At 74.7% G+C, this 43,013-nt stretch carries 46 protein-coding genes, 1 tRNA gene and 1 pseudogene; 28 read left to right on the top strand and 20 right to left on the bottom strand.

Features of this window, described 5'->3' with window-relative positions; genetic code table 11:
• The gene (locus AB0E83_RS02665) at positions 1 to 141 is read left to right on the top strand and encodes a hypothetical protein (RefSeq protein WP_362104734.1); all 141 of its coding nucleotides are present in this window, start codon (positions 1 to 3) and stop codon (positions 139 to 141) included.
• Here the strand turns inward: AB0E83_RS02665 and AB0E83_RS02660 are convergent.
• Entirely contained in the window at positions 117 to 2,303 is a 2,187-nt protein-coding gene (locus tag AB0E83_RS02660) for a prolyl oligopeptidase family serine peptidase (RefSeq protein ID WP_362104731.1), read from the bottom strand. The two genes, AB0E83_RS02665 and AB0E83_RS02660, sit on opposite strands and share 25 nt — an antisense overlap.
• A gap of 212 nt (positions 2,304 to 2,515) precedes the next feature.
• Between AB0E83_RS02660 and AB0E83_RS02655 the strand changes: the two genes are divergently transcribed.
• The 6 genes from AB0E83_RS02655 to AB0E83_RS02630 all read left to right on the top strand — a co-directional run bounded on the left by AB0E83_RS02655 (position 2,516) and on the right by AB0E83_RS02630 (position 7,433).
• A complete protein-coding gene (locus tag AB0E83_RS02655) occupies positions 2,516 to 2,710 on the top strand; it encodes a hypothetical protein (protein WP_362104728.1) in 195 nt (64 codons plus the stop codon).
• A gap of 41 nt (positions 2,711 to 2,751) precedes the next feature.
• On the top strand, positions 2,752 to 3,678 hold the full coding sequence (gene mshB / locus AB0E83_RS02650; protein WP_362104725.1) for an N-acetyl-1-D-myo-inositol-2-amino-2-deoxy-alpha-D-glucopyranoside deacetylase: 927 nt from the start codon (positions 2,752 to 2,754) through the stop codon (positions 3,676 to 3,678).
• A complete protein-coding gene (locus AB0E83_RS02645; protein WP_362104723.1) occupies positions 3,675 to 4,028 on the top strand; it encodes a DUF6113 family protein in 354 nt (117 codons plus the stop codon). Before mshB ends, AB0E83_RS02645 begins: the two co-directional genes overlap by 4 nt.
• Before the next feature lie 163 nt (positions 4,029 to 4,191).
• Complete coding sequence (locus tag AB0E83_RS02640; protein WP_362104720.1) at positions 4,192 to 6,351, top strand: hypothetical protein; 2,160 nt, start codon at positions 4,192 to 4,194, stop codon at positions 6,349 to 6,351.
• A 148-nt stretch (positions 6,352 to 6,499) separates the two neighbouring features.
• Positions 6,500 to 6,574: transfer RNA gene (locus tag AB0E83_RS02635), tRNA-Val, on the top strand.
• A 61-nt stretch (positions 6,575 to 6,635) separates the two neighbouring features.
• On the top strand, positions 6,636 to 7,433 hold the full coding sequence (locus tag AB0E83_RS02630; protein WP_362104717.1) for an inositol monophosphatase family protein: 798 nt from the start codon (positions 6,636 to 6,638) through the stop codon (positions 7,431 to 7,433).
• On the opposite strand, the gene AB0E83_RS02625 is transcribed toward AB0E83_RS02630, so the two are convergent.
• Both AB0E83_RS02625 and AB0E83_RS02620 read right to left on the bottom strand, forming a co-directional pair.
• Positions 7,430 to 8,275, bottom strand: coding sequence for a transglutaminase-like domain-containing protein (locus AB0E83_RS02625; protein ID WP_362104714.1), 846 nt, complete (start codon positions 8,273 to 8,275; stop codon positions 7,430 to 7,432). The genes AB0E83_RS02630 and AB0E83_RS02625 overlap by 4 nt on opposite strands.
• A 7-nt stretch (positions 8,276 to 8,282) precedes the next feature.
• Positions 8,283 to 9,284 (bottom strand): GNAT family N-acetyltransferase, encoded by a 1,002-nt coding sequence (locus AB0E83_RS02620; protein WP_362104712.1) that lies wholly within the window; start codon positions 9,282 to 9,284, stop codon positions 8,283 to 8,285.
• A gap of 112 nt (positions 9,285 to 9,396) precedes the next feature.
• On the opposite strand from AB0E83_RS02620, the gene fdxA reads away from it, so the two are divergent.
• Both fdxA and dapC read left to right on the top strand, forming a co-directional pair.
• Complete coding sequence (gene fdxA, locus AB0E83_RS02615) at positions 9,397 to 9,717, top strand: ferredoxin (RefSeq protein WP_015035968.1); 321 nt, start codon at positions 9,397 to 9,399, stop codon at positions 9,715 to 9,717.
• Between the two features lie 92 nt (positions 9,718 to 9,809).
• Complete coding sequence (gene dapC, locus AB0E83_RS02610) at positions 9,810 to 10,907, top strand: succinyldiaminopimelate transaminase (RefSeq protein WP_362104709.1); 1,098 nt, start codon at positions 9,810 to 9,812, stop codon at positions 10,905 to 10,907.
• 89 nt (positions 10,908 to 10,996) lie between these two features.
• On the opposite strand, the gene AB0E83_RS02605 is transcribed toward dapC, so the two are convergent.
• Complete coding sequence (locus AB0E83_RS02605) at positions 10,997 to 11,446, bottom strand: ATP-binding protein (RefSeq protein ID WP_362104706.1); 450 nt, start codon at positions 11,444 to 11,446, stop codon at positions 10,997 to 10,999.
• A 325-nt stretch (positions 11,447 to 11,771) separates the two neighbouring features.
• A complete protein-coding gene (locus AB0E83_RS02600) occupies positions 11,772 to 12,680 on the bottom strand; it encodes a hypothetical protein (protein ID WP_362104703.1) in 909 nt (302 codons plus the stop codon).
• A gap of 29 nt (positions 12,681 to 12,709) precedes the next feature.
• On the opposite strand from AB0E83_RS02600, the gene dapE reads away from it, so the two are divergent.
• Positions 12,710 to 13,813, top strand: coding sequence for a succinyl-diaminopimelate desuccinylase (gene dapE, locus AB0E83_RS02595; protein ID WP_362104700.1), 1,104 nt, complete (start codon positions 12,710 to 12,712; stop codon positions 13,811 to 13,813).
• A gap of 74 nt (positions 13,814 to 13,887) precedes the next feature.
• Complete coding sequence (locus AB0E83_RS02590; RefSeq protein ID WP_362104697.1) at positions 13,888 to 14,637, top strand: TIGR00730 family Rossman fold protein; 750 nt, start codon at positions 13,888 to 13,890, stop codon at positions 14,635 to 14,637.
• Positions 14,638 to 14,664: 27 nt separating this feature from the next.
• On the opposite strand, the gene folP is transcribed toward AB0E83_RS02590, so the two are convergent.
• Complete coding sequence (folP, locus tag AB0E83_RS02585) at positions 14,665 to 15,525, bottom strand: dihydropteroate synthase (protein WP_362104695.1); 861 nt, start codon at positions 15,523 to 15,525, stop codon at positions 14,665 to 14,667.
• A gap of 111 nt (positions 15,526 to 15,636) precedes the next feature.
• Between folP and AB0E83_RS02580 the strand changes: the two genes are divergently transcribed.
• Complete coding sequence (locus AB0E83_RS02580; RefSeq protein ID WP_362105096.1) at positions 15,637 to 15,963, top strand: DivIVA domain-containing protein; 327 nt, start codon at positions 15,637 to 15,639, stop codon at positions 15,961 to 15,963.
• Positions 15,960 to 16,562 carry a DNA-3-methyladenine glycosylase I gene (locus AB0E83_RS02575; protein ID WP_362104692.1) on the top strand — a complete coding sequence of 201 codons (603 nt, stop codon included), beginning with the start codon at positions 15,960 to 15,962 and terminating at the stop codon, positions 16,560 to 16,562. Before AB0E83_RS02580 ends, AB0E83_RS02575 begins: the two co-directional genes overlap by 4 nt.
• Here AB0E83_RS02575 and AB0E83_RS02570 read toward each other — a convergent pair.
• Positions 16,559 to 17,362, bottom strand: coding sequence for an enoyl-CoA hydratase-related protein (locus AB0E83_RS02570; protein WP_362104689.1), 804 nt, complete (start codon positions 17,360 to 17,362; stop codon positions 16,559 to 16,561). The two genes, AB0E83_RS02575 and AB0E83_RS02570, sit on opposite strands and share 4 nt — an antisense overlap.
• A gap of 320 nt (positions 17,363 to 17,682) precedes the next feature.
• Between AB0E83_RS02570 and AB0E83_RS02565 the strand changes: the two genes are divergently transcribed.
• Positions 17,683 to 17,850, top strand: a complete 168-nt coding sequence (locus AB0E83_RS02565; RefSeq protein WP_009997451.1) for a DUF3117 domain-containing protein — start codon at positions 17,683 to 17,685, stop codon at positions 17,848 to 17,850.
• Between the two features lie 112 nt (positions 17,851 to 17,962).
• Here AB0E83_RS02565 and AB0E83_RS02560 read toward each other — a convergent pair whose 3' ends face one another.
• Positions 17,963 to 18,628, bottom strand: coding sequence for an O-methyltransferase (locus tag AB0E83_RS02560; RefSeq protein WP_362104686.1), 666 nt, complete (start codon positions 18,626 to 18,628; stop codon positions 17,963 to 17,965).
• 142 nt (positions 18,629 to 18,770) lie between these two features.
• Here AB0E83_RS02560 and sigE point away from each other — a divergent pair, with 142 nt between their 5' ends.
• The 5 genes from sigE to AB0E83_RS02535 all read left to right on the top strand — a co-directional run bounded on the left by sigE (position 18,771) and on the right by AB0E83_RS02535 (position 23,390).
• Positions 18,771 to 19,529 carry an RNA polymerase sigma factor SigE gene (sigE, locus tag AB0E83_RS02555; RefSeq protein WP_362104683.1) on the top strand — a complete coding sequence of 253 codons (759 nt, stop codon included), beginning with the start codon at positions 18,771 to 18,773 and terminating at the stop codon, positions 19,527 to 19,529.
• Complete coding sequence (locus AB0E83_RS02550; protein ID WP_362104680.1) at positions 19,526 to 20,368, top strand: zf-HC2 domain-containing protein; 843 nt, start codon at positions 19,526 to 19,528, stop codon at positions 20,366 to 20,368. Before sigE ends, AB0E83_RS02550 begins: the two co-directional genes overlap by 4 nt.
• 75 nt (positions 20,369 to 20,443) lie before the next feature.
• Positions 20,444 to 22,141, top strand: coding sequence for a trypsin-like peptidase domain-containing protein (locus AB0E83_RS02545; RefSeq protein WP_362104677.1), 1,698 nt, complete (start codon positions 20,444 to 20,446; stop codon positions 22,139 to 22,141).
• A 114-nt stretch (positions 22,142 to 22,255) separates the two neighbouring features.
• A complete protein-coding gene (locus tag AB0E83_RS02540; RefSeq protein WP_362104674.1) occupies positions 22,256 to 22,699 on the top strand; it encodes a sec-independent translocase in 444 nt (147 codons plus the stop codon).
• 88 nt (positions 22,700 to 22,787) lie between these two features.
• Positions 22,788 to 23,390, top strand: a complete 603-nt coding sequence (locus AB0E83_RS02535; RefSeq protein ID WP_362104671.1) for a hypothetical protein — start codon at positions 22,788 to 22,790, stop codon at positions 23,388 to 23,390.
• Positions 23,391 to 23,445: 55 nt separating this feature from the next.
• On the opposite strand, the gene AB0E83_RS02530 is transcribed toward AB0E83_RS02535, so the two are convergent.
• The 3 genes from AB0E83_RS02530 to AB0E83_RS02520 are packed head-to-tail and all read right to left on the bottom strand — an operon-like array spanning position 23,446 to position 26,501.
• The gene (locus AB0E83_RS02530; RefSeq protein WP_362104668.1) at positions 23,446 to 24,579 is read right to left on the bottom strand and encodes an Mrp/NBP35 family ATP-binding protein; all 1,134 of its coding nucleotides are present in this window, start codon (positions 24,577 to 24,579) and stop codon (positions 23,446 to 23,448) included.
• Positions 24,580 to 24,622: 43 nt separating this feature from the next.
• Positions 24,623 to 25,189 carry a DUF1003 domain-containing protein gene (locus AB0E83_RS02525; RefSeq protein ID WP_362104665.1) on the bottom strand — a complete coding sequence of 189 codons (567 nt, stop codon included), beginning with the start codon at positions 25,187 to 25,189 and terminating at the stop codon, positions 24,623 to 24,625.
• On the bottom strand, positions 25,182 to 26,501 hold the full coding sequence (locus tag AB0E83_RS02520; protein WP_362104662.1) for a CBS domain-containing protein: 1,320 nt from the start codon (positions 26,499 to 26,501) through the stop codon (positions 25,182 to 25,184). The genes AB0E83_RS02525 and AB0E83_RS02520 overlap by 8 nt, the downstream gene beginning before the upstream one ends.
• A 522-nt stretch (positions 26,502 to 27,023) precedes the next feature.
• Between AB0E83_RS02520 and AB0E83_RS02515 the strand changes: the two genes are divergently transcribed.
• Positions 27,024 to 27,710 carry a hypothetical protein gene (locus AB0E83_RS02515; protein WP_362105093.1) on the top strand — a complete coding sequence of 229 codons (687 nt, stop codon included), beginning with the start codon at positions 27,024 to 27,026 and terminating at the stop codon, positions 27,708 to 27,710.
• Positions 27,711 to 27,737: 27 nt separating this feature from the next.
• Here AB0E83_RS02515 and AB0E83_RS02510 read toward each other — a convergent pair whose 3' ends face one another.
• Positions 27,738 to 28,247 carry a hypothetical protein gene (locus tag AB0E83_RS02510; RefSeq protein ID WP_362104659.1) on the bottom strand — a complete coding sequence of 170 codons (510 nt, stop codon included), beginning with the start codon at positions 28,245 to 28,247 and terminating at the stop codon, positions 27,738 to 27,740.
• Between the two features lie 13 nt (positions 28,248 to 28,260).
• Positions 28,261 to 29,388, bottom strand: coding sequence for a magnesium and cobalt transport protein CorA (locus AB0E83_RS02505; protein ID WP_362104656.1), 1,128 nt, complete (start codon positions 29,386 to 29,388; stop codon positions 28,261 to 28,263).
• 423 nt (positions 29,389 to 29,811) lie between these two features.
• Between AB0E83_RS02505 and AB0E83_RS02500 the strand changes: the two genes are divergently transcribed.
• The 4 genes from AB0E83_RS02500 (at position 29,812) to AB0E83_RS02485 (ending at position 33,096) form a co-directional block, all read left to right on the top strand.
• Positions 29,812 to 30,453 (top strand): suppressor of fused domain protein, encoded by a 642-nt coding sequence (locus AB0E83_RS02500; RefSeq protein ID WP_362104654.1) that lies wholly within the window; start codon positions 29,812 to 29,814, stop codon positions 30,451 to 30,453.
• A gap of 108 nt (positions 30,454 to 30,561) precedes the next feature.
• Entirely contained in the window at positions 30,562 to 31,200 is a 639-nt protein-coding gene (locus AB0E83_RS02495) for a DUF6758 family protein (RefSeq protein ID WP_362104651.1), read from the top strand.
• A 178-nt stretch (positions 31,201 to 31,378) separates the two neighbouring features.
• Entirely contained in the window at positions 31,379 to 32,251 is an 873-nt protein-coding gene (locus AB0E83_RS02490) for a PHP domain-containing protein (protein WP_362105090.1), read from the top strand.
• Positions 32,252 to 32,490: 239 nt separating this feature from the next.
• A complete protein-coding gene (locus AB0E83_RS02485) occupies positions 32,491 to 33,096 on the top strand; it encodes a MarC family protein (protein WP_362104648.1) in 606 nt (201 codons plus the stop codon).
• 87 nt (positions 33,097 to 33,183) lie between these two features.
• Here AB0E83_RS02485 and AB0E83_RS02480 read toward each other — a convergent pair whose 3' ends face one another.
• Positions 33,184 to 33,336, bottom strand: a complete 153-nt coding sequence (locus AB0E83_RS02480; protein WP_362104645.1) for a hypothetical protein — start codon at positions 33,334 to 33,336, stop codon at positions 33,184 to 33,186.
• 156 nt (positions 33,337 to 33,492) lie between these two features.
• Between AB0E83_RS02480 and AB0E83_RS02475 the strand changes: the two genes are divergently transcribed.
• Positions 33,493 to 34,416: an NYN domain-containing protein gene (locus tag AB0E83_RS02475; RefSeq protein ID WP_362104643.1), complete on the top strand. Its 924-nt coding sequence runs from the start codon at positions 33,493 to 33,495 to the stop codon at positions 34,414 to 34,416.
• On the opposite strand, the gene AB0E83_RS02470 is transcribed toward AB0E83_RS02475, so the two are convergent.
• Positions 34,400 to 35,308, bottom strand: coding sequence for an alpha/beta hydrolase (locus AB0E83_RS02470; protein WP_362104639.1), 909 nt, complete (start codon positions 35,306 to 35,308; stop codon positions 34,400 to 34,402). The genes AB0E83_RS02475 and AB0E83_RS02470 overlap by 17 nt on opposite strands.
• A gap of 136 nt (positions 35,309 to 35,444) precedes the next feature.
• On the bottom strand, positions 35,445 to 38,120 hold the full coding sequence (locus AB0E83_RS02465) for a DEAD/DEAH box helicase (RefSeq protein ID WP_362104636.1): 2,676 nt from the start codon (positions 38,118 to 38,120) through the stop codon (positions 35,445 to 35,447).
• A 483-nt stretch (positions 38,121 to 38,603) separates the two neighbouring features.
• On the opposite strand from AB0E83_RS02465, the gene AB0E83_RS02460 reads away from it, so the two are divergent.
• Positions 38,604 to 39,347 carry a ferritin-like fold-containing protein gene (locus AB0E83_RS02460; protein ID WP_362104633.1) on the top strand — a complete coding sequence of 248 codons (744 nt, stop codon included), beginning with the start codon at positions 38,604 to 38,606 and terminating at the stop codon, positions 39,345 to 39,347.
• Positions 39,348 to 39,419: 72 nt separating this feature from the next.
• On the opposite strand, the gene AB0E83_RS02455 is transcribed toward AB0E83_RS02460, so the two are convergent.
• From AB0E83_RS02455 to AB0E83_RS02440, 4 genes are all read right to left on the bottom strand, one after another.
• Positions 39,420 to 39,695 carry a hypothetical protein gene (locus AB0E83_RS02455; RefSeq protein WP_362104630.1) on the bottom strand — a complete coding sequence of 92 codons (276 nt, stop codon included), beginning with the start codon at positions 39,693 to 39,695 and terminating at the stop codon, positions 39,420 to 39,422.
• A gap of 227 nt (positions 39,696 to 39,922) precedes the next feature.
• Positions 39,923 to 40,150, bottom strand: a complete 228-nt coding sequence (locus AB0E83_RS02450) for a DUF3107 domain-containing protein (RefSeq protein ID WP_030747376.1) — start codon at positions 40,148 to 40,150, stop codon at positions 39,923 to 39,925.
• A 137-nt stretch (positions 40,151 to 40,287) separates the two neighbouring features.
• Positions 40,288 to 40,947: a TetR/AcrR family transcriptional regulator gene (locus tag AB0E83_RS02445; RefSeq protein WP_362104627.1), complete on the bottom strand. Its 660-nt coding sequence runs from the start codon at positions 40,945 to 40,947 to the stop codon at positions 40,288 to 40,290.
• A gap of 146 nt (positions 40,948 to 41,093) precedes the next feature.
• Positions 41,094 to 41,309, bottom strand: coding sequence for a hypothetical protein (locus AB0E83_RS02440; protein WP_362104624.1), 216 nt, complete (start codon positions 41,307 to 41,309; stop codon positions 41,094 to 41,096).
• A 187-nt stretch (positions 41,310 to 41,496) separates the two neighbouring features.
• Here AB0E83_RS02440 and AB0E83_RS02435 point away from each other — a divergent pair, with 187 nt between their 5' ends.
• The gene (locus AB0E83_RS02435) at positions 41,497 to 42,477 is read left to right on the top strand and encodes an alpha/beta hydrolase (protein WP_362104621.1); all 981 of its coding nucleotides are present in this window, start codon (positions 41,497 to 41,499) and stop codon (positions 42,475 to 42,477) included.
• A 43-nt stretch (positions 42,478 to 42,520) separates the two neighbouring features.
• Positions 42,521 to 43,013 (top strand): annotated as a pseudogene (locus AB0E83_RS02430) (hypothetical protein); the annotation flags it as partial.

The following is a 43,013-nucleotide window of genomic DNA, read 5'->3' as shown; positions in this document are numbered from 1 at the left end:
GTGCGCGCGCTGCTGGACTCCCTGCCCGACACCCTGCCCCGGGACGAGATCCTGGCCATCAACAGCGGCTCGAACGCGCCCGCCACCGGGGTCCCGGCGGTGACCCCGCCGCCGCCCTACCCGCGCCCGCCCGGCTGGTGAGCGGGGAAGCCGCCCAGCGACCGCTTCAGGAAGTCGACCTGGAGCAGCAGCAGGTTCTCCGCCACCTGTTCCTGCGGGGTCATGTGCGTCACCCCCGACAGCGGCAGCACCTCGTGCGGCCGGCCCGCCGCGAGGAGCGCCGACGACAGCCGCAGCGCGTGCGCCACCACCACGTTGTCGTCCGCGAGCCCGTGCACGACCATCATCGGCCGGACCGGCTCCTCGGGCGCCGACAGGCCGTCGTCGGTGAGCAGCGACTGCGCCGCGTACACCTCGGGATCCGCCTCCGGGGTGCCGAGGTACCGCTCGGTGTAGTGGGTGTCGTACAGCCGCCAGTCCGTCACCGGCGCCCCCACCACCGCCGCGTGGAAGACGTCCGGCCGCCGCAGCACCGCGAGGCCCGCCAGATAGCCGCCGAACGACCAGCCGCGCACCGCCACCCGGTCCAGGTCCAGCGGGAACCGCTCCGCGAGCGCCCGCACCGCCGCCACCTGGTCCTCCAGCGTCACCGCGAAGTCCCGCAGCACCGCCTTCTCCCAGGCGGGCGAGCGCCACGGCGTGCCCCGGCCGTCCGCCACCACCACCGCGAAGCCCTGCTCGGCGAACCACTGCGAGGTCAGGTGCGCGTTGTGCGCGGCGACCACGCGGGGCCCGTGCGGGCCGCCGTACGGGTCCATCAGCACCGGCAGCGGTCCGTGCCCCTCCTCGTACCAGGACGGCAGCAGCACCGCGCAGGGGATCCGCCGTTCGCCCGCCTCCGTGAACACCGGCCGGGCCCGCAGCGGCGGTTCGGCCGCGTACGAGCCCACCACCGCCACCGGCTTCCCGTCGCGCAGCACCCGCGCCACCGCGCCCGCCGCGTCCGGCCGGGAGGAGACCAGGACGGTCACCGCGCCGCAGCGCACCGCCCCGTGCCAGCCCGTCCCCTCCGAGACCCGCTCCGCGCCCCGCGCCGACACCCGGTACACGTGCGCCTCGCCGGTCTCCGGCTCCTCGGCCGCCTCGCCCGCCGACGCCGACACCAGCACGTCGTCCGCGCCCACGTCGAGCACCGCCCGCACGTGCAGCCGGGCGTCCGTCAGCGTCTCGTCGCCCACCGACAGCGCCCGCGCCCCGGTCTCGTCGCCGACCCGCACGAGCCGCCCGTCCGGCGACCACGCCGGCACCCCCGGCAGCAGCTCCAGCCAGGCCGGGTCCTCCTCGGCCCGCACCGTCCCGGTCGTGCCGGAGGCCGTGTCCACCGCCAGCACCCGCTGGCTCCGCTGGTCCCGGGCCTGCACGAGCAGCAGCGGCGCGCCCGCCGCCGACCAGTGCACGCGCGCCAGGTACGGGAACCGCTCCCGGTCCCACAGCACCTCGGTGCGGGACCCGTCCAGGCCGTACAGGAAGAGCCGCACCTCCGCGTTGGGCGTCCCCGCCGCCGGGTACGCCACCCGCTGCGGCTCGCGGTCCGGGTGCGCCGGGTCCGCGATGAACCAGCGGCGCACCGCCCGGTCGTCCGCGTGGGCCACCAGGAGCCGGTCCGAGGCGGGCGACCACCAGAATCCGCGGTCCCGGCCCATCTCCTCCGAGGCGATGAATTCGGCCAATCCGCAGGTGCTGTGCCCGTCCTCCGGAACCGCCAGTTCCATGTCGCCGGAACCGTCCGCTCCGACCACCCGCAGCGTGCCTTCCGCCACGTACGCCACCCGCCGTCCGTCCGGCGAGGGGCGCGGGTCGATCACCGGCCCCGGCACCGGCAGCTCCCGCGTGGTCCCGGCCCGCAGCTCCGCCGTGAACAGCCGCCCGGACAGGGCGAACGCCGCGAGCTCCACCGCCGCGTCCACCGCGTACCCGACGATCCCCGCCGATCCCTCCCGGCTGCGCTCGCGCCGGGCCCGCTCCTGGGGGGACAGCTCCTCCTCGGCCCCCGCGAGCAGCGCCGACGGCTCCGCGACGAGCCGCTCCACCGGCTCCCCGCCGTCCGCCGGCAGGTCGAGCACCCACAGTCCGTGCGTCCGGTCCGTGCCGGAGCCGGAGCGCACGAAGACGATCCGCTCCCCGTCCGGGGAGACCGAGAAACCGCGCGGCACCCCCAGGCCGAACCGCTGGGTCCGGGCGTGCAGGCGCGGGAAGGAAAGCCCCACGGGTGGGGCGGACGAGTGCTGCTGAGACATGGTCATACGGCTGAAAGTAGCGCTGTACGCCCCCTCTGTGCGCCCGTACGCCGATCGATGCGGCGCCACGGATAGTTATGATCCGTAGCGCTTGGTGGGTGCCCATCCGTGGGTATGCACCCGGGTGAGCCGTCGAGCACATGCCCGAGGGCTCGGTCGTACGAACAACCGCTCGATCCCGTGCCCGAGAATCCGACCGAAGGTGGAGGTGAACCGCCGTGGCACTCTCGATCTCCGTGGTGGTGCTGCTGGCGATCGTCGTCTTCCTGCTGATCCGGAAATCCGGACTCAAAGCCGGTCACGCGGTGGTCTGCGCGCTCCTGGGCTTCTACCTCGCCAGTTCCTCCCTCTCCGACTCCATCTCCACCCTCACCACCAACGTGGCGAGCATGATCTCCGGGCTCAAGTTCTGACCCGGACGGTCACCCGCGGCCCCGCCTCGTAGGGTGGGGCCATGACCGATCTCCCCGCCCGTCGTCTGCTCCTCGTGCACGCGCACCCCGACGACGAGTCGATCAACAACGGCGCCACCATGGCCCGGTACGCGGCCGAAGGCGCCCTTGTCACCCTGGTCACCTGCACCCTGGGCGAGGAGGGCGAGGTCATCCCGCCCGGCCTGGCCCATCTGGCCCCCGACCGCGAGGACCGCCTCGGTCCGCACCGCGTCGGCGAACTCGCCGCCGCCATGGCCGCCCTCGGCGTCACCGACCACCGCTTCCTCGGCGGCGCGGGCCGCTTCCGCGACTCCGGCATGATGGGCGTCCCCCAGAACGAGCGCGCGAACGCCTTCTGGAACACGGACGTGGACACCGCCGCCGATCACCTCGTCGAGGTGATCCGCGAGACCCGCCCCCAGGTCCTCGTCACCTACGACCCCGACGGCGGCTACGGCCACCCCGACCACATCCAGGCCCACCGGGTCGCCATGCGCGCCGCCGACCTCGCCGCCGACCCCGGCCACCGCCCCGACCTCGGCCCCGCCCACGCCATCGCCAAGATCTACTGGAACCGGGTCCCGCGCCCCGTCGCCGAGGCCGGCTTCGCCCGCCTGGCCGCGGAGGGCTCCGCCTTCCCGCGGGCCGCCGTGATCGACGACGTCCCCGGAGTCGTCGACGAGGAGCGCGTCACCGCCGAGATCGACGGCGGCGACCTCGCCGCGGCCGGCTCGTACGCGGCCCGCAAGAGCGCCGCCATGGCCGCCCACGCCACCCAGGTCACCGTCGACGGCCCCTGGTTCGCCCTCTCCAACGACCTCGGCCAGCCCCTCTTCACCACCGAGTACTACGAACTCGTCCGCGGCACCTCCGGCGCCCCCGAGGGGCGGCGCGAGACCGACCTCTTCGCGGGCCTGCCCGACGACGGGGAGGCGACCGGCCGATGACCGCCCCCGCCGCCCGGTACGCCGCCTACGCCGGCCTCCTCGTCCTCGGCGCCGTCGTCGGCACCGCCGGGGCCCTCGTCCAGGCCGCCTGGTTCCCCCTCGGCCTGCTCCTCGCCCTCCTCGCCACCGCCGCCCTCTTCTACGGCGGCATGCGCGCCACCGGCACCCAGATCGGCCTCGCCGCGGCCGGCGGCGGCTGGCTGCTCGCCGTCGTCCTGCTGAGCTTCGGCCGCCCCGAGGGGGACGGGCTCTTCGGCGGCGGCCTCGGCGAGCTGCTCTTCCTCTTCGGCGGCATGGCCGCCGCTGTGATCTGCGCCACCGTCAGCAGGCTGCCGCAGAACACCCCGTGAAGCGCGCCGCGGGCCGCCCCGGGGCCACCCGCGGGCGGCCGGACTTCCCACCGGGCGGATAACCGGCGGCGCCGGACAGTATGGTGGTGCGCGCCGCCGAACCGCCCGGGACAGTACGAGCATCAGCAAGAGCGGGCGGCGGAGCCAACCGGGAGATCCTGCTTTGAGTCGTGAAACTGGTCGAGAGACCGACACTTCGTCCTCCGGCGCCCAGGGACGCGGCGGGGCCGCCTACCCGTCGGGAACCCAGCCGTACGGATCCCGCCAGTATCCGTCGCTCCACCCGACGCAGGACGCGCCGGAGGAGACCTCCGCCGCGCCCGCGCCGCCGGAGGAGCCGAAGACCGAGACCACCCTGACCACCCGGATCCGCATCAACATTCCGGGTTCGCGGCCGATCCCGCCCGTCGTGGTCCGCAAGCCCGTCGCCGGGGCCGCCGACGACGCCGCCCCGGCCGAGCCGGAGCAGGCCGCGCCGGCCCCCGAGCCCGAGCCGGAGCCGGCCCCCGCGCCGGCCGCGCCCGAGCCGCCGCAGGCCGCCGCCGAGGCCCCCAGGGCCAAGGAGACCAGCGACTGGTTCGCGCCGCGCAAGAACTCCGGCCCGGCCCCGGCCCCCACGGCCCCGGCCCCCGCCGCCCCGGCGGCCCCCGGCCCCAAGGCCCCCGGCGGCCCGCAGGCCCCCGGCACCGGCTTCGCGGGCTCCGCGACCGCCGGCGTGCCCACGGTCGGCAGCACGCCCTCCAGCCGCCCCGTCAGCAACCCGCTGTACGACACCGGCACCCTCCCCGGCTACGACGGCACCCCCGCCGCCGGCACGCCGGTGTACGACGGCCCCCAGCCCGGCCCCGCGCCGCAGTACGACGGCACCCCCGCGGGCGGCACGCCGGTGTACGACGGCACGCCGGCCGGCGGCACGCCCGCGTACGACGGCCGGCCCACCGGCCCGACCACGGGTCCGGTCAGCGGCCTCGCCGACCTCGGCGGCGGCGCGCCCGGACGGCCCGCCGCGCCCGGGCGCCCGGCCGGCCCCGCGCAGGGCGCTCCCGCGCCGGGCGGCCCCGGGCCGTTCGGCGCCGCCGGCGCGCCGCGGATGTCCGACGACACCGCGATCCTGACGCCCCAGCAGCCCGCCCCCGCGCCCGGCCCGGGCGCGGCCCGCCCGGGAGCCGGCGGCCCCCGGCGCGGCCCCGGCGGCCAGGTGTCCGGCGACACCCTCACGAACGGCATCCCGGTCGTGCCCCCGGCCGGCGGCCGCCCCGACCCGACCCCGCGCGTCGACGGGCACCGGGCCCCGGCGCCCGGCCCGCAGGACCGGGAGCAGGCCCCGAAGCCCGCCCCGGCCCCGAAGCCCGCCCCCGCGCCGGCCCCGGCCAAGAAGGGCCGCTCCAAGCTGGTCCTCGCCGCCGTCGCGGTCGTCGGCGCCGCCGGCGTCGCCTACGGCGCCGGACTCCTCCTCAACCACTCCGACGTCCCCAAGGGCACCACCGTCCTCGGCGTCGACATCGGCGGCGGCACGAAGGAGGAGGCCGTCAACAAGCTGGAGACGTCCCTCGGCAAGCGCGCCGCGACCCCGCTCCAGCTCAGCGTCGGCGGCAAGAAGGTCCAGCTCGCGCCCGACAAGGCCGGTCTCACCCTGGACAGCCAGGCGACCGTCCGGGCCGCCGCGGGCAGCGACTACAACCCGGTCTCGGTGATCGGCTCCCTCTTCGGCGGCGAGCGCGTCGCCAAGCCGGTCTTCCCGGTGGACGACGAGAAGCTCGCCGTCGCCCTGCGGGACCTCGCCGGCAGCTCCTCCTCGGCGACCGAGGCGACCATCCTGTTCGCCCCGAACAAGGTCACCGCCGTCGAGGGCAAGCCCGGCAAGGGCCTCGACATCCAGCGCTCGATGATCTCCGTCAAGGACGCCTTCCGCGCCCAGGTCGAGACCGGCGTCAACAAGGTCGTCGAACTCCCCGTCAGCGTCCGGCAGCCCACCGTGACCAAGGCCGAACTGGACCGGGCGATGAAGGAGTTCGCCCGGCCCGCCATGTCCGGCCGGATCACCATCCAGGCCGGCGGCAAGGCCATCGACTTCGGCCCGGCCCGCTCGCTGCCGCAGATCCTCTCCATGAAGGCCGTCGACGGCCACCTGGTGGAGGTCTACGACAAGAAGGCGATCACCCGCCTCCTCGAAGGCACCTTCGAGGGCGTCATGATCACCAAGGGCGACGGCTCGAAGCACGAGGTCTCCGCCGACGACGTCGCCTTCGCCATGCGCGACGCCCTCCGGGGGAAGACCAAGGCCGAGCGCACCGCGACGATCGACCTGTCGGGCAACGGCTGATCCCTCCGCCCCCGCCCGCCCGAGCGACCCCCGGCCTCCCCCGAGGCCGGGGGTCGCCCGCGTCGGAGGGCTGACGGGCGATCACCGGGGCGGAGCGCAAACCGTTTGGATCGTCCCGGGGACCGTGTCTAGACTCGGCGGCCTGGGAGCGGGGTCGTAGCACAGAGGTAATGCGCCGCGATGACATCTCGGAGGACGCCGGTTCGAATCCGGTCGCCCCGCTCCCTCCTCCACCCCCCGCTTCTTCCCTTCCGCCGCGCACGGCGCCCGCGTACGTTTGCCCCGTGATCACCCAGGAGCTCTCCGACGCCGAGGTCGCCGCGGCCGCCGCCCGGGCCGCCGCCGACGTCGTGCGCGACCTCTACGGACAGGACCTCGCCCGGGTCGACAAGGGCGGCGGCGACTTCGCGACCGGCGCCGACCTTGCCGCCGAACGGGCCGCTCTCGACGTGCTGCGCGCCGCCCGCCCCGACGACGCCGTCCTCGGCGAGGAGGGCGGCCGGCGGGGGGCGGCCGGAAGCGCCCGGGAATGGCTCGTGGACCCCCTCTGCGGCACCCTCAACTACGCCGTCGGGAACAAGCTCGTCGCCGTCAACGTGGCCCTGCGCGGCGGCGCGGCGGCCGTGGCGGACCCCTTCGGCGGCGAGGACGGCGAGGTGTTCCGCACCGACGGCACGCGCGCGTGGGGGCCGGACGGGAAGCCGCTGGCGCCCACCGCCGCCACCGGGCTCGTCGACGTGAACCTCGACCCGCCGTTCCCCGGCGCGCCCCGCTTCCGGGCCGTCGACCTGCTCGCCCACCCGGACTTCGTCGCCGGCTTCCGCCCCCGCGTGGTGTCCACGTCGCTCGCGCTCGCCTGGGTCGCGGCCGGGAAGCGGGCCGCGTACGTCACCGACGGCGGCGACCTGTCCGGCAGCGTCCACTTCGCCGCCGGCATCGCCCTGTGCCGGGCGGCCGGCTGCGTCGTCACCGGCCTCGACGGCACCCCGGTGGGGGAGGAGGGCGCCCGCGGACTCGTGGCGGCCGCCGACGCGCCCACCCACGCCCGCCTGATGGACCTGATCCGGAAGAACGCGTCCTAGTTGAGCCGCGCCCGCGCCGCCTGGGCCTTGTGGCGGATCGCGGCGGCGGAGTCCGGGTCCACCGCGTCCATGATCTGCGCGTACGCCTCCATCTCCGCCGCCCCGGTGAGGAAGTCGCCGCGCTGGACGAGGAGTTCCGCCCGCTCGTAGCGGAGCCGGGCCGGGTGGGAGGGGAGCAGCAGGGCCAGCTCCACCGCCCACAGGGCCACGTCGGAGCGCTCGGGCCGGGGGGCCGCCCAGGCGCGGATGTTGCCGAGGATCCGCAGCACGATCGCGCCGGGCTCGGCGGGCCGCAGCATCGAGCGGTCCAGGGCCTCGCCGGTCGCGCTCGCCACCAGCAGCTCGGCGTCCTCGGCGGTCATCGGCCGGCCGCCCGCGAAGGGGTCGGCGAGGTCCAGGTCGGCCGGGTCGCCGAAGCCCACGACGAAGTGGCCGGGCAGCCCGAGCCCGTACACGGGGGCGCCGGCCCGCCGGGCGACCTCCATCCACACCACGGACAGCAGGATCGGCAGGCCCCGGCGCCGCCGCAGCACCTCGTGGAGGAGGGAGGACTCCAGCCGCTGGTAGTCGGCGGGGACGCCCTCGAAGCCCTCGCGGCCGCCGAGGAGCGCCGCCAGCTCGTCCTTCCAGGCGCCGGTGAAGCGGGTGCCGTACGGGACGAGCCCGGCGAGCCGGTCCAGCTCGACGTCGGCCCCGACCAGGTCGTGCTCGGTGAGGGTGGGGTCGGCCACGGCGCAGATCAGCAGGCAGAGCCGGGCGAGGTCGGGCCGCTCGGACCGGGCCTCCTCCGCGAACTCCCGCCGCCGGTCGGGCGGCCGTTTCAGGGGATCCTCCGCGCTCACGCCGCGCTCACGCCTCCGGCTGCCGGTAGTGGTGGTAGTGGTGGTGCACCGCGAAGTCCATCCCCTCGTAGAGCGCCCGCGCGCCGTCGTTGTCGGCCTCGACCTGGAGCCAGGCCGCCGACGCGCCCTCGTCGAGGGCCCGCCCGGCGAGGGCGGCCATGACGGCGGTGGCCAGGCCCCGGCGGCGCGCCTCCGGAGCGACCTCCACCGCGAGGAAGCCCGCCCAGCGCCCGTCGACGACGCAACGCCCGATGGCGTCCGGTACTTCCCCGGTGCCCGCGACGGACGCGAACCACACGCTGGGGCCCGTCCCGAGGACGTGCCGCACCGCGGGCCCGACCCCGGAGAACCGCTGGTAGCGGCGGAGCCACGGCTCGTCGAAGGTCCGGGAGAGGCGGACCTCGACGGGGCCGGGCTCCCGGTCGGCGAGCGGCGCGAGGGCGGCGATCCGCAGCTCGGCGCTGATCTCGCGGGTCCAGCCGAGCCGTTCCAGCTCGGCGCAGAGCAGCTCCTGGGTGCCCTCGGCGCCGGTCGCGGTCTGCACGTACGCGGGCAGCTCCCGGTCCGCGTACCACTTCCGCACGTGCTCCAGCGCCTCGGCCACGGGCAGCCCGGGATCGCCCTCCGGGAGCACCGAGTTGGCGCGCCGGGTGAATCCGTCGGCCGCCCGCAGGGTCCACCCCCCGAGCCGCTCGCTCTCGACCGGCTGCCAGGCGCGCGCGGCGGCCCGGGACAGCTCCGGGAAGGTGGCGGCCGGGCCCCGGCGGCGGGCCGGCGCGGGAGGCGCGATCTTGCCCGCGACCAGGCGGAGTTCCGGGATCCGGACGGTCTCGCCGCTCTTTCGTGTGATCGTGATCACTCCGTCGTTCCAGGATGTGAGCACCCCGACGGCGTCGGTGAACCGTTCACCCGCCGAGGCGGACCCCGTCACGTACCGAACGGAGACACGTTTTCCCACGTCATCGCTGGTGACACGGACCTCAAGCCGTCCTCCGCCGGTGATTTCCACAGCTTCTGCGCCCCTCCTGTTCGGATCGCCCTCAAGAACGGAGATACTAGGTGCGGGCATCGACGACACCGCGCTCCCGCGCAGACCAGCCCTACCGAGGAGGAACGACAGCGTGACCTACGTCATCGCGCAGCCTTGTGTCGACGTCAAGGACAAGGCTTGCATCGAGGAGTGCCCCGTCGACTGCATCTACGAGGGCAAGCGATCTCTCTACATCCACCCGGACGAGTGCGTCGACTGTGGAGCCTGTGAGCCGGTCTGCCCGGTCGAGGCGATCTTCTACGAGGACGACACCCCGGAGGAGTGGAAGGACTACTACAAGGCGAACGTCGAGTTCTTCGACGAGCTGGGTTCGCCCGGTGGCGCCTCCAAGCTCGGCGAGATCGAGCGCGACCACCCCTTCATCGCCGCCCTGCCTCCGCAGAACGGCTGATCTTTCGTTGCACCCGCTCTCGGTCCCGTACGGCTCCGCCGCCGTACGGGACCGACGCGTATCGCGTACGTACTGAGGAAGTGAGCCATCCCGTGAGCGCAGTCTCTTCGCGCCTGCCCGTCTTCCCCTGGGACAAGCTGGAGCCGTACAAGGCGACCGCCCTGGCCCACCCGGACGGGATCGTGGACCTGTCGGTCGGCACCCCGGTCGACCCCGTCCCCGCGCTGATCCAGGAGGCCCTGGTGGCCGCCGCGGACACGCCGGGCTATCCGACGGTCTGGGGCACCCCCGCGCTGCGCGACGCGCTCACCGGCTGGTGCGGGCGGCGCCTCGGCGCCACCGGCCTCACCCACGGGAACGTGCTGCCGGTGGTCGGCTCCAAGGAGCTCGTCGCCTGGCTGCCGACCCAGCTCGGCCTCGGCGCCGGCGACCAGGTGGCGTACCCGCGGCTCGCCTACCCGACGTACGAGGTCGGGGCGCGGCTCTGCGGCGCGGAGCCGGTCGTCTACGACGACCCCGTCGCCGACCTCGACCCGGCCGCGGTGAAGCTGCTGTGGCTCAACTCCCCGTCCAACCCCACCGGGAAGGTCCTCGCCCAGGAGGAGCTGACCCGGATCGTCGCCTGGGCGCGCGAGCACGGCGTCCTCGTCTTCTCCGACGAGTGCTACCTGGAGCTGGGCTGGGAGGCCGACCCGGTCTCCGTCCTGCACCCGGACGTCTGCGGCGGCTCGTACGAGGGGATCGTCGCCGTCCACTCGCTCTCCAAGCGCTCCAACCTGGCCGGCTACCGGGCCGCGTTCATCGCCGGCGACGCGGCCGTCCTCGGCGAGCTGCTCCAGATCCGCAAGCACGGCGGGATGATGACCGCGGCCCCCGTCCAGGCCGCCACGGTCGCCGCCCTCGGCGACGACGCGCACGTCGCGGAGCAGCGCGGGCGGTACGCGGCCCGGCGCGCCGCCCTGCGGGCCGCCCTGGAGGCCCACGGCTTCCGCATCGAGCACTCCGAGGCGAGCCTCTACCTGTGGGCGACCCGCGACGAGCCCTGCTGGGACACGGTGGCGTACCTGGCCGGGAAGGGCGTCCTGGTGGCCCCGGGCGACTTCTACGGCGAGGCGGGCGCCCGCCACGTCCGGGTGGCCTTCACGGCGACGGACGAGCGCGTGGCGGCGGCGGTCAAGCGCCTCGGCTGACGGCGGCGGCACGGCGGTACGCGGAAGGGCCCGGGGCGCGTGTGCGACCCGGGCCCTTCCGCGTGCGTGCCGACGGTGCGGCCGCCGGCTCAGCCGACGGGCAGGCCGCCGAGCATCTGGCCGGCCGGGGCGCCGCCCAGCGCGCCGCCCGCGGGGGTGTTGCCGGCGCTCTCGGCGGCGGCGCCGGCGGTCTGGCCGAGGGCCTGGCCCGCGCTGCCCGCGGTCTCGCCCGCGATCTTCTGGGCCGCCGGGGTGGCGGTCTTGCCGGCCGCGCCCACGGCCTTGCCGGCGGCCGGGACGGCCGTGCCGACGGCCTCGCTGCCGGTCGCTCCGGCGACCCCGGTGGCGGTCCGCGCGGCACCGTCGACGGCCGAGCCCGTGCCGGCGGCGTCGAGGGCGGTCAGACCGCCGAGCGCGCCGGTCGGCGCGAGGTTCGGCTCCAGCGCGTTCGCGGAGCCGGCCGCACCGACCACGGGGGCTGCGCCGGCCGCGACGATCAGGGCGACACGGGCGATCCGGCGGGTCAGGGGGAGGGACATGGTGCTCCTTCGACGGAAGAGACGGTCAGGACGTTTGCGTCCGCGGGCTGCACAACCGAGGCGGGGGCGGGGGAGGTTGCGGGCGTCGAAGGTAAAGGCTGGGTAATGGGTCGTATTGTCGGGTGGGGAGGAAAGCGGACGAACGCCGCCCGCCCGGGCCCCGTGCCGAACCGTCACTCCTCTGACGCCCCAAGCCTCCCGCACACCTCACGGGCACCCCGGTCACCAGGGGGCCCGGGGGAGGGCCGATACCCCGCCCCGGGCGACCCCTCGCACGCCAGTCCGGACCGGGTCCACCCCGTGTCCGGGGCCCGGCGGCGCGGTGTCAGCGGGCCAGACGGAGCCGGACCGAGGAGGCGGGGGCCGAGGCGGCGGAGGCCGGCTCCCAGCCGCCGCCCGAGTCGTCCGCGTGCCAGACCCGGCCCGCGTACGCGACCTCCGCGACCCGCAGCGAGTCCGCCCGCGCCACCGCCCACTGCGCCAGCTCCCAGCCGCGCCGCTCCGGGCCCCGGACGGGCACGACGAGGACGGCGGGCTCCGCGGCCGAGCGCCCCGCGCTGGCGCCGCCGGAGACGGAGGTGGGGGCCGCGGCCTCGCCGAAGGCCCGCACCAGCTCCGTACGGACCCGGGCGGGATCGCCGGGACGGCCCTCCTCGACGTCCGCCGTGCACGACAGCGCGGCCGGCGTCCGCCCGGTCAGCGCCGCGGACAGCAGCGTCGCGTCCGGCTCGTGCTTCGCGTACGCCTGCGGGAAGCCGCTCTTCTGGACCTTCTGCGCCGCCACCGTCAGCGGCATCCGCGAGTAGCCGGGGACCTTCTCCAGCCCCTCGTAGAACTTCCCCGCCGAGTACACCGGGTCCATGATCTGCTCCGGCGTGCCCCAGCCCATCGACGGCCGCTGCTGGAACAGGCCGAGCGAGTCCCGGTCGCCGTGCCGGATGTTGCGCAGCGCCGACTCCTGGAGCGCGGTCGCGAGCGCGATCGTCACCGCCCGCTCCGGCAGCCCCCGGGACGTCCCCACCGCCGCGATCGTCGCCGCGTTCGACGCCTGCTCGGGGGTGAACTCGTACCGGCCGCCGCCGCTCCCCACGGCGCACCGGGGCGCGCCCTTGCTCCCGGTCACCTGGTGGACGGCGATGTACGACGCGAGGCCGCACAGGACGGCGAGCGCGACGGCCGAACGGGCGAGACGGCCGCGGCGGGCGGGGCGGGGGGACTCGGACACGGGGCCCACCGTACTGGAGGCCGGGTTAGGGTCGGCATATGGCTGACATCACCGTGCAGGAGACCCCGCTCGACCTCACCCTGGACGGGGCCGCGCTCACCGCCGCGCTCGTCGACTTCCCCTCCGTCAGCGGGACCGAGAAGCCGCTCGCCGACGCCATCGAGCGGGCCCTGCGCGCCCTGCCCCACCTCCGCGTCGACCGCCACGGCAACAACGTCGTCGCCCGGACCTCCCTCGGCCGCGCCGAGCGGGTCGTCCTCGCCGGCCACATCGACACCGTGCCGATCGCCGACAACGTCCCCTCCCGGCTCGACGGGGACGGCGTCCTGTGGGGCTGCGGCACCTCCGACATGAAGTCCGGCGTCGCCGTCCAGCTCCGGATCGCCGCCACCGTCCCCGCGCCCAACCGCGACCTCACCTTCGTCTTCTACGACAACGAGGAGGTCGCCGCCGACCTCAACGGCCTCGGGAAGATCGCCGCCGCCCACCCCGACTGGCTGGAGGGCGACTTCGCCGTCCTCCTGGAGCCCTCCGACGGGCAGGTCGAGGGCGGCTGCCAGGGCACCCTCCGCGTCGTCCTGCACACGGCCGGCGAGCGCGCCCACTCCGCCCGCTCCTGGATGGGCTCCAACGCCATCCACGCCGCCGCGCCGATCCTCGCCCGCCTCGCCGCCTACGAGCCGCGCAAGCCGGTCATCGACGGCCTGGAGTACCACGAGGGGCTCAACGCGGTCGCGATCCAGGGCGGCGTCGCCACCAACGTCATCCCCGACGCCTGCACGGTCACCGTCAACTACCGGTACGCCCCCGACCGCTCCCCGGCCGAGGCGCTGGCGCACGTCCGCGAGGTCTTCGCCGACTGCGGCGTCACCGAGTTCGTCGTCGACGACGAGAGCCCCGGCGCCCTGCCCGGCCTCTCCCACCCGGCCGCCGAGGCCTTCATGAAGGCCGTCGGCGGCACCGCCATGCCCAAGTTCGGCTGGACCGACGTCTCCCGCTTCAGCGCGCTCGGCGTCCCCGCCGTCAACTACGGACCCGGCGACCCGATCTACGCGCACAAGCGGGACGAGCACGTGCACGTCGACCGGATCCACCACTGCGAGGCACGGCTCCGCGACTGGCTGACCGCCCGTCTCCCGTAATTTCGCGTTTCGTCACCTCAGGAGTCCTACCCTGGCCCGACAGAAAGATCGTGGAACGGCGGAGGGAGCAGGCCATGGGCATTCCCGAGGGAATGGCGAAGCCGGAGGAACAGCGCCTCGGACCGGTGCTGAGGCGGAGGGACCAGGTCCAGCCGGGCACCACGGACCAGCGGCTGCTCGACACCGAGGGCGACTCGGAGTGGGTGCACACCGACCCCTGGCGGGTCATGCGGATCCAGTCCGAGTTCGTCGAGGGCTTCGGCGCCCTCGCCGAACTGCCCGGCGCGATCAGCGTCTTCGGCTCGGCCCGGACGAAGCCCGACTCGCCCGAGTACGAGGCGGGCGTGCGGATCGGCCGGGCGCTCGTCGAGGCGGGCTTCGCCGTCATCACGGGCGGCGGCCCGGGCGCCATGGAGGCGGCCAACAAGGGCGCCCGGGAGGCGAAGGGCATCTCGGTCGGCCTCGGCATCGAGCTCCCCTTCGAGCAGGGGCTCAACCAGCACGTCGACATCGGCGTGAACTTCCGGTACTTCTTCGTCCGCAAGACGATGTTCGTGAAGTACGCGCAGGGCTTCGTCGTCCTGCCCGGCGGCCTCGGCACCCTCGACGAGCTCTTCGAGGCGCTGACCCTGGTGCAGACCCGCAAGGTGACCCGCTTCCCGATCGTGCTCTTCGGCAGCGCGTACTGGAAGGGCCTCGTCGACTGGCTGAAGGACACGGTCGTCGCCGGCGGCAAGGCGTCCGAGCACGACCTGCTCCTCTTCCACGTCACGGACGACGTGGAGGAGGCGGTCGCGCTCGTCACCAAGGAGGTCGGCCGCTAGACCCTCCGGGTCCGGCGGGGCCGGGGCTCAGGCCAGGCCCCGCCGGGCGACCGCCGGCGCGCGGTGGCCGGCGATCGTCGCCACCATGTCGAGGACCTGCTTCGTCTCGGCGACCTCGTGGACGCGGTAGACCCGCGCGCCCAGCCAGGCCGAGACGGCCGTCGTCGCCAGGGTGCCGAGGACCCGCTCCTTCACCGGGCGGTCCAGGGTCTCGCCGACGAAGTCCTTGTTGGACAGCGACACCAGCACCGGCCAGCCCGTCTCCGTCATCTCGCCGAGGCGGCGGGTCGCCTCCAGGCTGTGCCGGGTGTTCTTCCCGAAGTCGTGGCCCGGGTCGATCATGATGCCGTCCCGCCGCACGCCCAGCGCGACCGCCCGCTCGGCCAGGCCCACGGTGACCCGCAGGATGTCGGCCATCACGTCCTCGTACTCGACCCGGTGCGGCCGGGTGCGCGGCTCGGCGCCGCCCGCGTGGGTGCAGACGAGACCGGCGCCGTACTTCGCGGCGACCTCCGCGAGCCCCGGGTCGACCCCGCCCCAGGCGTCGTTGAGCAGGTCCGCGCCGGCCTCGCAGACCGCCGCGCCGACGTCGGCCCGCCAGGTGTCGACGCTGATCACCACGTCGGGGTGGCGGCGGCGGACCTCGGCGACGAAGCCGACCGTGCGGCGGGCCTCCTCCTCGGCCGTGACCTCCTCGCCGGGGCCGGCCTTGACCCCGCCGATGTCGATGATCGCGGCGCCCTCGGCCACCGCCCGCTCGACCCGGGCGAGCGCCGGCTCGTCGCGGAAGGTCGCGCCCTGGTCGTAGAAGGAGTCCGGGGTCCGGTTCACGATCGCCATGATCACCGGCTCGTGCGGCCCGAATTCACGCCGTCCCAAGCGCAGCATCCCTTATGTCCTCCCTCACCGCCGCTCACCTGCGTCGTCTGTGACCCTAACCGCCGGTGGCGCATGGCACGATCGGCACGGGACGTTTTCCACCTGGGGAGAGGCGCGCTGGTGTTCTGGTTCCTGCTCATCACGATGGTCGTGGTCGTCGCGGCCGTGACCCTCGCCGTGGTCGGCGGCGGCGACAGCGAGGTGCTGCCCGAGGCGGCCCCCGAGCAGCTGGTGGACCCGCTGCCGCTGACCCGCCCGGTGGACCGGGCCGACGTCGAGGCGCTGCGGCTGCCGGTCGCCGCCCGCGGCTACCGGATGGAGGACGTCGACGACGTCCTGGACCGGCTCGCCGCCGAGCTCGCCGAGCGCGACGCCCGGATCGCGGAGCTGGAGTCCGCCCTCGCGGGCGCGGCGGGCGACGGGGCGGCCGAGGGCGACGGGCGATGAGCGGCGGCGCGATCCCCGGCCCCGACGGGCTGCCGCGCTGCCCCTGGGGCCTGTCCACCGAGGACTACACGGTCTACCACGACGAGGAGTGGGGCCGCCCGGTCCACGGCGACGACGCCCTCTTCGAGCGGCTCTGCCTGGAGGCCTTCCAGTCGGGCCTGTCCTGGATCACGATCCTGCGCCGCCGGGAGGGCTTCCGCCGCGCCTTCGCGGGCTTCCGCATCGCGGCGGTCGCCGGCTTCGGGGACGCCGACCGGGAGCGGCTCCTCGCCGACGAGGGCATCATCCGCAACCGCGCCAAGATCGACGCGACCCTCGCCAACGCGAAGCTGCTCGCCGGCTGGTCCCCGGGCGAACTGGACGCCCTGATCTGGTCGTACGCCCCCGATCCGGAGACCCGCCCGGCGCCCCGCACCCTCGCGGACGTCCCGGCCGTCACCGACGAGTCCACGGCCCTGTCGAAGGCCCTGAAGAAGCGCGGCGTCCGCTTCGTCGGCCCGACCACGGCCTACGCCCTCATGCAGGCGTGCGGCCTGGTCGACGACCACCTCGCCCAGTGCGCGGCCCGGGGCGGGCGACGGGTCGCCGCCCCGGCCTAGCGGCCCAGGTACTTCGGCTTCTCCTTGGCGAGGAAGGCGCGGACCGCGATGGTGTGGTCCTCCGAGGCGCCGGCCAGGGTCTGGAGCTCGTCCTCCTTGTCGAGCGCCTCGGACAGGGAGTGGTCGGCGCCGTAGGCGACGGAGGCCTTCAGGGCCGCGTAGGCGACCGTGGGGCCCCCGGCGAGCTTCCGGGCGAGCTTCTCCGCCTCGGCGGCCAGCTCGGCGGCCGGGACCAGGCGGTTCACGATGCCCAGCTCGTACGCCTCCTGGGCGGTGACCGTGCGCGGGAAGAGCAGCAGGTCGACGGCGCGGCTCCGGCCGATGAGGCGGGGGAGCGTCCAGGACACGCCGGAGTCGGCGGTGAGGGCCACGCCGGCGAAGGAGGTGTTGAAGGTCGCGGTGTCGGCGACGATCCGGTAGTCGGCGGCGAGCGCGAAGCCGAAGCCGGCGCCGGCGGCGACGCCGTTCACCGCGGCGACCACCGGCTTCTCCATGCCGGCGAGCGCGCGGACGATCGGGTTGTAGTGGTCCCGGACCGTGGACATGGTGGTGCCGGTGCCCGACTCCTGGTCCTGGAGCAGCAGGCCGACGTGCTCCTTCAGGTCCTGGCCGACGCAGAACGCCCGGTCGCCCGCCGCCGTGAGCAGCACGGCCCGGACCGCCGGGTCGGCGGCGGCCGCCTCGGCCGCGTCCCGCAGCGCGACCTTCGCCTCGATGTTCAGCGCGTTCATGGCCTCGGGCCGGTTGAGCGTGATGGTGGCGAGCCCGTCGCTCACCTCGTACAGGACCGTGTCGGCCATCGGGACCCCTTCGTCTCGTCTGTCTCGCGTGGGCTGATCCCGCCCAGCATGACGGAGATCACCCGTACCGCCCATGTGAGCTGCGTCAAAGAATCGGGGTCCGCGGGACGACCCGCGGCGGCGAAGTATCGCAGGCCCGACGCCGAAATGTGGGGTTTTGCGGGAGCGCGTTGCCCAAGCGATGCGGATCGATGTTGGTCATCGGGTCCTGCGATGCGGGATAATGACCTGGAAGCAATGTGTTCGAAGCCGGTGACGCGTGCTCCGCGGTACGGAGCTGCCCGGCTGACGATGAGCTGGTTTCAGGAAGGGGAACGAGCATGGCGGCCATGAAGCCGCGGACGGGTGACGGCCCGCTCGAGGTGACCAAGGAGGGGCGGGGCATCGTCATGCGCGTTCCGCTCGAAGGCGGCGGTCGGCTCGTGGTCGAGCTGACCCCGGACGAGGCCGAGGCGCTCGGCGACGCCCTGAAGAAGGTCGTCGGCTGACCCTCCCCTTATTCCTGCACCGCTGCCCCGGTACGGCCCCGCCGTCCGGGGCAGCGGCGTGCCGGGGGCCGGAGCCGGTGACCGGGGCCGGGGCCGGTGACCGGGGAGGGGCTCAGCCCCGCCGCACCGCGCACAGCAGGCCGTCGCCCACCGGCAGCAGGGTCGGCAGCAGCTGGGAGCTCTCCCGGACCGTGCGCAGCAGCTCGCGGACCCGCTGCACCTCGGCCGGCTGGGCGCCGGAGTCCACCGTGCGGCCCTCCGCGAAGACGCCCTCGAAGCAGACCAGACCCCCAGGTCGGAGCAGGCGCAACGATTCAGCGAGATAGTCCGGGTACTCCTCGCGGTCGCCGTCGCAGAAGACGAGGTCGTACCCGCCGTCCGCCAGCCTCGGCAGCACGTCCAGCGCCCGGCCCGGGATGAACCGCGCCCGGTTGCCCGCGAACCCCGCCGCCCGGAACGCCGTCTTCGCGAACTGCTGGTGCTCCGGCTGCACGTCCACGGTGGTCAGGGTGCCGTCCGGCCGCATCCCGAGCAGCAGGTAGATGCCCGACACGCCCGTGCCGGTACCGATCTCGGCCACCGCCTTGGCGTCCGCCGAGGCCGCCAGCAGACGCAGTGCCGCGCCGGTGCCCGGCGACACCGAGGGCAGCCCTGTCTCCCGGGCGCGCTCACGGGCCCAGCGCAGTGCCTCGTCCTCGGCGACAAAGGCCTCGGCGAGCGCCCAGTCCGTCTGCCGGTTGGCGGTAATGACCCTCTCCTGTCCCCTTAGTTGGCGCAACGGTGACTGTATCCGCTGTCAGCGGGAACCCGCAGATGGGACCGGGCGTTCACCAGGGGTGAGGACGCGTGGGAAGCCGGCACGTGACGCCGGTTCAAATGCGCGTAAAGATTCTTATCCGGAGCTAACGGGCGAGGTGGCTATGGTAGGGACTCCACTGGACACCACCAGAGCCGATAGGGGAGGTGCGGCTGCGCCTGTGGATCGGAGAGGGGCGCTGCGGCGTCTTCTCAGGTCGGCGGGTGAGCCGAAATCCGTGACCGACACCGCTGACAAGATCCGCCGCACTGCCGCCGCACCCACCACCGCGACCTTCGCATCGGATGCGGAATCGCAGGCGTGGACTCCGCCCACCTGGGAGGAGATCGTCAGCACGCACAGTGGTCGCGTCTACCGCCTGGCCTACCGTCTGACCGGCAATCAGCACGACGCCGAGGACCTCACCCAGGAGGTCTTCGTCCGCGTCTTCCGCTCGCTGTCGACGTACACCCCCGGCACCTTCGAGGGCTGGCTGCACCGCATCACCACCAACCTCTTCCTCGACATGGTCCGCCGCAAGCAGCGCATCCGCTTCGACGCGCTCGCCGACGACGCCGCCGAGCGGCTCCCCAGCCGTGAGCCCTCCCCCCAGCAGGTGTTCAACGACACCCACTTCGACGCCGACGTCCAGCAGGCCCTCGACACCCTGGCGCCCGAGTTCCGCGCCGCCGTCGTCCTCTGCGACATCGAGGGGCTCTCGTACGAGGAGATCGCCGCGACCCTCGGCGTGAAGCTCGGCACCGTCCGCAGCCGCATCCACCGGGGCCGCTCCCACCTGCGCAAGGCGCTCAAGCACCGCTCGCCCGAGGCCCGCGCCGAGCGGGCCCTGGTCACCGTCGGATGGGAGGCCGGGACAGCGTGAGCGGCACCCGCCCCCCGTCCCCGAGCCCCGCGGAACACCACCTCGGGGACCGGCTCGCCGCGCTCGTCGACGGCGAGCTCGGCCATGACGCCCGCGAGCGGGTCCTCGCCCACCTCGCGACCTGCGCCCGCTGCAAGGCCGAGGCCGACGCGCAGCGCGCCCTGAAGAACGTCTTCGCGTCCAGCGGCGCCCCGCAGCCCTCCGAGGGCTTCCTCGCCCGCCTCCAGGGACTGCCCGGCGGCCCCGGGGAGCCGCCGGGGCGCTCCCCGCTGGAGCAGCTCCTCGAAGCGGGCGGCGTGAAGAGCGACGGCTTCGCCACCGCGCCCCCCGCCGAGCCCGACACCGGCACCGGATTCCGGGTCCACGCGGTCGCCCCCTCGGGCCGGGGACGGCGCTTCGCCGTCGCCGCCGCCGGCGCGGTCTCCTTCGCGGCCATCGCCCTCGGCGGCACCCTGCCCGCCGACGGCTCCCTCGCCACCGCCGCCCGCGGCGGGCAGGGCACCGGCAGCGCGGTCACCCCGCTGCGCGCGGGCGCCTCCGCCGGACCCGGCTCCGCCGCCGGTGCGGCGACCGGCCGTTCGGACCGCTCCGAGCGCTCCGCCGGCGGCGTCCAGTCGATCGCCGCCGGGCCCCTCGTCCCCGGCGGCACCGTTCCCACGGGCGCCGTCCCGATGGACGCGGACCGCGCCGGACCGGTCGCCGCGCTCCGGCTCCGGGCCGCGCAGGCGCAGCCGCTCTTCGCCCTCTCGCCGTTCATACGCCCGACGGTTCCCGCTCTTCACCCGGCCCTCGGCCCGGTGCCCGGCCCGGCCCCCAGCCCGCCGGGCTCCCGCCGCTGACCCCCGACCTGGTTGAATCCTCGGTCAGAGCGCCCGACACGGGGGCGCTCACGGGTCAGCGGTTGCGGGGAGAGCATGAACGACGGGAAGCCGAACTGGTGGAGCCGGCCCTCGACGCCCCCGGAGGCGGCGCGGATACCCACGCCGCCCCCGGCGGAGGCGGACGACTTCCCCCTCCAGGCCCCGGATCCGGCCGAGCCCGCCGCGGCGGAACCGGCCCCCGGGGCGTCCGCCGCCCCCAAGGTCGACATGACGAAGGAGCGGCCCGCCCCCGAGGCCCCCGCCGCGCCCGAAGCCCCCGCCGTTCCTGAGGGCTCCGGGGCGCCCGCCGTGCCCGAGGTCTCCGCCGCGTCCGAGGAGCCCGCGCCCGCCGTCCCCGTGACGCCCGTGGGGGCCGCGCCGGCCGCCCCGCGGCCGCTCCACGAGCCCGACGAGTACCGGACGCCGCCCTACGGCGAGCCCGGGCCGTGGGCGCCCGCGCCGCCGGTGCAGCGGCCCGCCGCGCCCGTACCGCCCCCGCAGACGGCCGCCGTGCCCCCGCACGGCGCCGTGCCGCCCCCGCAGGGGCCCGTGCCGCCGCAGGGCGCGCCGGCCTGGGGACAGTACGACCCGTGGGGCGCCGGCGCCGGTGCCGTGGCCCCGCACGCCCGGAAGAAGTCCCGGCGCGGCCTCGCGCTCGTCGGTGCCCTCGCCTTCGCCCTGGTCACCGGCGTGATCGGCGGCGGCGTCGGCGCCTACGTCGAGCGCAACGGCGGCATCGGCACCGTCGAACTGCCGCAGGCCGGCGCCGGGACCACCGACCGCGCGCCCGACAGCGTCGCCGGGATCGCCGCCCGCGCCCTGCCCGGCGTCGTCACCCTCCACGTCAGCGGCGGCGGAGGCTCCGGCACCGGCACCGGCTTCGTCCTGGACAACCGCGGCCACATCCTCACCAACAACCACGTCGTCGACGCCGCCGCCTCCTCCGGCGACATCACCGTCACCTTCTCCAGCGGCGAGACCGCCTCCGCCAAGCTCATCGGCAAGGACACCGGCTACGACCTGGCCGTCGTCCGGGTCACCGGCGTCACCGGCCTCAAGCCGCTCCCGCTCGGAAACTCCGACGACGTCCGCGTCGGCGACCCCGTCGTCGCCATCGGCGCCCCCTTCGACCTCTCCAACACCGTCACCTCCGGCATCATCAGCGCCAAGGAGCGCCCGATCACCGCCGGCGGGGAGAAGGGCGACGGCAGCGACATCTCCTACGTCGACGCCCTCCAGACCGACGCGCCCATCAACCCCGGCAACTCCGGCGGCCCCCTCCTCGACGGCAAGGGCCGCGTCATCGGCATCAACAGCGCCATCCGCGCCGCCGGCGGCTCCGGCGACGGGGACGGCGGCAGCGGCGCCCAGGCCGGCTCCATCGGCCTCGGCTTCGCCATCCCGGTCAACCAGGGCAAGCGGGTCGCCGAGGAGCTCATCAACACCGGCAAGGCCACCCACCCCGTCATCGGCGTCAGCCTCGACATGCAGTTCAACGGCGACGGCGCCCGCGTCGGCGACAAGGGCAAGGACGGCGCCCCCTCCGTCACCCCCGGCGGCCCCGCCGCCAAGGCCGGCCTGCGCCCCGGCGACGTCATCACCAAGGTCGACGGCCAGCGGGTCCACAACGGCGAGGAGCTGATCGTGAAGATCCGCGCCCACCGCCCCGGCGACGCACTCGCCCTCACCCTGACCCGCGACGGCAAGGAACTGACCAGGACGGTCACGCTCGGTTCCGCCCAGGGCGGCTGACGCACCGCGGCGGCACCCGATCTCCATGTGGCGGACATCGCGAGGTACCCGACCGGCAGTCCGGGCGGGTACCGTGGACCGGGCCGCCCTGGTCCGGCGTGAAGGAGCTACTAGGTGTTCAGCGACATAGGCGTACTCGAGCTGGTGACGCTCATCGTCCTCGCCGTGCTCATTTTCGGCCCGGACAAACTGCCGAAGGTCGTCCAGGACGTCTCCCGCTTCATCCGGAAGGTCCGCGAGTTCTCCGACAGCGCCAAGCAGGACATCCGCAGCGAGCTCGGCCCCGAGTTCAAGGACTTCGAGTTCGAGGACCTCAACCCGAAGACCTTCATCCGCAAGCAGCTGGAGAACAACGAGGACCTCAGCGACCTCAAGGAGCTGCGCTCCACCTTCGACCTCCGCAAGGAGATGAACGAGGTCGCCGACGCGGTGAACGGGCGCGAGACCACGCCCGCCGCCGCCCCCGCGGCGGTCAACGGCTCCGCCCCCGACCCGCTGAAGAAGCAGGACAAGCCGGCCTCTCCCGAACCGCCGCCGTACGACTCCGACGCCACCTGACACGGGCGGTCACCGACCGGTCGCTATCCTCCTTGGGTTGGGGGTACCCCCGGACGGAGTCTGGGGGAGGAACGAGGAGGCGGCCGAGATGAAGACGACGAGTCAGGTGGAAGCCGAGGGCTTTCTGCGCGCGCCCTTCGCCTGGTACGGGCTCGACGAGGCGTTCACCGGGCCCCGCCGGCTGATGCAGATCGGCACGGCGGCGGACGGCACCGTCCAGCACGGCTCGGTGGGCCACGGTGACGAGCCGTCGATAAAGTCCGAGACCGCCGGCACGGAGAAGGAGCGGTTCGCCGTCGTCGTGACGGTCGCCGCGAACCCCGTCCGGCGCACCGGTGACGGCACCGGCGTCCTCGACGCCACCACCGTCTCCTCCGCCGCCTGGCTGGCCGGCTCCGGGCTGCTGGCCCACACCTGGCCCGCCTCCCTCGACCACGCGCTGCGCGACCACTGGCTCGACCAGCAGACCGAGACGGCCTTCGAGCTCGCCGACGACCTCGACGGGCCCGCCTGGACCGCGCTGTCGCTGCCGGTCGACGGGGTCCCGGTGCCGTTCCACTACCGCGAGTCCGAGTTCGGCTGGGTGCTGGCGGGATCGGCGGGCGACGTGCACATCGGGGCGTACGGGCGCGGGATGAGCGCGTACGGCCTGGGCTTCGCGCAGATCAAGGACCTCGGCGCGTACGCCTGACGCCCGGGTACGCCGAAGGGGCACCCCGCACCGGGGTGCCCCTTCGCCGTACCGCCTAGAACTTGTTCTTCGGCGTGATGCCCAGGCTCAGGCCGGAGAGGCCGCGCTGCCGGCCGCCGAGCTTGCCGGCGATGGCGCGCAGGGCCGCGCCCGCGGGGGAGTCGGGGTCGGAGAGGACGACCGGCTTGCCCTCGTCGCCGCCCTCACGCAGGCGCACGTCGATCGGGATCTGGCCGAGGACCGGCACGGTGGCGCCGGTGGTCTTCGTCAGGCCGTCCGCGACCAGCTGGCCGCCGCCCGTGCCGAAGACGTCGACCATCTCGTCGCAGTGCGGGCACGGCAGGCCCGACATGTTCTCGACGACGCCGACGATCTTCTGGTGGGTCTGCACCGCGATCGAACCGGCCCGCTCGGCGACCTCGGCCGCCGCCTGCTGAGGCGTCGTCACGACCAGGATCTCCGCGTTCGGCACCAGCTGCGCCACCGAGATCGCGATGTCGCCGGTGCCCGGCGGCAGGTCGAGCAGCAGGACGTCCAGGTCGCCCCAGTACACGTCCGCCAGGAACTGCTGGAGCGCGCGGTGCAGCATCGGGCCGCGCCACACCACCGGCGCGTTGCCCGGGGTGAACATGCCGATCGAGATGACCTTCACGCCGTTCGCCGACGGCGGCATGATCATGTTCTCGACCTGGGTCGGACGCCCGTCCGCGCCCAGCATGCGGGGCACGCTGTGGCCGTAGATGTCGGCGTCGACGACACCGACCTTCAGGCCGTCGGCGGCCATCGCCGCGGCCAGGTTCACCGTCACCGAGGACTTGCCGACGCCGCCCTTGCCGGAGGCGACCGCGTACACCCGGGTCAGCGAGCCCGGCTTCGCGAACGGCACCTCGCGCTCGGCGGTCGTGCCGCGCAGCGCCGCCGCCAGCTCCTTGCGCTGCTCGTCGCTCATCACGTCCAGCGTGACGTCGACGCCCGTGACGCCCTCGACGCGGGAGACGGCCTCGGTGACGCGTTGCGTGATGGTGTCGCGCATCGGGCAGCCGGAGACCGTCAGGTAGACCGTCACCGCGACCCCGCCGTCCGGTCCGATCTCCACCGACTTGACCATGCCGAGTTCCGTGATCGGACGATTGATCTCGGGGTCGTTCACCGTCGCCAGTGCCTCGAGCACCGCGTCTTCCGTAGCCATAGGTCGATGGTACGGGGACGACCACGTCGCCATGAAAGGGCTGTCAACGGTCGGGTACGTCACTCCGCCGCTCGCCGTCCCGCGGGAATAGATCGCGCTCCCGGTCGCGCTCCTCCAGTTCCTTCACCAGGTCCTGGAGCTCCGAGCGGATCCAGTCGCGGGTGGCGACCTCGCCCAGGCCCATCCGGAGCGCCGCGATCTCCCTGGTCAGGTACTCCGTGTCGGCGATCGAGCGCTCGTTCTGCTTCCGGTCCTGCTCCAGGTTGACCCGGTCCCGGTCGTCCTGCCGGTTCTGCGCCAGCAGGATCAGCGGGGCCGCGTACGAGGCCTGGAGGGACAGCGCGAGCGTCAGGAAGATGAACGGGTACTCGTCGAACTTCAGCGCCGCCGGGGCGAAGATGTTCCAGGTGACCCAGACGATGATCGTCAGCGTCATCCAGACCAGGAACCGCCCCGTCCCCAGGAAACGGGCGATCCGCTCCGAGAGCCGGCCGAACGCCTCCGGGTCGTACTCCGGCAGCAGCCTGGCCCGCCGCTCGCGCGGCAGGTCGAGCCGGATGCGGGGGAGCGGGGGCCGCTCCCTCTCCCGTTCCTGCGACCGCTCAGCCACCGGGCACCCCCTCCTCGTGGAACTCCGTCTCCCGCCAGTCGTCCGGCAGCAGGTGGTCGAGCACGTCGTCGACCGTGACCGCGCCCAGCAGCGAACCGCTCTCGTCCACGACCGGCGCCGCCACCAGGTTGTACGCGGCGAAGTAGCTGGTCACGGCGGGCAGCGGGGTGTCCGGGCCGAGCGGCGGCAGATCGCTGTCGACCAGCGAGCCCACCAGCGTGAACGGCGGGTCGCGCAGCAGCCGCTGGAAGTGGACCGTGCCCAGGTACTTCCCGGTCGGCGTCTCGTCCGGCGGCCGGCAGACGTACACCTGCGCCGCGAGCGCCGGCGACAGGTCCCGCTGCCGCACCCGGGCGAGCGCGTCGGCCACGGTGGCGTCCGGGCGCAGCACGATCGGCTCCGTGGTCATCAGGCCGCCCGCCGTCCGCTCCTCGTACGACATCAGCCGGCGCACGTCGGCGGCGTCGTCCGGCCGCATCAGCGTGAGCAACCGTTCCTTCTCCTCCTCCGGCAGCTCGTTGAGGAGGTCGGCGGCGTCGTCCGGGTCCATCGCCTCCAGGACGTCCGCGGCCCGCTCCTCCTGCAGCTTGCCGAGGATCTCCACCTGGTCGTCCTCGGGCAGCTCCTCCAGGACGTCGGCGAGCCGGTCGTCGTCGAGGGCGGCGGCCACCTCGGCCCGCCGCTTGGGGGAGAGGTGGTGGAGGACGTTGGCGAGGTCGGCGGGGCGGAGCTTCTCGAAGGTGGCGACCAGGTTCTCGGCGCCCTGCCCGTGCTCCTCCAGCGAGAAGCCGGTGACGGCCGACCACTCCACGGTCAGCGTCTCGCCGCCCCGTCTCCCACCGCCGCCCTTCCAAGGAAGCGCTACGCGCCCTGTCAACCGCGGCGCGAGCGCCCCGCCCTTGCCCCGGCGGACGAAGACCTTGTCGATCTCCCAGTCGCGGCGGGCCGGCAGCTGCTGGATGGCGATGTCGAGGACGGTGACCTCCTCGCCGGTCTCGACGAGCGTCACCCGCCGGTCGAGGAGCTCGCCGAGGAGGAGCCGCTCGGTCGGCCGCTGCTCGAAGCGGCGCATGTTGACCACGCCGGTGGTGATGACCTGGCCGGACTCGACGCCGGTGATCCGGGTCATCGGGACGAAGACCCGGCGCCGGCTCAGCACCTCCACCACCATGCCCAGCAGCCGGGGCGGCCGGCGGCCGACCCGCAACATCGCCACCAGGTCGCTGACCCGGCCCACCTGGTCGCCGACGGGGTCGAAGACGGCCACGCCGGCGAGGTGGGAGACGAAGATCCTGGGGGCGCCTGCCGCCATGCCTCGCGCCTCCTCGGTACCGCACGGTTCGGGTCCCCGCGCCGCCCCGGAGGGCGCGCGGTCGGTGCGCCGCCCCGCCGGCCCCCGCGGGCCGCGCGACGTCCCGGCGGGTCGCGCGGTGCTCCGCGCGGGCCCGTGCCGGACCGCGCGGCGCGTGCGGGGCCCGTGCCGGGCTTCGCATGGTTCAGGCTAGCCCGTGGCGTTCCGCCCCGCTCCGGCAGTGCCGCCGTCCGGCTGCCTGCGGGGACGCCGCCCCCGCCCGGGTACGCTGCGGTCTGCCGCCCCCCACCGGCACCGGCCGGCCCGCCCGGCCGACCCCCCCGTGACCCCTTCCGCCGTGCCCACGGCCCGGGGCCGTGCTCCCCCCCCACCGAAGAACGAGAGGCAGCGCAGGTGACCGTCCGCACCCCGTCATCGCGTATCCCGTCGGCCCCGGCCGCACCGTCGGGGCGTACCCGTACCGTCCGCGCGGCCCGCTTCCGCCGGGCGGCCCTGCCCCTGGCGCTGTGCGCGGGGCTGACGGTGGGACTGACGGCCTGCGGGGCCGATCCGGACGAGGGGACCAACGGGATCGGGAAGCTGTCGGCACCGGAGATCGAGCGCGAGGCCCGCTCGGCGGCGGACACGGCGAAGGCGGTCCGGCTGGCCGGCACCCTGGTCAGCAAGGGCGGCACCTTCAAGCTGAACATGCGGCTCAAGCGGAACGGCGCCACCGGCTCGGTCACCACCAAGAACAGCACCTTCGAGCTGCTGCGGGTCGGCGACGCCCTCTACCTCAAGGCCGACGCGGGCTTCTGGACCCACGAGGAGGAGGGCGACGGGAAGCCCACCGAGGCCGACACCGAGGCCGCCGACAAGCTGGACGACAAGTACGTGAAGGTCCCGCAGGACGACCCCTCGTACAAGCAGCTGCGCGGCTTCACCGAGAAGGACCAGCTGCTGCGCGGGCTGATCGGGCTGCACGGCGACGCGGTCAAGGGCGACCGGGCCCAGATCGGCGGCATCCGCACGATCAAGGTGAAGGGCGGCGCGGACGGCGAGGGCGGCACCCTCGACGTGGCCCTGGAGGGCTCCCCGTACCCCCTCCAGTTCGCCCGCGGCGGCGGTGCCGGCCTGGTGGTGCTCTCGGAGTGGGACAAGGACTTCCCGCTGGCCGAGCCGGGCCGCGAGGAGACCCTCGACTACGGCCGCCAGCTGCCCCGCACCTGACCGGCGGCCGGGCGCCCTCCGGGGCGCCTAGCGCCGCTTCTTCCGGCCGAACAGCAGCTTCGGCAGGGCGGCCGGGACCGGCCGCCGGGTGATCGCGGCGGACGGCAGCGGGGCGGCGGCGAGCGAGGAGTCCGGCAGGTCGGTGGTGGCGGCGCGCGGGTCGAGGCGCAGGACGCGGCACTCGCGGGCCCAGCGCTCCGGCATCGCCTCGCCGTCCGGGGCGTTGAGCCGCTTGCCCTTGAGCTCGGCGACGGCCGCGTCCCACTCCTCGCTGCCCGGCGTCAGCTGCCGGACGGCGGCCGTCCAGGAGACGATCCGGCCGCCCTTGTCCTTGCTGCGGACGGTGACCTCGGCGGTGGAGCCGTCGGCGAGACCGGGCAGCGGCTGCTCGCCGGGGCCGTCGCCCACGACGTGGGCGGCACCGTCGTGCCAGACGTGCCAGAGCGCCCGGGCGGGCCCGGTGCCCCGGACCCAGACGAGGCCGGACTTCTTGGTGGCCTCCTCGACGAGGGCGTCGGTGAGCGGCGTGTCGGTCATGGCCGCAGCCTATCTACAGCCAGCCGTTGCGCTTGAGGGTGCGGTGGATGGTGAAGCAGATCGCGATGATGCCGGTGAGCACCATCGGGTAGCCGTACTTCCAGTGCAGCTCCGGCATGTGGTCGAAGTTCATCCCGTACACGCCGCAGACCGCCGTGGGGACGGCGACGATCGCCGCCCACGAGGTGATCTTGCGCATGTCCTCGTTCTGCGCGACGGTCGCCTGCGCCAGGTTGGCCTGGAGGATCGAGTTCAGCAGCTCGTCGAAGCCGACGACCTGCTCCTGGACGCGGGCGAGGTGGTCGGCGACGTCCCGGAAGTACTTCTGGATGTCCGGGTCGACCAGCCGCATCGGCCGCTCGGAGAGCAGCTGCATCGGGCGCAGCAGCGGGGTGACGGCCCGCTTGAACTCCAGGACCTCGCGCTTGAGCTGGTAGATCCGGCCGGTGTCGGTGCCCCGCGTGGAGCCCTTCGCGGCGGGCGAGAAGACGTCGATCTCCAGCTGGTCGATGTCGAGTTCGACGGCGTCGGCGACCGCGATGTAGCCGTCGACGACGTGGTCGGCGAGGGCGTGCAGGACGGCGGAGGGCCCCTTGGCGAGGAGTTCCGGCTCGCCCTGGAGGCGGTGGCGGAGGTTGCGCAGCGAGCCCTGTCCGCCGTGCCGGACGGTGATGACGAAGTCCGGGCCGGTGAAGCACATCACCTCGCCGGTCTCCACCACCTCGCTGGTGGCGGTGAGTTCGGCGTGCTCCACGTAGTGGATCGTCTTGAAGACGGTGAAGAGGGTGTCGTCGTACCGCTCCAGCTTGGGCCGCTGGTGGGCGTGGACGGCGTCCTCGACGGCGAGCGGGTGGAGCCCGAACTCGGCGGCGATGCCGGCGAATTCGGCCTCGGTCGGCTCGTGCAGCCCGATCCAGGCGAAGCCGCCGGACTCCCGCACCTGCGCCATGGCGCCGCGCGGGGTCAGGCAGGCGCGGTCGTCGATCCGCCGCCCGTCGCGGTAGACCGCGCAGTCGACGATGGCGCTGGAGGCGGAGTGGTCGCGCGTCGGGTCGTAGTTCGTGTACGTGGTCGGGGTCTTGCGCAGGCTCTGACGCAGGCTCGGCCGAACGGCGGCGCGCAGGTCACGGATCATCGACATGGGCGTGCTCCTTCACGGACAGGCCGTCGGCGAGCGTGGCGCAACCCGGAATGAGGACGGGAGAGGGACGTCGTCCACAAAGCGGGCGGCACCGGCGGATCGCGGTGACGGCGTTCGCAACTCAGACAGGCAAAGAGGGGTGCTCTTCCGTCGTACGCGATGCCGGAGAAGGGGGTCCGCGGTTCAGGGACCCGGGGTCACCGGAGGGAGGAACGCACCGGGCTCGGGTGCGGTGCGGCGGAAGAGCGGCTGGTACTGCCCGATCGACTTCGGTCCATCGCAGTCCCACCTCCTCCGGCCGGTCCCTCGTGAGGGACGACGTGTGACGCCTGGTCGGGAAACCCGACCAGTGGCCAACACTATCAGCCGACCGAGGGTCAATCCCTTCCTTTGCCCGTTCCACGCGCGATCTATGCTCGCCGCATGGGAGAAGTTCTTGCACTGGTCGAGGCCCGGCTGCGCACGGCCCTGGGCGAACCGGACGCGCGGGCCGCGGTGACCTTCCTCGGCACCGACCGGATCGAGGTGCTGCGCTTCGTCGACGCCGGCGCCGGCCTCGTGCGCTACGCCACGCTCGGCATGTCGGCCGCCCCGATGGCCGATCCGGCCGCCGTGCTCGCCGACCCCGTGAAGGGCCCGCGCGCCGAGCTGGTCCTGACCGTCCGTCTCGGGCGCGCGGACACCGACAAGGTGCTGCGCCCGCTGGCGGTGCTCGCCGCGACCCCTCAGGTGGAGGGCGTGATCGTGGCGCCCGGCGCCTCGCTGGACCTCGGCGAGCCGCTGTGGCCGGGCGCCCCCTTCAGCTCGGTCCTGGTCGCCGAGTCGGGCGGGCTGGTGGAGGACCTGGACCTGAACGAGGCGATGTCGCGGAGCGACTCCGCGGGGGGCGGTGGCCGGGCGGCGGGCGCCGCGATGGACCCGGTCCGCTTCCTGCCGCTGCTGCCGATGACCCCGAACGAGGCCGCCTGGAAGCGGGTCCACGGCGCCCAGGCCCTGGAGGAGCGCTGGCTCGCGAAGGGCACGGACCTGCGCGACCCCCTGCGCGGGTCGGTGGCCCTGGACTGAGGGGCGGCGCGCCCCGGCGCGACGCCCGGGTGAACGCTTCCGGCCGGACGGGTGATCGGGGGCGGGCGTTCTTGACGGGAGGCGGAAGCGGTAGGACCGTTGAGCCCTATGAGGGGCGAACCCAGTTGTCCGAAGTGCGGTGGGCGGGTCAGGGCGCCCGGCCTCTTCGCCGACTCCTGGCAGTGCGACGTGCACGGGCCCGTGTACCCGCTCCAGCCCGTGATCCCGCCCAGCGTCGAGGCCCTCGGCGTCGTCGTGCACCGCTCGCACGTGCCGGTCTGGATGCCCTGGCCGCTCCCGGTCGGCTGGCTCTTCACCGGGGTCGCCTACGCCGGTGACGACCGCAGCGGCGGGCGCGCCACCGCCGTCGCCTGCTCCGGCCCCGGCCCCCTCGGCGGCATGGGCGAGCTGCTGCTGGTCGCCGAGGAGCTCGGCGTCGGCCTCGGCGCCCGGTACGCCGGCATCGACGGCCCCGATCCGGGCTCCGGCATGGCCATCGACAAGCCGCCGCAGGCCAAGGTCCTCGCCGCCGGCCGCCCCACCCCGCTCTGGCACGTCACCGGCGCCCCCCACGACCGGGCCGTCTTCGCGGGGGAGGCCCGCGGGCTCTGGCTCTGGGCGATCGTCTGGCCCGAGCAGTCCGGCCTGCTGATGTACGACGAGCTCGTCCTGACCGACCTGCGCGACGCGGGCGCCGAGGTCGAGCTGCTGCCCTGCGGGGCGCTCACCCCGCGCCTGCTCGGCTGACGCCCGCCGCGACCCCCGGCCGCGAGGCCCGGGGCGTACGGCCGCGGGCTCGGGACGTACGGCTCCGGGGCTCGGGGCGTAATGGGCGACCGCCGCTCCGGCTCCGTACAGCGAGGTCCTGATCGCCCGTTATGCTGGAGTGTCACCTGTCCGTGCCGAGCCCTGGGAGAACCGCGTCGTGCGCATCGACCTGCACACCCACTCCACGGCCTCCGACGGCACCGACACCCCCGCCGAGCTGGTGCGCGCCGCCGCCGCGGCCGGGCTCGACGTCGTGGCGCTCACCGACCACGACACCACCCGCGGCCACGCCGAGGCGCTCGCCGCCGCGCCCGAGGGGCTGACCGTCGTCCCCGGCGCCGAGCTCTCCTGCCGCCTCGACGGCATCGGCCTGCACATGCTCGCCTACCTCTTCGACCCCGAGGAGCCGGCCCTGCTCGCCGAGCGCGAGCTGGTCCGGGACGACCGGGTGCCGCGCGCGCGGGCCATGGTCGCCAAGCTCCAGCTGCTCGGCGTCCCCGTCACCTGGGAGCAGGTCGCCCGGATCGCCGGCGACGGCTCCGTGGGCCGCCCGCACATCGCCGAGGCGCTGGTCGAGCTCGGGGTCGTCCCCGACGTCTCCGGCGCCTTCACCGCCGAGTGGATCGCCGACGGCGGCCGGGCCCACGTCGAGAAGCACGAGCTGGACCCCGCCGACGCGGTCCGCCTGGTCAAGGCGGCCGGCGGCGTCACCGTCTTCGCCCACCCGGCCGCCGTCAAGCGCGGCCGGGTCGTGCCCGAGTCCGCGATCGCCGCCCTCGCCGAGGCCGGGCTCGACGGCATCGAGGTCGACCACATGGACCACGACGAGCCCACCCGCGCGCGGCTGCGCGGGCTCGCCAAGGAGCTGGGGCTGCTGGTCACCGGCTCCAGCGACTACCACGGCAGCCGCAAGACCTGCCGGCTCGGCGAGTACACCACCGACCCCGAGATCTACGGCGAGATCACCCGCCGCGCCACCGGGGCCTTCCCCGTCCCCGGCGCCGGCGGAACCCGCGCCGGCCAGGGCTGATCCCGGCCTCCCGGCCCCGGGAGCCCGCCCGGAGCGGGCCCCGTCCCGGGCGCCCCTTCCCGCCGTCGCCGTGACGGCGGGGCGCCGCGCCGTCCGGGCCGCGCCCTCCCCCTCGTACCGTCTCCGGCCCCGCACGTCCGCCGTGCGGGGGCGGGACACTCCTGCCCCCATGCCGGAATCTCTCATTCCGGTTCGGGCCCCACCCCTCGTTCGACCCTCACCCCGCAAGGCACCCCACCGTGTTCGACGTCGCCGTCTTCGGCTCGCTCTTCCTCACCCTCTTCGTGATCATGGACCCGCCCGGCATCACGCCGATCTTCCTCGCGCTGACCTCCGGCCGCGCCGCCAAGGTCCAGCGCCGGATGGCCTGGCAGGCCGTCGCCGTCGCCTTCGGCGTCATCACCGTCTTCGGCATCCTCGGCCAGCAGATCCTGGCCTACCTGCACGTCTCGGTCCCCGCCCTGATGATCGCGGGCGGTCTCCTGCTGCTGCTCATCGCGCTCGACCTGCTCACCGGCAAGACCGACGAGCCGAAGCAGACCAAGGACGTCAACGTCGCCCTCGTCCCGCTCGGCATGCCGCTGCTCGCCGGGCCCGGCGCCATCGTCTCGGTCATCCTCGCCGTCCAGCACGCCGACAGCGCCGCCGCGCAGATCTCCGTCTGGACCGCCATCGCCGCCATGCACGTCGTGCTCTGGCTGACCATGCGCTACTCGCTGCTGATCATCCGGGTCATCAAGGACGGCGGCGTCGTGCTCGTGACCCGGCTGGCCGGCATGATGCTCTCCGCGATCGCCGTGCAGCAGATCATCAACGGCGTCACCCAGGTCATCCGCGGGAGCTGAGGCCCGCCCCGGACACCACTGCGCCCCCGTGCGGATTCCGTCGAGCGGAGTCCGCGCGGGGGCGCGGTGCGTGGTGAGGACCGGCCGTTACGAGGCCGAGGACTCTGCGGGTCGGATCCAGATGCGCTGGCCGATCGAGGCGGCCTGCTGCACGATCCGGTTGACGGAGGCGGCGTCCACGACCGTGGAGTCGACGGGGGTGCCGTCGATGTCGTCGAGGCGCAGGATTTCGAAGCGCATGGCTTCTCCCTTCGTCCGAGTTGATCCTCCATGCGGAGAACTGTGTACGTATGGGTTCAACGGCCGTCACCCCCGAAACATTCCTTACGCTAAGGAAAATTTTCGGTTGGCTAAATACTGGTGGGTAGGGGAGCCGGCGGCGGACAATGAGGGCCGATGAACGACGCCATGAACCCCCCACCGGCCACCGACGCCCTGCGCGCGCTGGACGCCCGCCTGGAGCGCACCAACGAGCTCCTGCGGCGGATGCTGGCCGAAGTGGCCAAGACCCCTTCCACCCACGCCATCTTCGTCGACGCGGGTTACGTCCATGCTTCGGCCGGGTTGCTGGTCGCGGGCACCGAGGACCGGCGCAATTTCGACCTCGACGCCGAGGGCCTGATCGAGGCCTTCATCGACACCGCCCGCACCCTCTTCGCGGACAGCCGGCTGCTGCGCGTCTACTGGTACGACGGCGCCCGCCGCCGCATCCACACCGCCGAGCAGCAGGCCATCGCCGAACTCCCCGACGTCAAGGTCCGCCTCGGCAACCTCAACGCCAACAACCAGCAGAAGGGCGTCGACTCCCTCATCCGCTCCGACCTGGAGTCCCTGGCCCGCCACCGCGCCATCAGCGACGCCGCCCTCGTCGGCGGCGACGAGGACCTGGTCTCCGCCGTCGAGGCCGCCCAGGGCTACGGCGCCCGCGTCCACCTGTGGGGCATCGAGGCCGCCGAGGGCCCCAACCAGGCCGAGGCCCTGCTCTGGGAGGTCGACAGCCAGCGCACCTTCGACCTCGACTTCTGCCGGCCGTACGTCACCCGCCGCCCGGTCACGATGTACGAGAACGAGACCGAGCCGCCGCCCTCGCGCGACGAGGTCCGCTTCGTCGGCGCCCAGATCGCCGCCACCTGGCTCGCCGAACGCGGCCGAGACCGGCTCGCCGAACTCCTGCCCGGCGACCCGTACCTCCCCGCCGCCGTCGACCAGGACCTCCTCGTCGAGGCCGAGACCCGGCTCAGCCGCTCCCTGCGCGGCCACGGCGCGCTCCGCCGCTCCCTGCGCGACGGCTTCTGGCAGCACCTCAGGGCGCAGTACTGAGCCTCGCCGGCGGCTCCTCGCGGACGGCCGTGTCCACCCGCTGCCAGAAGGCTGCGAGCCGCGCGGCCAGCTCGCGCGGGTGCGAGACGTTGGGGGAGTGGCCCGCGCCCTCGATCACCGTGTGGTGCGCGCCGGTCCGGACGGCGACCGCCGCCAGCTCGGCCGGCGGCCAGACCATCTCGTCGGAGCCGTACGCCAGGTGCACGGGCATCGCCAGGCCGGCCAGCTCCGCCGCGCCGTCCGGGTCGCGCAGCAGCAGCCGCCCCGCGCCGGACAGCTGGGCGACCTTCGTCAGCATCCACCGGCGCCGCAGGAACCCCAGCAGCTCCTCGGTGTCGGCCGCCGGGTCCGGTTCCTCGCCGCGGCTGTCCAGCCACCGCGTGGCCAGCCACACCCGCTCCTTCGCGAGCAGCGCGTGCCCGGCCCGCAGCGCCCGGATCCGGACCCGCTGCGGGCGGGCGACCCGGCCCGGCCCGGAGGAGAGCAGGGTCAGCGAGCGGAAGGCGCGGGGGGCGAGCACCGCGGCCGAGCGGGCCACCAGGCCGCCGAAGGAGTGCCCGAGCAGGTGCACGGGCCCGTCGCGCAGCGCCACCGCCTGCGCCACCACGTCGAGCGCGAGCGCCCGGCGGCGGTAGGCGGCCCGACCCCGGGGGCCGTGCGACTCGTTCTGCCCGCGCCCGTCGACGGCGACGACCCGGTACCCGGCCCCGCTCAGCGGGCCGAGCAGCGCCAGGAAGTCCTCCTTGCTGCCGGTGTACCCGGGCAGCATCAGGACGGTCCCGCGCCGCTCGCCGACCGGGTCGGTGTCCAGCACCGCGAATCCGCCGCGCACGGTCTCCAGGCGGTGGGCCCGGGTGCGGGGCGGCAGCGTCAGGGAGCGGGGCTTGCTCATGCAAGGACTGTAACCGGAGGGCGGGCTCCGGGCGCCGGGCCGTGCGCCCGCGCGCTCCGGGCGCCGGGTACGACGACGGCGGCCCGGCCCCTGGGGAGGGGCCGGGCCGCCGTCGTGTCCGGTGGACCGGGTGGTGCTACGCCTCCGGCTGCGCGGGGGCGGCCTTCTTGGCGACCCGCTTGCGCGGAGTCTTGGGCGCCTCCTCGGCCGGGGCCTCGGCGACGGCCTTCTTCACCGTGCGGCGACGGGTCGTCGTCGCCTTCTGCGGCTCCGACGCGTCCGGCGCCACGGCGGCGGCCGTCTTCTTGGCGGCGGCGCGCTTGCGGGGGGCCTTGGGGGCTTCCTCGGCGGGCGCGTCCGTCGTCGTCTCGGCGGCGGGAGCCGTCTTCTTGGCGACCCGCTTGCGCGGGGCCTTCGGGGCCTCCTCGGCGGGGACCTCGGTGACGGCGGCCTCGGCGGCGGCCGTCTTCTTGGCGGCGCGCTTGCGGGGAGCCTTCGGGGCCTCCTCGACCGGAGCCTCGGCGGCCGGGGCCGCGGGGGCCTCGGCGACCGGGGCCGGGATCACCACGACGGCCTCGACGGGGGCGGTGGCCGTCACCGGGCTGGACGCCTTGCGGACCACGCGGCGGCGCGGCCGGGCGGCCGGCTCCTCGACGGCCGGGGCCGCGGGGGCCTCGACGACGGCCGGAGCGGTCTCGACGACCGCGCCCGGGCTGCTGGCCGGACGCGTCGCCCGGCGCCGGCCGCGCGACGGCGCGGCCACGGCCTGCGCCGGGACGGCGGCCGGGGCCTGGGCCGGAGCGGTCTTCGCGGGGGCGGCCTCGGCCGGGGCGGCCGCCGGGCGCTCCTCCGCCGACTGGGCGGGGACCGCGGCGGACCGCTTGCGGGCGGCGGCCAGCTCGGCGGCGGCCGTCTCCACGGTCTGGAAGGTCACCGTCTCCTCGACGCGCGGCCGGACCCGGCGCTTGCGCGGGGCGACGGCCGGAGCCGGAGCGGCCGGGGCGGCGGGCGCCTCGGCGACGGCCTCCGTACGGCCGCCACGGGCGCGGCGGCGGCGCGGGGCCGTCTCCTCGGCCGGGGCGGCGGGCGCGGCGGCCCGGCCGACCGGGGCCTCGGCCGGCTTCGCCGTCCCGGCCGGCTCGGCCGGCTTCACGGCCTCGGTCGCCTCGACGGTCTCGGCGACGGCCTTCTCCGTCTCCGTACGCCCCCCGCGGACGCGGCGGCGGCGCGGGGCCGTCTCCTCGGCCGGGGCGGCGGCGGGCGCGGGGGCCTGCGCGGGCCGCGCGGACTCCACGGCCTTCACGGCTTCCTCGGTCTTCACGGCCTCCGTGGCCCGCACGGCTTCCCCGGCGGGGGCCGGGGTCACCGGGGCGGCGCCGGCGACCGGGATGCCGCCGGACTGGCCGCGGGCGCGACGGCGGCGCGGCCGGCGCGGACCCTCGACGGCCTCGGCGGCCTCCGGGGCGCGGTCGGCCCGCTCGGTCCCCGGGGCGGTGACGCCCTGCGGGGCGTCCGCGAGCGTGGAACCGCCACGGGTGCGGCGGCGCTGGCGCGGGGTGCGGGCCGGGCGCTCCTCGGCGGCCGGGGCCGCGTCGCGGCCGCCGCGGCCACGACGGCCGCCCGGCTCGCCCAGGTCCTCCAGCTCCTCCGCCGCGAGACCCGCGCGGGTCCGCTCGGAGCGCGGCAGGATGCCCTTGGTGCCCTCGGGGATGTCCAGGTCGGTGTAGAGGTGCGGCGAGCTGGAGTAGGTCTCCACCGGGTCGGCGAAGTCCAGCTCCAGGGCCTTGTTGATCAGCTGCCAGCGCGGGATGTCGTCCCAGTCGACCAGGGTGATCGCCGTACCGGTGTTGCCCGCGCGGCCGGTGCGGCCGGTGCGGTGCAGGTAGGTCTTCTCGTCCTCGGGCGTCTGGTAGTTGATGACGTGGGTGACGCCCTCGACGTCGATGCCGCGCGCGGCGACGTCGGTGCAGACGAGGACGTCCACCTTGCCGTTGCGGAAGGCGCGCAGCGCCTGCTCGCGGGCGCCCTGGCCGAGGTCGCCGTGGACCGCGCCGGAGGCGAAGCCGCGCCGCTGGAGCTGCTCGGCGATGTCGGCCGCCGTCCGCTTCGTCCGGCAGAAGATCATCGCGAGGCCGCGGCCGCGGGCCTGGAGGATGCGCGCGACCATCTCCGGCTTGTCCATGTTGTGCGCGCGGTAGACGTGCTGCGTGATGTTGGCGTGGGTCACGCCCTCGTCGTCCGGCGAGGTCGCGCGGATGTGGGTGGGCTGCGACATGTAGCGGCGGGCCAGGCCGATGACCGCGCCCGGCATGGTGGCCGAGAACAGCATGGTCTGGCGCTTGGCCGGAAGCATGTTGATGATCTTCTCGACGTCGGGCAGGAAGCCCAGGTCGAGCATCTCGTCGGCCTCGTCGAGGACGAGGGTCTTGACGTGCGACAGGTCGAGCTTGCGCTGGCCGGCCAGGTCGAGCAGGCGGCCGGGGGTGCCGACGACCACGTCGACGCCCTTCTGGAGCGCCTCGACCTGCGGCTCGTAGGCCCGGCCGCCGTAGATGGCGAGGACGCGCACGTTGCGCACCTTGCCGGCGGTCAGCAGGTCGTTGGTGACCTGCTGGCACAGCTCGCGGGTCGGGACGACGACGAGGGCCTGCGGGGCCTCGGTCAGCTGCTCGGGCTTCGCGCGGTCGGCCTCGACGTCGGCGGGGACGGTGACGCGCTCCAGGATCGGCAGGCCGAAGCCGAGGGTCTTGCCCGTGCCGGTCTTGGCCTGGCCGATGACGTCGGTGCCGGTGAGGGCGACCGGAAGGGTCATCTCCTGGATGGGGAAGGGATTCACGATGCCGACGGCTTCCAGCGCCTCGGCGGTCTCGGGAAGGATTCCGAGCTCTCGGAACGTAGTCAGGGTGCTGCCTCTTCTGTGAGACGCGGCGCGAGGCGAACGAAGGGGGTCTCATCGTGCCGGGCTCTTCCCGCGGGATCCTGGGGAAGATCACCGCCGGGTGGCACGGGACCACTGCCGTCGCTCGAGCGTCGTACCGCTTGAGGGACCCTTCGGCGGGCCGCCGGAAGGGTTGTCGGGCCGGAGCCGATCGGGCCACCGACCGGGCATCCTCATTCATGCGTCGGCCCACCGGATACGTCCGTACGTGCGAAAGCATGTCCGCATACTCGGCAGGCGCATTACCACTGTACCCCGGAATCGCGCATGTGTGTTGGGCGAAATGGGGATGAGGGCACGGTCACACTGACTGACCAGGACCTTCGGGGGCCCCGGGGGCGGGCTATTGTGCGCTTCATGGAGACGCCTGACAACGCCACACCCGCCGCCGACGAGGACGCGCCCACCGGTATCGCCGCCGAGGACTGGGCCACGGCCTCCGCGGAGCCGCAGTACCGCGCGGCCGTGATCGACCTCCTCGGCGCCCTCGCCTACGGCGAGCTGGCGGCCTTCGAGCGGCTCGCCGAGGACGCCAAGCTCGCGCCGTCCCTGGAGGACAAGGCGGAGCTGGCGAAGATGGCCTCCGCCGAGTTCCACCACTTCGAGCGGCTGCGGGACCGGCTGGCCGCCGTGGACGCCGACCCGACCGCGGCGATGGAGCCCTTCGCGAAGGCGCTCGACGACTTCCACCGCCAGACCGCCCCGTCGGACTGGCTGGAGGGCCTGGTCAAGGCGTACGTGGGCGACTCGATCGCCAGCGACTTCTACCGCGAGGTCGCGGCCCGGCTCGACTCCGACACCCGCGCGCTGGTGCTCGCGGTGCTCGACGACACCGGGCACGGCAACTTCGCCGTGGAGAAGGTCCGCGCCGCCATCGAGGCCGACCCGCGCGTCGGCGGCCGGCTCGCGCTGTGGGCCCGCCGTCTGATGGGCGAGGCGCTCTCCCAGGCGCAGCGGGTGGTGGCCGAGCGGGACGCGCTCTCCACGATGCTCGTCGGCGGGGTCGCGGACGGCTTCGACCTGGCGGAGGTGGGCCGGATGTTCTCCCGGATCACCGAGGCGCACACCAAGCGGATGGCGGCGCTGGGCCTGGCCGCCTGAGCCCCGCCGGTACCACGCGTCGGCCGCGCCGCCCGGGAGACCGGGCCGCGCGGCCGACGCGCGTGCGACGGGTCAGTACACCGCGGGCGATGAGCGGCGCAGCCGGCGGGCGGCCGGGCGGACGAGCAGCGAGAGCAGCACCGCCGCCACCGCGACGGCCCCCACCAGGGTGGCGAGGAAGTGGCCGGGGCCGAGCGCCCCGTGGGTGACGAGCGCGCCGAAGACGGCGCCGAGCGCACCGGTGACGAGGACGGCCCCGCGGGCGGGAAGGCGGTCGGACAGGCGGTGCGCGGCCGCCCAGGCCAGGGCGAGTCCGAGCAGGGCGGAGCCGAGGGCTTCCAGGAACACGGTGGATCACCTCGCGAGGGGTGCGGGGCGGGTGGTGCGGTCAGCCCCTTCCTACCCCGGGCCATCGGAACGCAACCCTCCCTCCGCCCCCGTGGAGTGCCCCGTACACCCCGCCGGCCCGGTCGGCGGGCGGCCCCGGGGACGCCGGGAACGGCACCCGGACGGCGGTACGCGAGGAGGCCCGGAGGGACGGGCGTCCCTCCGGGCCTCCTCGCGGGATCCGGGGCTCAGAGCGTGCCGAAGCCCACCCGGCGCACCGCGGTCTCGCCGAGCTCCACGTACGCGATCTTGTCCGACGGGACGAGGACCCGGCGGCCCTTCTCGTCCTCGAGGCTGAGCAGCGGTGCCTTGCCGGACAGCGCGTCGGCGACGGCGCGCTCCACGTCCTCGGCGGACTGCCCGCTCTCCAGAACGATCTCCCGGGGTGCGTGCTGCACGCCGATCTTGACCTCCACGGCTATGTCCCTCCGAACGGTCAGCCATGCGCGATGAACCCGCGCCGTACGCTGCACACATTAGCCCGGTGAGGGGACGCGCACGGCTCAGCCGCCGCACGCCAGGAGCGAACAGAAGCCGGGAACGAGGAGAGCCGTCAGTGGCCCTCGGCGCTCAGCTGGCCGTCGACCGGGTGCAGCGGGAAGCCGGCGATGCCGCGCCAGGCGAGCGAGGTGAGCAGGGAGACCGCCGTGTCGCGGGGGATCGGGGACTCGCTGGAGAGCCAGTAGCGGGCGACGACCTGGGAGACGCCGCCGAGGCCCACCGCGAGCAGCATCGACTCGTCCTTGGACAGGCCGGTGTCCTCGGCGATGACCTCGGAGATCGCCTCGGCGCACTGGAGGCTCACCCGGTCGACGCGCTCGCGCACGGCCGGCTCGTTGGTGAGGTCGGACTCGAAGACGAGCCGGAAGGCGCCGCCCTCGTCCTCGACGTAGGCGAAGTAGGCGTCCATGGTGGCCGCCACGCGCAGCTTGTTGTCCGAGGTGGAGGCGAGGGCCGTGCGGACCGCCTGGAGCAGGGACTCGCAGTGCTGGTCGAGCAGGGCCAGGTAGAGCTCCAGCTTGCCGGGGAAGTGCTGGTACAGCACCGGCTTGCTGACCCCGGCCCGCTCGGCGATGTCGTCCATGGCCGCGGAGTGGTAACCCTGGGCGACGAAGACCTCCTGGGCCGCGCCGAGCAGCTGGTTCCGCCGGGCACGGCGCGGCAGCCGCGTACCGCGAGGGCGTGCTGCCTCTGTCTGCTCGATGGCGCTCACGCGGCCTCCCAAGAATCGATCCAAGTGCGCTGTCGCGCCGCGCGGCCATCGTACTTTTGGGTAACCCGGCTGTGCGCGGTGCGGACGCAGAATTTCATGGACCGGACACCGGGGTCGACAGGAGATTCAAGATTAAACCGAACAAATCAGCGGTAGTCGTCTTCGTCGAGAGTGATGACGCGCGCCTGTTCGGAGGCGTCCCCCTCGTCGGCGGTCTCGTGGTCGATATCGGCCAGCGGTTCGTCCTCTCCGGGGCGCAGTTCGGTGTGCTGCTCGGCAGCGTCGGCCTCCGGGACTTCCTCGTCGAGCACGGTGTCCTCTTCCTCCGGGAACGTGTCCGGCTCGGACGGATCGACAGTCATGCGTTTCCTTCCCGTCCTCCCCGCGCGCGAGCGGCCGCCCGCGCCGATGACTCTCCCTCCGAGCCTAGGAGCCCCGGCGCCGCCCCGCACCCGTGCCGCGTCCGGACGCGGCTCCGGCCGGGCGCCACGCGGCCTTGTGACCCCACCCACACCCGAGGCCGCGTGATCGTCTCGTAATATTGCGGCCATGTCCTCGACCGAGCTGCCGGAAACCCGGACCGCCGACGCCGCTCCGGCGGCGCCGCGTCCGCGCGCCGTCCGGGTCGCCGACGGCGAGGAGCTCCGCTCCGTCGCCCTCCCCGGTCTCACCCTCACCGTGCGCTCCCGGCCCGGCGGCCGCCCCGGCCTGCCGCCCGCGCTGTACGTGCACGGTCTCGGCGGTTCCTCGCAGAACTGGTCCGCCCTGATGCCGCTCCTCGCCGACCTCGTCGACGGCGAGGCCGTCGACCTGCCCGGCTTCGGCGACTCCCCGCCGCCCGACGACGGCAACTACTCGGTCACCGGGCACGCCCGGGCCGTCATCCGGCTGCTCGACGCCGCCGACCGCGGCCCCGTCCACCTCTTCGGCAACTCGATGGGCGGCGCCGTCGCCACCCGGGTCGCCGCCGTCCGGCCCGACCTGGTCCGCACCCTGACCCTGGTCTCGCCGGCCCTGCCCGAACTGCGCGCCCAGCGCTCCGCCTGGCCGACGGCGCTGCTCGCCGTGCCCGGCGTCGCCGGGCTCTTCGCCCGCCTCTCCCGGGACTGGACCGCCGAGCAGCGCGTCCGGGGCGTCCTCTCGCTCTGTTACGGGGACCCCGCCCAGGTCACCGAGGAGGGCTTCCGGCACGCCGTCGAGGAGATGGAGCGGCGGCTGGAGCTCCCCTACTTCTGGGACGCCATGGCGCGCTCCTCGCGCGGCATCGTCGACGCCTACACGCTCGGCGGCCAGCACGGCCTGTGGCGCCAGGCCGAGCGGGTGCTCGCGCCGACCCTGCTGATCTACGGCGGCCGCGACCGGCTCGTCTCGTACCGGATGGCCCGCCGGGCCGCCGCCTCCTTCCGCGGCTCGCGGCTGCTGAGCCTGCCCGACGCCGGGCACGTGGCGATGATGGAGTACCCCGAGACGGTCGCCGCGGCCGCGCGGGAACTGATCGCGGACCACGACGCGCGGCACGACGGGAGCTGAACCCGGGGTGGGACGACATAGCCGCAAGGGGCCCGCGCCCTCGGTGAGCGACACCGGGCGCACGCCGGTGGCGGACGGCGGGCGCGCGCGACCGGGCGCCGCCGGACGCGTCCCGGTCGCGGAGGCCGGGCGCCCCCCGGTCGTGGACACCGGCGCGGGCACGGGCCGGCGCCGCCGGGCCCCCGAGGAGCCCGGTACGACCCGCGGCCAGGGCACCTTCCACGGGTACGGGACCCCGGCGCACGGCACCCCGGTCCACGGCACGCCCGCGCAGGGGACCCCGGCGTACGGGCCTCCCGGATACGGCACCCCGGCGCACCGGGCCCCGGCGCCCGCGCGGGGGACTCCCGCGCACGGCACCCCCCTGTACGGCGGTGGCGCGTACGACACGCCCGCGCACGGGGTTCCGCACACGCCCGCGCACGGCACCCCCGTCCGCGGCGGGCACCCCGCGCACGAGGAGGGCGGACGGCCGGCGCCCGAGCGGTACGGGCCCGCCGGCGGCGCTCCCACCGTCCCCGGGCCGCGCCGGCACG

The sequence above is a fragment of the Streptomyces sp. NPDC035033 genome, assembly GCF_040636735.1.
In the GTDB taxonomy this organism is placed as follows: Bacteria; Actinomycetota; Actinomycetes; order Streptomycetales; family Streptomycetaceae; genus Streptomyces.
Note: the sequence above shows the minus strand (reverse complement) of the source record. Positions and strands in the feature narration are given on the sequence as shown.

What these genes read in the sequence shown, in the direction of transcription:
- AB0E83_RS02660 (WP_362104731.1), bottom strand. Translation starts at nt 2,303, where the DNA reads ATGACCATGTCTCAGCAGCACTCGTCCGCCCCACCCGTGGGGCTTTCC.
- mshB (WP_362104725.1), top strand. Translation starts at nt 2,752, where the DNA reads ATGACCGATCTCCCCGCCCGTCGTCTGCTCCTCGTGCACGCGCACCCC.
- AB0E83_RS02645 (WP_362104723.1), top strand. Translation starts at nt 3,675, where the DNA reads ATGACCGCCCCCGCCGCCCGGTACGCCGCCTACGCCGGCCTCCTCGTC.
- AB0E83_RS02605 (WP_362104706.1), bottom strand. Translation starts at nt 11,446, where the DNA reads ATGTCCCTCCCCCTGACCCGCCGGATCGCCCGTGTCGCCCTGATCGTC.
- dapE (WP_362104700.1), top strand. Translation starts at nt 12,710, where the DNA reads ATGGCTGACATCACCGTGCAGGAGACCCCGCTCGACCTCACCCTGGAC.
- AB0E83_RS02590 (WP_362104697.1), top strand. Translation starts at nt 13,888, where the DNA reads ATGGGCATTCCCGAGGGAATGGCGAAGCCGGAGGAACAGCGCCTCGGA.
- folP (WP_362104695.1), bottom strand. Translation starts at nt 15,525, where the DNA reads ATGCTGCGCTTGGGACGGCGTGAATTCGGGCCGCACGAGCCGGTGATC.
- AB0E83_RS02575 (WP_362104692.1), top strand. Translation starts at nt 15,960, where the DNA reads ATGAGCGGCGGCGCGATCCCCGGCCCCGACGGGCTGCCGCGCTGCCCC.
- AB0E83_RS02570 (WP_362104689.1), bottom strand. Translation starts at nt 17,362, where the DNA reads ATGGCCGACACGGTCCTGTACGAGGTGAGCGACGGGCTCGCCACCATC.
- AB0E83_RS02565 (WP_009997451.1), top strand. Translation starts at nt 17,683, where the DNA reads ATGGCGGCCATGAAGCCGCGGACGGGTGACGGCCCGCTCGAGGTGACC.
- sigE (WP_362104683.1), top strand. Translation starts at nt 18,771, where the DNA reads ATGGTAGGGACTCCACTGGACACCACCAGAGCCGATAGGGGAGGTGCG.
- AB0E83_RS02545 (WP_362104677.1), top strand. Translation starts at nt 20,444, where the DNA reads ATGAACGACGGGAAGCCGAACTGGTGGAGCCGGCCCTCGACGCCCCCG.
- AB0E83_RS02535 (WP_362104671.1), top strand. Translation starts at nt 22,788, where the DNA reads ATGAAGACGACGAGTCAGGTGGAAGCCGAGGGCTTTCTGCGCGCGCCC.
- AB0E83_RS02530 (WP_362104668.1), bottom strand. Translation starts at nt 24,579, where the DNA reads ATGGCTACGGAAGACGCGGTGCTCGAGGCACTGGCGACGGTGAACGAC.
- AB0E83_RS02520 (WP_362104662.1), bottom strand. Translation starts at nt 26,501, where the DNA reads ATGGCGGCAGGCGCCCCCAGGATCTTCGTCTCCCACCTCGCCGGCGTG.
- AB0E83_RS02510 (WP_362104659.1), bottom strand. Translation starts at nt 28,247, where the DNA reads ATGACCGACACGCCGCTCACCGACGCCCTCGTCGAGGAGGCCACCAAG.
- AB0E83_RS02505 (WP_362104656.1), bottom strand. Translation starts at nt 29,388, where the DNA reads ATGTCGATGATCCGTGACCTGCGCGCCGCCGTTCGGCCGAGCCTGCGT.
- AB0E83_RS02500 (WP_362104654.1), top strand. Translation starts at nt 29,812, where the DNA reads ATGGGAGAAGTTCTTGCACTGGTCGAGGCCCGGCTGCGCACGGCCCTG.
- AB0E83_RS02495 (WP_362104651.1), top strand. Translation starts at nt 30,562, where the DNA reads ATGAGGGGCGAACCCAGTTGTCCGAAGTGCGGTGGGCGGGTCAGGGCG.
- AB0E83_RS02480 (WP_362104645.1), bottom strand. Translation starts at nt 33,336, where the DNA reads ATGCGCTTCGAAATCCTGCGCCTCGACGACATCGACGGCACCCCCGTC.
- AB0E83_RS02475 (WP_362104643.1), top strand. Translation starts at nt 33,493, where the DNA reads ATGAACGACGCCATGAACCCCCCACCGGCCACCGACGCCCTGCGCGCG.
- AB0E83_RS02470 (WP_362104639.1), bottom strand. Translation starts at nt 35,308, where the DNA reads ATGAGCAAGCCCCGCTCCCTGACGCTGCCGCCCCGCACCCGGGCCCAC.
- AB0E83_RS02465 (WP_362104636.1), bottom strand. Translation starts at nt 38,120, where the DNA reads ATGACCCTTCCGGTCGCCCTCACCGGCACCGACGTCATCGGCCAGGCC.
- AB0E83_RS02460 (WP_362104633.1), top strand. Translation starts at nt 38,604, where the DNA reads ATGGAGACGCCTGACAACGCCACACCCGCCGCCGACGAGGACGCGCCC.
- AB0E83_RS02440 (WP_362104624.1), bottom strand. Translation starts at nt 41,309, where the DNA reads ATGACTGTCGATCCGTCCGAGCCGGACACGTTCCCGGAGGAAGAGGAC.
- AB0E83_RS02435 (WP_362104621.1), top strand. Translation starts at nt 41,497, where the DNA reads ATGTCCTCGACCGAGCTGCCGGAAACCCGGACCGCCGACGCCGCTCCG.